The sequence below is a fragment of the Enterococcus sp. DIV2402 genome (genome assembly GCF_017426705.2).
In the GTDB taxonomy this organism is placed as follows: Bacteria; Bacillota; Bacilli; order Lactobacillales; family Enterococcaceae; genus Enterococcus_F; species Enterococcus_F lowellii.
The window spans coordinates 1-57,671 of sequence record NZ_CP147251.1 but is presented as its reverse complement, the minus strand read 5'-3'; the positions used below and the strand labels follow the sequence as shown (position 1 = coordinate 57,671).

Below are 57,671 nucleotides of genomic sequence, written 5' to 3'. Positions count from 1 at the left end.
TTAGGACCTTCCGGATGTGGAAAAACCACTCTTTTAAGGATGATTGCGGGTTTTAATTCAATTGAAGGAGGCGACTTTTATTTTGGTGACAAGAGAATTAATAACATGGAGCCCAGTCGTCGTAATATTGGAATGGTTTTCCAAAACTATGCAATTTTTCCACATTTATCAGTAAAAGATAATGTAGCTTTCGGTTTAAAACAGAAAAAAGCCGATACGAATACGTTAGAAAAAAACACAGAGAAGTATTTAAAACTGATGCAAATTGATCAATTTAAAGACCGAAAACCAGAACAACTAAGTGGCGGTCAACAACAGCGAGTGGCTTTAGCACGGGCGTTAGCAGTTAATCCAGATGTATTATTGATGGATGAACCATTGAGTAATCTGGATGCAAAACTGCGTGTCGATATGCGTCAAGCTATTCGTGAAATTCAACATGAAGTAGGAATTACAACTGTATATGTTACCCATGATCAAGAAGAAGCGATGGCGATTTCTGATCAGATTGCTGTAATGAATTCTGGAGAAATACAGCAGATTGGTAGACCCAAAGAGTTATACCATCGACCATACAATGAATTTGTAGCTACTTTCATTGGACGTACGAATATTATCCCAGCTGAATTGATTAATCAAGAAGGACAAGCATTCCTACAATTTAGTAATGGCTATCAATTAATGTTCCCTGCACTAAATGAAAAAGAAAATCAAAAAGTAAGAGTGAGCATCCGTCCAGAAGAGTTTGTTCGTACAGAAGATGGAGAAATTGAAGCGACCATCATTGACAGCATCTATCTAGGATTAAATACAGAATATTACATGGATATTCCTTTTGCTTCACGTATTCAAGTAAGTGAAGAATCAACGTTTACGGAAGATTTGGGAACAGGAGACAAAGTAAAATTGACTATCAATATCAAAAAAATCAATGTTTTCAATGAAGATGGCTCACGAAATCTGTTAGAGGAGGAGAGCTAAATGCATGAACGTAAAAAAATTAATATATGGACAGGTTCTTCCTTTATCATTTTTATTACTTATTTGATTTTTTTAGTGTATCCGATTGTTACTATTTTAGGACAAGCTTTATTTGTAGACAATTCTTTTTCTTTAGAACATTTTAGCGCATTTTTTTCTCGTAGCTATTTCTTAGATACACTTCTTAATAGTTTTAAAGTATCGATTACGGGAACGATTTTTTCAGTCATTTTAGGCACATCGTTGGCTTATTTTTTCTCGATGTATCAATTTAAAGGGAAGAAATTTTTGCAAATTTTGATTATTATTGCATCCATGTCAGCACCGTTTGTTGGCGCATATTCTTGGATTTTATTACTAGGACGTAACGGAGTCATCACAAAATTTTTAATGAATGTTTTAGGATTTCCTCAAATTGAAATTTATGGATTTACAGGTATTGTGCTAGTATTTACCTTACAGTTGTTTCCGTTAGTTTTCTTATATGTAGCGGGTGCATTCAAGAGTATTGATAATTCAGTATTAGAAGCTGCAGAGAGTATGGGTTCGCGAGGATTGAATCGGATTTTTAAAGTTATTTTGCCTTTGCTGACACCAACATTACTAGCAGCAGCGCTCCTAGTATTTATGCGAGCATTTTCTGATTTTGGAACACCAATGTTGATTGGAGAAGGCTATCGCACTTTCCCAGTATTAGTCTATACAGAGTTTATTAGCGAAGTTGGTGGGGATGCAGCATTTGCATCTGCTTTAGCAATTATTGCCATCATGATAGCCTTGACTATATTTTTAATCCAGCGTTATGTGGCAAATAAACACAGCTTCAGTATGAATTCTTTACATTCAATAGAGCCAAAGAAAGTGGGTACGATTCAACGTATATTTATTTATCTGTTTGTCTACGGGTCTATTTTTATCGCAGTGTTACCTCAAATGTATCTTGTATATACCTCTTTCTTGAAAACTTCAGGAATGGTCTTCGTACCTGGGTATTCACTGAATAGCTATCGTGAAGCATTCAATCGAATGGGGTCATCAATTTTAAATACCATTCGTATTCCTTTGCTTGCTTTAGTAGTTGTCGTATTGTTTGCTATCTTTATTTCTTATTTAGCAGTTCGTAAGCGAAATATTTTTACCACAGTAATTGATACATTGAGTATGATTCCATATATTGTTCCTGGAACCGTCATGGGTATCGCTTTTATTACAGCATTTAATACAGGTATTGGAGGCACAGGTTTCCTTTCTATTACAGGTACAGCTTTTATTATGATTGTATCATTAGCGATTCGCCGTTTGCCTTACACCATTCGTTCGTCAATTGCTTCTTTGAGTCAGGTTTCTCCAAGTATTGAAGAAGCAGCCGAAAGTTTAGGAAGCAGTCGTCTAAATACCTTTTTTAAGATTACTGTTCCAATGATGATGCCAGGAATTGTCTCAGGTGCGATTTTGTCTTGGGTTACAATGATTTCTGAATTATCGACTTCTATTTTATTGTATAACGTCCGAACAAAAACGATGACTGTCGCAATTTATACAGAAGTACTACGTGGTAACTATGGCATTGCAGCAGCATTATCTACTATTTTAATGATACTAACAGTTGCTTCCATACTTTTATTTATGAAAATATCTAAAAGCGATAGTATTACATTGTAAATTTGTATCAATAGTAGAGACTCTCTGGATTTCAGAGAGTTTTTTAATGTTTAAAAACTATCAATTATTTTTTGAAACGTTCACCGTATACCATGACAGCAATCGTATGCATATTTCTGTTAGGACAAGCGCTTTTACGTTGCTTTGTTGTGTTTTTAACGATAAACTATTTCGTTATTTGTCACAGGAGAAATTTGTAATTTATGGGATGAAATCTAGCAAACCGACTTTTTGTACCGTTTGAGTACTGTTAAACTATCTTTTGTGTATACTTGAAAGAGCGATGAAATAAATTAAAAATAAGAAAACCTTGGGAAGATGCTTTTATCCTCCCAAGGTTTTCTTATAAACAAGTGTAGCTGTTCTATGCAGATAGCCACAAATTTTTATGTGTTTGTGGTTTATTCAATCACTAAAATGCCTTCTTTTAAGGCGAATGGATTTTTAGCATTAATGTGGTCATAGAACATTACGCCATTTAGATGGTCGATTTCATGTTGAACAACGATGGCTGTATAATTTTTTAAACGAACTTTTTGTTGTTCACCATCTTCATTAAAATAAGTTAATGTTACTCGTGCGGGACGAGGAACATACCCAGGTACTTCACGATCCACAGACAAGCAACCTTCGCCATCTGCTAGACAAGCTTCTTGCACAGAATGACTCATAATTTTTGGGTTATATAATACCGCTTGAAAATCAGGTTCTTCACGTTCAGGGTCAGAACTAGGCACTAAAACGGCTGCCATTCTTTTAGAAACGTCGACTTGTGGCGCAGCTAATCCAACGCCTCCACGTAAATCTAGTTCTTCAGCTTTCACTGGGTCTTGGCTATTTTCTAAAAATTCCATCATATCTTTTCCTAATTGACGATCTTCTTCACTCAAAGGAAAAGAGACTTCTTCAGCAACTTTTCGTAAAGTAGGATGTCCTTCACGAATAATATCATCCATTGTAATCATTGATGATGTCTCCTCTCAAGTTATAAATTCATATGTAAGTTTTTTGGTCCGCCCTTTAGTTTAACATAAAATCAAGAAGGGCGTGTAGCAAATGTTTACAAATCACAAAATTGATTTTTAAGTAACGTTATTTGTAAAAAGAGAGATTTATGGTATTGTTGGGGCAAGAAATATCGAAAAAGGGGAGATGTAGTATGAAACATGTGGAGGATAAATTATTAGTCCAAATTGCCCAAATGTATTATCAAGAAGATAAAAATCAAAGTCAAATTTCAAAGGAATTAAATATTCATCGTAGTACGATTAGTCGTTTGCTTAAAAAGTCGCGAGAAGAAGGAATTGTGACGATTACTATTAATTATGATTTAGCAGGAACTTATTCGTTAGAAAAAGAATTGGAAGAGACGTTTGGTTTAAAAAAAGCAATTGTCGTACCTACGGCTATTGATGTTCAATCGGAGCAAAAATTACAGTTGTTAGGAGCAGCGGCAAATAAATATCTTCAAACAATTTTAGAAGAGGAGATGACAATTGGCTTTTCATGGGGACAAGCAATGTCGATGGTTGCTGCAGAACTGCAAGAAACTGAGAAAAACAATTTAATGTGTATTCCACTAATCGGTGGGCCTTCTGGACGCTTAATTGGAGAATACCATGTTAATACGATTACTTTTGAAGCTTCTAAAAAATTAAAAAGTAAGGCTGTATTAATTGATTCCCCAGCCTTTCCTGAAACAAAGGAATTAAAAGAAGCTTTAATGGCAAATCAATTTAATCAAGACTTAGTTCAATTATGGAAAAAGCTATCGATTGCTATTTTTGGAATTGGTAGTCCGCAAATGAAAGACAGCACACGTTGGAAACTGTTTTATGATGATAATATTTTAGAAGGATTGGAAGATCAAGTGGTGGGCGATGTGATATCACATTTTTACAATGCTCAGGGGCAACATATTTCTAGTAAATTAGATGAGCGCCTAATCGGTATTACTCTGGAAGAATTAAAAAAAGTTAATTATCGAATTGCTGTAGCAGAATCACTAGAGAAAGTTTCTGCCATTCGTGGTGCTTTACGTGGGAAATATATGAATGTACTGGTGACAACACAAGAGACAGCAGAAGCTATTTTAAAAGAAAAATGAAAAAAGAGGCAAAAGTCCTCTTTTTTTTTGAATCGTTTGACAAATGTGATTATTAAATCAATAATGTTAAAAAGTGTTGACAATTATTTTGGTAACGTTTACTATCTAGTTATAACAAATGTTAAAAATATTTCACAAATGTTAGGAGAGGTAGCATGAGTTGGTTAAATATTGAAGGGAAAACAGTAATTGTCACAGGAGGTTCATCAGGGATTGGTGATGCGATTGTTAAGGAACTTTGTCTATTACAAGTAAATGTGGTGAATGCAGATTTAAGCGAAGGGGCTTTTAAGCATGAAAATTTAGTATTTGTACAAACTGACGTCACTTCACGAGAATCTGTTGAAGCTGCGGTAGCAACAGCACTCAATCATTTCGGAAAAATTGACGGAGTGGTCAATAATGCAGGAATTAATATTCCAGCATTATTAGTTGATGAAAAACAAGTTGAAAATGGCAAATTTGAAATTAACGATAAGCTATTTGACAAAATTATTAATGTAAATCAAAAAGGACTGTACTTAATGAGCCAAGCTGTTGGACGCAAATTAGTCGCGCAAGGTCATGGTGTAATTATTAATATGTCTTCTGAAAGTGGGTTAGAGGGATCGGAAGGACAAAGCGCCTATGCTGCCACAAAAGCTGCGGTAAATAGTTATACTCGTTCATGGGCCAAAGAGTTAGGCAAAAAAGGAATTCGTGTTATTGGTATCGCACCAGGAATTATGGAAGAAACTGGTTTGCGAACGTTAGCTTATGAAGAAGCTCTTGCTTATACTCGTGGAAAAACTGTTGAAGAGTTACGTGCAGGCTATAGTCAAACAAGTACGATTCCTTTAGGACGTAGCGGTAAGTTAGCAGAAGTTGCTGATTTAGTTGCGTATTTCTTATCTGAACGTTCAAGTTATATTTCAGGAGTTACAGTGAATGTTGCAGGTGGTAAAACGAGAGGATAGGTGAAAAAAATGTCAAGTGTCGTTTTGGTTGCACATGGAAAATTAGCAAATGAAATGAAAAATTCAGCAGAAATGATTTTTGGAGAATTAGCTGATTTTCAAACAGTAGAATTTTTAAAAGAAGATGGGTTTGATTCATTAAAAGAAAAATTACAAACGGTTTTAAATCAAACGGACGAGTCCGTCATTATTTTAGCAGATTTATTTGGAGGAACACCATTTAACGCGAGCTGTGGACTAGCGATGGAATATCCCGAAAAACAAATTGAAGTTATCTCGGGCATGTCCTTGCCTTTGGTATTAGAAACAGCCACCGTTTACGCAGACCGAAATGCTCGGGCAGTAGCAGATTATTTACAAGAAATTGCGTGTGATACTGTACGGACATTTGTAATTGAAGAAGAGGACGAGGAGGAACTATAATGCATATTCGATTAGCAAGAATTGATGACCGTTTAATTCATGGTCAAGTAGCCACTGTTTGGGCAAAAGAAGCAGGTGCGCAACGAATTATTGTCGTAAGTAAAGAAGTTTCTGAGGATCAAATTCGTAAAACCTTAGTGAAGCAAGCAGCTCCTCCAGGAATTAAAGCAAATATTATTGATGTAGATAAAGCAGTTCGTGTGTACAACAATCCTAAATATGCGAATGAAACCGTCTTTTATTTATTTACGAATCCAACTGAAGTAGTTGAAATAATTCAAAAGGGTGTACCTATTCAATCAATCAATATCGGTGGCATGCAATACAAAACAGGGAAGAAACAAGTGACTAAAGCAGTATCTGTTGATGAAAAAGATGTTATAGCATTTAGAAAATTAGCCGAGTTGGGTGTGGAATTAGATTTGCGTGTTGTCGCAACGGATACTAAAGGCGACTTTGAAGCAAAACTAAAAGAAGCAAGCTTTTAAAAGGAGGAACACCAATGGAATTATCGATGATTCAGATCATTTTAATCTTTTTATTTTCAAGTATTGCTGGAATGGGTAGTGTATTAGATGAATTTCAAACCCATCGACCTATTATTGCATGTACAGTGATGGGCTTGATTTTAGGCGATTTGACAACGGGAGTTATTCTCGGGGGAACACTCGAATTAATTGCTTTAGGCTGGATGAATATTGGCGCTGCACAATCACCTGATTCGGCTTTGGCTAGCACGATTTCTACAATTTTGGTAATTGTTGGAAGCCAAAGTATTCAAAATGGGATTGCAGTAGCCTTACCAGTTGCAGCAGCTGGACAAGTATTAACCGTATTTGTTCGCACACTAACAGTTGCCTTTCAACATGCGGCAGATAAAGAAGCAGAGAAAGCTAACTTCAAACGTATTATTTTGCTTCACTTTAGCGCATTGTTAATGCAGGCAATGCGTGTGGCGATTCCGACGACGATTGTTGCAGCATTTGTAAGTGCGGAAATGGTTGAAAGCATGTTAGCAGCGATACCTGATGTGGTGACAGGTGGGTTAGCTGTCGCCGGTGGTTTCATTGTCGTTGTCGGTTATGCGATGGTCTTGAATATGATGAGTATCAAATATTTGATGCCCTTCTTCTTCCTAGGGTTTGTTTTAGGTGGTTACTTAGATTTTAGTTTATTATCATTCGGGATTATCGGTTTAATTATGGCGATGTTATATGTCCAATTAAATCCCAATTTCAATAAACAAGCAGCGGTTGTCAATCAACCAGCTATGAATGTCTACGATGATTTAGATGATGAACTAGAAGACTAAAGGAGAGAAAATCATGGAAAATACGAACCAAGTAACAATTCAGTCTAAAATTACAAAGCAAGACTTAATTCGTACGTTTGTTTATTCAAATTTTCAACAAGCATCGTTTAACTATGAACGAATTCATGCTTTAGCTTTTTGTGTGGATATGATTCCGACAATTCAGCGTGTGTATGAAACAAAAGAAGAACAGGCTGAAGCGTTAAAACGTCATTTGACTTTTTTTAATGTGACACCAGGTATGTGTGGTCCAGTTATTGGTGTGACCATGGCAATGGAAGAAGCGAGAGCAGGCGGAGCAGATATTGAAGAAGGAACGATTAATAGTCTGAAAGTTGGTTTAATGGGGCCGCTTGCAGGTGTAGGGGATCCTTTAATTTGGGGAACATTACGTCCAATTACTGCGGCTTTAGGAGCATCGATTGCATTAACCGGCAACGTTATGGGACCATTATTATTTTTTATTGCTTTTAATGCCGTTCGTTTAGCATTGAAATGGTTTGGATTAACTTATGGACTGAAAAAAGGATTGGATATCGTTTCTGATTTATCTGGAAATTTATTACAAAAATTAACAGAAGGTGCCACGATTTTAGGGCTATTTATCATGGGAGTTTTAGTAACTAAGTGGACCACTATTAACGTACCTTTAGTGGTCTCAAGAACAACGGGACCAGATGGGCAAGAAGTGGTAACTACTGTTCAAAATATTCTAGATGATTTAGTACCAGGCTTGCTAGCATTAGGTTTGACACTATTAATGATGCGCCTATTGAAGAAAAAAGTGAGTCCAATTGTTTTAATATTTGCTTTGTTTGCTGTCGGAATTGCTGGTTACGCATTTGGCATTTTAGGCTAAACAACGCAACATAAAGGAGATTTTAGAATGAAAACAAAAGCAGTTCGCTTATACGGTAAAAATGATTTACGATTAGAAGAATTTGAATTACCTCCTATTCAAGAAGATGAGATTTTAGCTTCGGTAGTGACCGATAGCATTTGTATGTCTACTTGGAAACTAGCCAATCAAGGAGCGGACCATAAAAAAGCGCCAGATGATGTTGCTACAAACCCAATTATTATTGGTCATGAATTCTGTGGGGAGATTATAGAGGTGGGGGCTAAATGGGCGGATCACTATCAAGTAGGTGAGCGCTATGTCGTTCAGGCAAATTTACAATTGCCTGATCGTCCAGATTGTCCGGGTTATTCCTATCCATATACAGGTGGAGATGCCACCTACATTGTTATTTCCAAGGATGTAATGGAGCAAGATTGCTTAATCCCTTATAAGGGTGTCACCTATTTTGAAGGATCACTCGTTGAACCATTATCCTGTGTGATTGGTGCGTTTGAAGCAAATTATCATTTAATAGAAGGCTCGTATGAACACAAAATGGGAATTAAACCTGAAGGCAATTTATTGATTATGGGTGGTACTGGTCCAATGGGGCTGTTGGCTATTGATTATGCGTTGCACGGACCTATTAAACCTAAGCACATTGTCATTACAGATCGTCATCAAGATAAATTAGATCGAGCTGCTAAACTATATCCTAGTCAAGACGGTATTACAGTGACCTATATCAACGTGCGAGAAATAGAGAATCAGGTAGCAATTCTAAAAGAAGCAATCAATAACCAAGGCTATGATGATGTATTTGTCATGGTACCTGCTGCAGATGCAATTACAGACGGTTCAAAACTAATGAATCCCGATGGTTGTCTAAATTTCTTTGCGGGACCTCAAAATAAAGATTTCTTTGCCGAAGTGAATTTTTATGATGTTCATTATTCTTTCATGCATTATGTTGGAACCTCTGGGGGAAATACAGAAGATATGCGAAAAGCAGTCCAATTGATTGAAGAACAGAAAATTCGTGCAGCTAATATTGTGACTCATGTGTTAGGTCTTGATTCAGTAGCAGAAACAACTTTGAATCAACCTACAATTGGCGGTGGGAAAAAATTAGTCTATACTCATAAGGCAATGGCACTTACGAACCTAAGTGAGTTGCCAGAAACACATGAACTAAAAAAGATTTTAGACAAAACAGAGGGAATTTGGAGTAAAGAAGCAGAAGAGTACATCTTAACGACCCAACCAGAAATTTAAGAAAAACAGTCATTACTCTGTGGTAATGGCTGTTTTTTCTACATATTCAAATTATTATTGTGCAAAAAAATTGAGAATACGCGTGGTGATAAATAAAAGAGTCTGTTCCCTAAATTGTTGGGGACAGTTTCTGTTTGTTTTTCTTATACAGTAAAAATATAGAAGCTTATATCCTGAACCTCCCACGACTAAAGTCACGGGTGTGCGCGCTCAGTTCAATCAATATCAAAGCTAAACACAAAAAAGAAAGCATTGATAATTCAATGTTTTCTTTTTTATCAATTAATACATTAAATTTTTTTAGATGTTAACAGCTATAATAAGTCTCATAATGGTTAAGTAAACGAATTGTGTCATTTATCGAAAAAAAACGTGTCATTTAAAAAGAAAAATGACAATTAAGTTACTCAAAGAGCTTTAAAAGAGGGTCAAAAACTTAAAAAAGTTTCTGACCCTCTTTTTTTAGAGATCCATTCCATATGATTGATATCTTTGTGTACATAATATTTTAGCAACGTCATTGTTGCTAATACATTGTTATAAGTCAATGTTGGATCATATTGATTTTGGATAGTTGACAAGGAAAGTAATTTCACAATCATAAAAAATTTTAGAAAACAGGCTATGAATTCATTGATTAATCCCATATCCTGTTTATAAAATTTAATCTTTTTGTATACTAATACCAATGTCTAAAATGTCACTTAATTCATTTAAACTTAAGACCCTTTGTGTAATAAAAATAGATCCATTTATTTTTACTATAGGTAAACATTTTAAATCTTCTCGTTGCAATGTATTAAGCACCTCAGAATCTTTTAGAAACGGTATAACACTTCTACTCCAATTATAAATTTTGGTTTCTAATGTTTCATGTTCTTTTTTTTTGTAAAATTCTTTGAGGTTATCATTATTATGAATAGCCTTAAAACCTTCAAGTTCATCAGAATTACAATCCACAGGTAAAAAATATTCTATTTTCATGAACCTAAAGTCAACCCTCCAGCCGTACAGCTAACTGTGCCATAACCAAAACCTTTTAACACCTGAGCAGTTAATTTTACTGTATGATACTTTCTTGGACCTGTATACGTATAATACATTCCACCACCATATATATGTACGTTAGATGCATTCACAGCACTATTGTATGTTTGAGCATTTCCCAAACGAAGTTGCATATTAAAACTTATTAACATAGAATTAGTACTTCCTAAAATGTATTCCGTTCTTCCCATAGTACTAGTTACGGTCTGGGTAGCTCCAGTTAAAGTCAATGCATTTACTCCATAAGGTTGTACTTCCCCTGTATTTGATGAATCAGGGGTTTGATATACTTTTTCCGAAAAGAATATATCATTTTCTGTAAATCCTTTAGATAAAAAATAATCTTGTTCATTTTTTGTAAGGCTATCAAAATCAACAATATTAGTGCTATCATTTGTGACTTCATCTGTTGAATCTGCTAAAACTTTATCCCCAAAAATCAGACTTATTCCTACCACCAAGAATACAGCACCCAAAAATTTTACCAATTTACTCATTTTTTCTTTCATATAGCTTCTCCTCGTAGCTTCTCCTCGTATAATATTTTTTTGATACAAAGCTAATATATCATAGAACTCTTTACTATAATCAAAAATGTCCTAACCGTAGCAAATTAATGCCTGAACGTTCAAAATATTAAGAATTTCCGGATATTTTACAAAAAAGTGAATTGATGAGCTTTTTTCTTGATCAATTATATTACAACGATTATCTAGTAGCAAACGTGCATGATTCCGTCAATGAAATAGAAAATGTGAGTCTTTTAAAATGAACTTGATGAAAATCAGAAATCATAAACACCAAGTCTAGCCGAGAACTATTTGAGTAAACACAGCCTCATCTGTCTTAACCTCATCAGCAAATAAACCAACAGAAACTACTCCAACAGTTGTCAACAAAATCCCCAAAAACACTTTTTTCATAAGATAACACTTCCTATCAAGTGTTTATAAAAATTTATGACCAATTTTTACAAAGTGAGTATTAGTTCTCTTTGTTTAAAATGTGGGTATTAATATATTCCTGTCTTTTAAGTTATTATACACGTGTAAACAAAAGTACTAAAGTGTATTTAAAAGATTAGGAGAGAAAAAATATGACAAAAAAAGAAACGGTTACTTTCAAAGGACGTCACTTTAATATTGTAGGAGATTTATTTTTCCCAGAAAACTTTGATTCTTCTAACAAATATCCAGCTATTGTAGTTACTCATCCAACTAGTAGTGTGGGCGAACAAACATCTGGTTTATATGCAGAAAAATTAGCAGAAAAAGGTTTTGTAACAATTACTTTTGATGCAAGTTATCAAGGACGTAATGAAGGTGAGCCTCGTAATACAGAGGATCCAGCAGTACGTACAGAAGATATTAGTCGCGCGATTGATTATTTAGTGACATTAGATTATGTAGATGAAAATCGTATTGGTGCGGCAGGTATCTGTGCAGGTGGTGGATACACGATTCATGCAGCGAAAACAGAACGTCGTATTAAAGCAGTTGCTGGGATTGCACCGGCAAATGTTGGAGCAACATTCCGTGGCGCATTTGGATCAGAAGCTAACTTACTTGGCATGTTAGAACAAATTGCTCAACAACGTACAGCTGAAGCTCGTGGCGTAGAAGTACAGGAAGTAAACTGGATTCCAAATTCACCAGAAGAATTAAAAGCAGCAGGTATGACAGATATTGATTTTGTAGAAGCGGTAGATTATTATCGTACAGATCGAGGGTACTGCCCATTCTCATCAAACCTAGTACCATTTACGAACTATGCAGCAATTTTAGGTTTTGATGCAAATATCTTGTTGGAGATAAAGTTGGTGGATTTGCTTCATATCGTAATGGATTTGAAGTTTATACACGTGCAGCATCAACAGAAAAAGATATTAGGGTATTGCCAGATATCAGTCATTACGATTTATATGATCAACCAAAAGCAGTAGAACCTGCTGTTGAAAAATTAGATGAGTTCTTTACAAAATATTTAGGTAAATAGTTTTCAATTTTTCACAAAGAATAGCGCGTTCATCCAACATTCGGATGAACGCGTTATTTTTTTATACGCTTTCTTTCTTTTGCAGAAAACGCTGCATCAAAAAGAATATACCAACAAGGATTCCTTCGCAGGCAAGCACCCACAAGAAAGTGGAATAATTAATACGAAGTGTTTCTAGATTACACCAACGTAAAAACCGGTCAATCGGTAAGACGATGACAAAATAAATGAGCAATGCTTGCCACAACTTAAATTTGTTTTCAAAAAATCTGTTGGTAGTGATGAGCAAACCAATGAATAGTGCCAGATTATAACTATCCATAGTTATTGCCGATTCTTGGAAGAAAAAATTAATAACTATCAATATAAGTGATATATATAAACAAATTTTGCAGATATGATAACCTAAATCAACCCATTGTTTTTTCATAATTTTCGTCACCTCGTCTTTTTTTATCAGAGTAGCACAAATTCCTATCTAACATAGATTTTTATCCTAAACGTCGCTATTTTGTGCGTGAACGTTGATTGTTCATACTTTTTTCAAAACTTTTTTCTTGCAAGTTTACAATTTGAGTGTATAATGACACAGTGTCATATGACATCGTGTCATAAATAATAATGAGGAGGGGAAGAAGATGCCAACTGAGACATTTTTTAATTTACCCAAAGAAAAGCAACGACGTATTTTAGATGCAGCGAAAAAAGAATTTTCCAGAACATCTTTGAAAGAAGCGTCTATTGCTAATGTTATCAAGGATGCTGAAATTCCTAGAGGCAGTTTTTATCAATATTTTAAAGATAAAGAAGATTTGTATTACTACTATTTTCAAACAGTTCAACAGGACAGCCATCGTTACTTAGTTTCATCAATTCAACAAGCGAACGGTGATTTATTTCAAGGTTTCGAAGAGTATTTTAAACGTATTGTGCCCGAAATTTTTATTGGCGACCATGCCTTGTTTTACAAAAATGTCTTTACGAATATGGATTATCATGGTTTCCGTCGCGTTGCTCCGCATCTAGAAAAGAATGCTGAATCCTGCCATGATAAAAAAATGGAACGCAAAAAGCATCAGAAAGTGTTGATAGATGCGATTGACTGCTCAAACTTAAAGGTGAGCGACAATCATGAATTACATTTACTATTACAATTATTAATGCATACCGTTTTTACAACAATTGCAGATGGCTATCGTCGCATATTAATCGACGGTTCCTATGACATTGAGCAAATCAATCAGAATTTTGAAAGCAAAATAAGCTGGTTGAAAAATGGCGCACGAAAGGAGAAGACTGAATGATTAAAATTTGGAAACGAATTTCTTGGATATCCGCATTAATGGCAGTCATTTTTATGGTTGTTCAAGTTATTGCTGATTTGTATTTACCAACCCTTACTTCGAATATTATTGATAAAGGTGTTGCAGTCGGTGATATTGATTATATCTGGCAAACGGGGATGTTCATGGTGGGCTTTTCATTAATTAGTATTATTGCAGCTGTAGGTAATACTTTTTTTGCTACCAGAGAATCACAAAAATTAGGGAAAGAATTGCGTACGGATATTTACAACAAAGTAGAAAATGCGTCTACACGTACCTTTGATAAATATGGAACAGCGTCATTAATTACACGTACAACCAATGACGTTAACCAAATTCAAATGGTTACGCAAATGTTCTTACGTATGATGATTAATGCACCTATTACTTTAATTGGGGCGAGTTTTTTAGCGTATTCTAAAGATCCACAATTAACAAAAATTTTCTTAGTGGTCATTCCAATTATTATCGTCGCAATTGGCGGAATTATGTATTTTGCGGTACCGTTATTTAAGAGTATGCAAAAGAAAACAGACCGTTTAAATTTGGTGTTTCGTGAAGGGTTGACAGGTGTTCGAGTCATCCGTGCTTTTAACAAAACTGCGTATGAAGAAAAACGATTTGATGATGCGAATAAAGATTACACACAAACAGCGATTAAAGTAAACACAATTGTGGCTTTAATGATGCCTTTGATGACGTTGATTATGAGTGGTACCAATGTTGCGATTACTTGGTTTGGTGGTCATTATATTGCAGATATGACTTTAGAAGTTGGAAATTTGATTGCCTTTATGACCTATGCAATGCAGATTTTAATTAGCTTTATGATGTTATCTATGATTTTTGTCATGGTTCCTCGTGCACAAGCTTCAGCAGAACGTATCAATGAAATTTTAGAAGAACCAGATGAAATTGTCGACATTCAAAATCCTGCGACAATTTCACGCCAAGGTAGTCAAGCAACCTTAGCTTTTGATCATGTAAGCTATCGTTTTCCGGGTGCTGAAAAATTAGCCTTAAAAGATGTCAATTTTTCAGTTGATTCAGGACAAACAGTTGCCATTATTGGTGGAACGGGTTCTGGGAAAACCACCTTAGTTAATTTATTACCACGTTTGTATGATGTCGAATCTGGTGTCATTCGCTTAAATAATCAAGATATTTCAAAAGTAACTCAACATGATTTACGTGAAGTAATTGGTTTTGTTCCTCAAAAGGCTGTGTTGTTTTCAGGAACCATTCGTGAAAATATGTGTTACGGACGACCAGAGGCTACCGATGAAGAAATTTGGCGTGCCTTAGAAATTGCACAAGCCAAAGATTTTGTTGAAGGTTTAGCAGATGGCTTAGAAAGTCGTGTGGAACAAGGTGGTGGCAATTTTTCTGGCGGTCAACGTCAACGCTTAGCGATTGCTCGTGCCTTGATTAAAGAATCAGATATCTATGTTTTTGATGATTCATTCTCTGCTCTAGACTTTAAAACTGACGCTAATTTACGCGGTGCTCTAAAAAAATCGATGACTGAAGGAATTATGGTTATCGTGGCACAACGTGTAAGTACCGTGATGGATGCAGATATTATTTTGGTTTTAGATGAAGGAAAAGTTGTTGGGCAAGGAACCCATGAGGAATTACTTGCTGATAATGCAACGTACCAAGAAATCGTACATTCACAACTAAGAGAGGAGGATTTAGCATGAGTAAAGAAAAAACACAATCAACACATGGTGGACCTGGAAGTGGTGGTCCAGGGCATGGCATGGGAATGAAACCGCAAAAAGCGAATAATTTTTGGGGCACAACGAAACGTCTTTTCCGATACATGTCAAAACGTTCTTATGCGATTATCCTTGTCTTTGTTTTAGCGATTGCTGCTGTTGTTTTCCAAATTCAAACACCGAAAGTTCTTGGTCAAGCAACTACGGAAATCTTTAACGGTGTGATGGCAGGTATGAAGCAAATCAAGCTGGGAGAACAAATTAGCAGTTTTCCAATTGATTTTGATAAAATTGGAGAAATCATTCTAATTGTTATCGGGATGTATATTATTTCCGCTATCTTCAATTTCTTCCAACAATTCATTATGACGCGTGTGTCACAACGCACGGTTTATGAAATGCGTCGTGATTTAGATGAGAAGATGAGTCGTTTACCTATTTCGTATTACGATACACATAGTAACGGGGACATTATGTCACGTGCGATTAATGATATGGATAATATTGCCGGAACTCTTCAACAAAACTTGACGCAATTTGTTACCAGCATTGTAACCTTTATTGGGGTTTTGTGGATGATGTTAACCATTAGCTGGCAATTGACGTTAGTTGCTTTAGCGACAGTCCCTTTAAGTTTAATTGTTGTGATGTTAGTGGCACCAAAATCACAAAAACATTTTGCTACGCAACAAAAGAGTTTAGGTCTTTTAAATGACCAAGTTGAAGAAACTTATGGTGGTCATACTGTAGTGAAAACGTTTAATCATGAAAAAGCCGATCAAGAAGTTTTTGAAGTTGAAAACGAAAAATTATACGAGGCTGGTTGGAAAGCACAATTTATTTCTGCCATGATTATGCCATTGATGAACTTTGTTAAAAATTTAGGTTACGTCTTTGTTGCTGTACTTGGTGGGATTAAAGTTGCGAATGGAAATATGAATTTAGGGGATGTGCAAGCTTTCTTGCAATATACCAATCAATTCTCACAACCAATCACTCAAATTGCCAGCTTGATTAATACCATCCAATCAACAGTTGCTTCAGCAGAACGTGTCTTTGAAATCTTAGACGAAGAAGAAATGATTAATGAACCATCGTTACTTCCTATTGAAGAGAATGATTACAAAGTTCGCTTTGAAAATGTTCAGTTTGGTTATAATGAAGACAAGTTATTGATGACCGATTTTAATTTAGACGTTAAAGCAGGTGAAATGGTTGCGATTGTTGGACCAACTGGCGCAGGAAAAACAACGTTAATTAATTTGTTGGAACGATTCTATGATGTGTCTGGCGGTAGTATCCGTTATGAAGGAAAAGATACACGCGATTACACTCGTGATGAATTACGAAATCACTTCTCAATGGTCTTGCAAGACACATGGTTATTTACAGGAACCATTTATGACAACATCCTTTATGGAAATGAACATGCGACGAAAGAACAAGTTATCGCAGCCGCTAAAGCCGCACATGTGGATGAATTTGTTCGGAAGTTACCAGATGGTTATGAGACGGTTTTAAATGAAGAAGCTAGTAATATTTCACAAGGGCAACGTCAATTAATTACGATTGCTCGTGCTTTCCTTGCCAATCCAGATGTGTTAATTTTAGATGAAGCAACATCTAGTGTTGACACTCGTACTGAAATTTTGATTCAACAAGCGATGAATCGTTTGTTAGAAAATCGGACAAGTTTCGTTGTTGCCCATCGTTTATCTACGATTCGTGATGCAGATAATATTATTGTTATGAATCAAGGTTCAATTATTGAAACCGGAAATCATGATAGCTTAATGGCGAAAAATGGTTTCTATGCTGATTTATATAACAGTCAATTTTCAGAAGAAGTTGCTTAATGAAAAACGATGCTTACGAGAAGAAGTAGGCATCGTTTTTTTATTTCTTGATAGACAAATAGTTTAACACCTGAATTTTTTTCTCTAGGCGCTTCGTGGTATAATGAACCTAGCAAATTTTGGAGGAAAACACATGACATTAACAATTAAAAATTTAACAGGGGGTTATAGTCAATTACCTGTTTTAAAAGATATTAATTTTAAAATCAATGATGGTGAACTTGTCGGATTGATTGGTTTAAATGGTGCGGGCAAAAGTACAACCATTAAAGAAATCATCGGCTTGTTACAACCACAAAAGGGCAGTATTGAAATTGATGGTTTAACACTAAAAGAAAACCCTGAAGAATATCGCAAAAAAATCGGGTATATTCCTGAAAGTCCAGCATTGTATGAAGAACTAACGCTACGTGAACATTTAGAAGTCACGGCAATGGCTTATGATATTCCTCAAGACATTGCTTTACAACGTGCGGAACAGCTATTAAAAACCTTTCGTTTAGAGAATCGTCTGGAGTGGTTTCCAGCTAATTTTTCTAAAGGAATGAAACAAAAAGTCATGATTTTATGCGCTTTTTTAATTGAACCGAGCTTATATATCATTGATGAACCTTTCTTAGGTTTGGATCCATTAGCGATTCATGCATTACTCGAATTAATGAAAGAGATGAAAGAATCAGGCGCTTCGATTTTGATGTCGACTCATGTATTAGCAACGGCTGAAAAATATTGTGATCGTTTTATTATGTTGCACAATGGGGAGATTCGTGCGCAAGGTTCGATGGCAGAATTACAACAACAATTCGGTTTAGCAAACGCATCTTTAGATGAAATCTATCTTGCGCTGACAGAGGAGGCGTAGGAAATGAAAGAATTTTTTCGACAACGACTAAATCTGCACCAGAAAAACATGCAGCGCTATTTGAAATATGTATTTAATGACCATTTTGCATTGACGATGACCTTTCTAGTAGGTGGGTTGGGATTGTATTATTCCAATATCTTAAAGACATTGCCAAAAGGGTTTATTTGGGGGACACCGATTGTTTTAGTCATTTGGTTAGTTGCACTTCAAATTGGGCAATTTGCTAGTTTAGCGAAACCAGCCGATGCTGTTTTTTTATTACCCAAGGAAAAACAAATGCGTGATTACTTAACCCAAGCATTTAAATATAGTTGCTATTTACCATTCGGAGTATTGCTTTTAATTGGCGGTGCGACAATGCCGTTAGTAGTTTTATCGACAGGGAAGAATTTTTCTTCGTTTGCTTTTTTTCTCGTCATCTTATGGTGTTTGAAATTTAGTCAATTACAAATCCAGCGAATGGCTTTATTTCAAGATATGGAGAAAGCTGTCAAAAATGCTTTTGTTTTATGGTGGATTATTAGTTTAGCAACACTAAGCGTGGGTTTGTTCATCTATCCTTTAATTGGGGTTTTGGTAGCTTTTTTACAAGCTTATTTATTCCACAATTTATGTTGGCAAAAAATGCAAGCACCTCTTGATTGGGATAAGATGATTACAACAGAACAGCATCGTTTGTACCGTTTATATCGTTTTATTAATTTATTTACAGATGTTCCTGAAATTACTGCTCAAATTAAACGCCGAAAATATTTGGATGGAATCTTATCAAAAATTACATTTAATCAAAAAAACACTTATCTGTATTTGTATGCACGTCGCTTTATTCGCGGTACAGAATTTAGTGGATTATATTTGCGTCTGCTAGGATTAGGCAGTATTTTATTAGTCTTTATTACCGAAAGATGGTTTGCTTTGGGAGTGGGTGTATTATTCATCTATTTGATTGGTTTTCAATTATTACCGCTATATCATCAATTTCAATATATGACGAGTGCCCAGCTCTATCCTGTAGCCGAACAACAAAAATTAAGTGCGCTTCAGACATTGTTACGAATGGCATTATTGGTTGTCGCGTTGATTTTTTCTGTGATTAGTAGTTTGGTTGTTGCAAGTTGGATGGACCGTGGAATCATTGTCCTTAGCTTTTTTGTAATCGCCGTGCTTTTTGTTGAACTTTACGTCCCGTATCGTTTAAAAAAGAACCAATAACTAAAAATACGCTAAAGATTATCTAAAAATCAGATGGGAAAGAAAAAAGCTAAATAGATGTGCTTGACGACCTGTAGTTAGGACGATAGAATAAGTATTACTGTGAAAAAAAGAAGGAGGCACGCAGGATGGCTATTCGTTTTGATAATGATTGGGATCTGCATCCAATTAAAGGCGATACTGGCAAAGCATATGTCGGTTTAAAAGCAGAAGACAAAGTATTCATCAAACGTAATACCACTCCGATGCTTGCTGCTTTGTCAAAAGAAGGCATTACACCCAAACTAGTTTGGACGAAACGAACAGGGAATGGCGATACGTTAACCGCACAAGAATGGTTAGAAGGACGCATTTTAGACCCTGAAGAAATTGGACAACGTAACGATGTGATAGACGTGTTATACCATTTGCATCATTCAGATTCTTTAAAAGAGATGCTTGAGAAAATGGGCGGCATTGTGAGGTCACCACAAAAGATGTTGCAAGACTATGAAACAGAATTAGCGACGGATTTGGTTGAGAACCAATTTTTGTCTTTAGTTCATAGTTATTTAGAAAAAAATATTCCACCATTTAAACCATCTGAAAAAGCTGTCGTGCATGGTGATGTCAATTATCGTAATTGGTTAGTTTGTAAAAATTACCTTTATTTAGTTGATTGGGATTCTGTGATGTTTGCTGATCCAGCAGTTGACATCGGAACAATTCTAGGACACTATCTACCAATTTCTAGTTGGAATCATTGGCTGATGAGCTATGGCATCCATGGAAATAGTGAAAATATGGAAAAAATTTACTGGTATGCGTTATTGAGTATGTTGCAAGAAGTAAAAAAATACCATAAACGAAATGCGCTCAAAGAAATGAATCAAGAAATTTTACAGCTAAAACGAATTTATACAGGATAAAGTCTGGTAGTGACAGAAAGGAACAACTATGAGAGTAAGAAAACGTACAGGAGCAGAGGATTTAATCGCTTCGCATCCGCAATTTGTTGTGGACCAACCACAAGAATGGAAAGGGCGCTGGGCAGAACGCTTTGGTAATGACCAACCGATTCATATTGAAATTGGAATGGGCAAAGGACAATTTATTGCAAATATGGCTAAGGCACATCCAGAAATTAATTATATTGGAATTGATATGCAAGTGAGTGTCGTCTCTTTTGCTTTAGATAAATTGATTGATGAAGCAATTCCGAACTTGCAATTATTACACGTTGATGGCTCAGCCTTGACGGAATATTTTGCCGATAGTGAAGTTGATCAAATCTATTTGAATTTTTCTGATCCGTGGCCAAAAAGTCGTCATGAAAAACGTCGCTTAACATATAAAACCTTTTTAGCCGTCGATGAACAAATCTTACGTCCAGAAGGAGAAATTCATTTTAAAACGGACAATCAAGGATTGTTTGAATATTCCTTAGCAAGCTTCTCACAATATGGCTTAATCATTCAAAAAGTATGGTTAGATTTACATACGAGCAATTTTGAAGGCAATATTATGACGGAATACGAGGAGAAATTTTCTTCGCGTGGTCAACGTATTTATCGCGTTGAGGCAAAATTCCCTGATAAAACAAAAAAATAATCACAAAAAGTTAGAAACGAACAACTCAGTTTCTAACTTTTTTTGTGCTACAATAAACGAGAAATGAATGGAGGGATGGCCATGTTTTTAGGTATTGATATTGGAACGACAGCGATTAAATTTGCAGTAATTGCAGATGGGAAAATTAAATTTCAACAAACTAGTCCGGTAACAACTTATCGAGAACAGCACATGAATTATCAACGAGCGACTGAATTATTAGCGGTCTTAAAAGTAGGGATTCAATCGATTCCCAAAGATATGCGCGAAGCATTAGAAACCATTAGTTTTAGCGTGGCGATGCATAGCGTTTTACCGTGGGGAGAAGGTTTGGATGATGCTATTTATATTTGGTCGGATACACAAGCAGAACAAACAATTGCAGCCTTTAAACAACAAGCAGTAGCATCGGCTTTTTATCAAAGAACGGGCACACCAATTCATCCGATGTCACCTTTTGCTAAATTGTTGTATTTCCAGCAACAAGCACGTTTCCCAGAACGAACTCATTATTATGGCATTAAAGAGCTCATTATGCATTATTTTACAGGCGAATTTGTCATCGATTATGCGACGGCTTCGGCAACGGGCTTATTTAATTTACTTGAGCGCACATGGGACGATGAAATTTTAGCTTTTATTGGTATTTCTAAACAACAACTTGCCCCATTGGTTGATACAACGGCGACTTTTTCTTTAGAACCGTCAGCTGCTACTGAATTGAAAATTCCAGCAACCGCCACAGTTGTGGTTGGTGCAAGCGATGGTTGTCTCGCAGCTTATGCTAGCTATATAGCCACAGATATTCCAAACAGTTTAACGATTGGGACGAGTGCATCTGTTCGCAAAGTAACCACACAACCAACGTTTGATAGTACCAACCAAAATTTTTGCTATTATTTGAATGAAAAATATTACGTGACGGGCGCCCCTTCAAATAATGGGGGCTGTGTCTTAGAATGGGCAAGTCAGCTATATGCAGACACGCCAACTGAGTTTTTCGAAAACTTGCCTAATGCCTTGAAACAGTCTCCAATTGGGGCTAATGGTTTACGTTTTGAACCATTTATTAATGGTGAACGGGCACCTTTATGGCAAGCAGATGTCACAGGAACATTAAAAAATATTCGTATTCAGCATACAAAAGAAGATATGATTCGCAGTGTCGTTGAAGGGATTTTATTTAATATTCGTACGTTGGCGGAAACTGTAAATGTCACAGACAACCTATCCTTAAGCGGTGGTTTCTTCAAATCAGAAATGTTGCGGGAAATGACTGCCGATATTTTGGGAGTAGATTGTTATTTGTCGGATTATAATGAACCAATTATGGGACTATATTATTTAATCTATGGACGTCAAATAACACCTGCACCCATTGAAACAATTGCTTTATCTCTAGAAAATCATGAACAATACACAGAAGTGTTTAAAAATTATTTTTCTAAATAATTAAAAAAGAACAGTTTGGCAAATAACAAGACAAACTGTTCTTTTTTTGCAAACAAACGTAGAAAAGTCGCTTATTATGGGGTATGATTAGGCTTAATAAATGGATGTAAAGGTTAAGGAGAAACGATGTATGGGAAGTATGATGGTGTTAACTATCTTTTTTCCAAGTATTATTGTCAGTTTATTAATTACTATTGATACAGTTTTTAGTAGTGTGAAAAAAGTTTTTTTAAATAAAATTCTGCAATTGATACTTATTATTTTGTTGTATTTTACGTATTTGTTTTGTTTGTTGTCGCTTTCCGTTCACTTACTTGGTGCAGTTTATTACGAGTATTCGTTAATATTATTTATTGCGTATTATTTTTTTCGAAGCTATGGCAAATATTTAATTTTGTTGACGCCTTTTCTGTTAGTTAGTTATTCAAAGTTGATCGATCTCAGAGTCGTTGTCTCATACGATCAATTATTTATGATTGCGTTGCTGATTTTTTCTTTATTTGTGGTGATTGATTGGCTGCCATTTGGCTGGCGTAATCTTAAATTTAGTGTTTTGTTCATTTTATCTATGCTTATTTCTGCCTATTTCCATTTGCAAGAAGTAGGTACATCCTTTTTTACCGAAAATAGTGGCACCATCGTGTTACTTATTACTGGTTCTTTAGTGATTTTAGTGTCTTTTTATCTTTATTTTTCGCTACAAGAAAAAGGGAATGCCCGGATTCGCGAAGAATTGATTGCTAGTAAAATTGATCGCTTGACAGGGGTTCATAATTACTCTGCTTTAAGTGACATGATTGAGTTTTTGAAAGAGCATAAACAAGTCATTACCGTGGCCATGCTTGATTTGGATCATTTTAAAAAAATTAATGACCAAAATGGACATTTAGTTGGAAATGAAGTGTTACGTGATTTTGTTCAGCTTTTAGAAGCACATTTGTCTTTATATTTGGATAAAAATAACGTTGAAATCTATCGCTTTGGTGGCGAAGAATTTTGTATCTTTTTTTATGATTCATCTAAAAATTCAGCCTACAAAATAATTGAAGAATTTCGTGCAAAAATTGAAACGTATCCTATGGGAGTAGGAATGACGGACGGTGTTTCGATTACTTTTTCAGCAGGAATTGAAAATACCATCAACCAAACAGATATTTTAGAAACATTAAAAAAAGCAGATGAAGCTTGTTATATAGCAAAGCAATCAGGAAGAAATAAAGTCGTAATATATCATAATAACTATCAGTAAAAAAAAGCCAAATCATGACGATTCGGCTTTTTTATTAGGTTACTTTTTCTGTGATGTTGGTCGCATTTTTTAATTGGAGTGGGTCGGTTGATTCTGGAAGTTGTTTAATTGTTTCTGATTTTGTATTGTTTTCAGCAAATGACGGAGGTAATAAACCCATTTTCAATAACAATTCTTCTGAAGAAGCACCCGTTTTTTCTTGATAGGTACGGACTAAGAAGAGTTGTTTATAAGAAATCAACTTGTGTTCATAACGTTCATAAGCAAAATCAATCAATGGGATAGAGCTGTCTAACATCGCTAAACCATCCAAAATAGTTTGTTGTAATGCATAAATAGTAGATACACTAATGTGATACGTCTCTTCTAACAGAGGGACTGCATCGCGTGGTGTGGCATCACAAATAGCAAAAACATAATGATTGTCTGTCTCTAAAATCGGTAAACAATACCATTCTTGTAGTTGCTTGCGATTAAATTTTTTAGCAAATTCTGGTTGAAGATAGGTGGATAAATTGGTTGCAGGTAGATATTGTAAATGTTGTACATTGGCAAGTGCTTCTAATAAGCGATCTTCTGAAATCAAATCATGCTCCAATAAGTAGGCTCCTAAGGCTTGTTTTTGTTCGTTAGCATTTTCCAAAGCTTCTTTTAAGACGGTTGGTTCAATGAACCCTTTTTCTAACAGCACATCGCCCAATTTCCGATGATAACGTTGTAAAACATCTTTTTCTAGAAAATGATGTTCAGTTTTATCCCAGACTAATTGTTTTTGTTCATTTTGTTTGTTCTTGCGTTTAGCTTTCTTTTCTTTTTTGACAGGTGTTTGATTGCCAAACATTCGTTGTTGGAAGGCTTTCATCGTTGCGACCATGTTAATAATATTTCCATAAACAAAACGTATGGGTAAAATTGGTGGTAATAAGCAGGCAAAGAAAACACTTCGCATCCCGTAGACATGTTTAATTGCTACTGCGCGGAATAATTGTCTTTCAAGCATCATAATCGTCACTAAGACACATAAATACCAAGATAAGGAATATTTTGGATAAATAGGTGTTAAGTCCCAAAACAAGGAAGCAAAGAAATAGATTAAAACTGGATAGCCTACTAGAACCAATAGATTACCAATTTTGGCTTTAAAATCGCGATAAAGTGAATAGCGTCCAGCAAAGGACATTTCTTTTGTTGCAAAAATTTCTCGGAATTTAAATGACTGCATAGTGATTCCTAAAATCCAGCGTGTTTTTTGTTTGACGGCTGTCTTAAACGTGTAAGGAAAACGACTACGTGTCGCAATAAATTCATAAACAAATTCATTTTTAAAGTTAATGCGAGGGACTTCAACTAAAGGATAATACATTTGAATGCCTTTTTGGTATAACGTTAAAGATAAGCGATAATCTTCCGTTAAGCTATCTTTTGGTAAAACATCTTCATCGCCAAAACTATCAATCACTTCCCGAGAAAGCGTAAAACCAGTTCCAGCCGAGGGGACAAAAGCGCCACTACTATAGCGACTGACCATCGTTGAAAAATGATTTTCTGCAAATTCATCAGCGTAAGTATTCGTCACCAAATTTTTGAAAAAATTGCTAAACTTAGGCATTTCCATCAATGGAAAAACTGGAAACTGAATAGCAGGATACGTTTCTAGTAAATAATTGGTTACTTTTAATTCATACGGATGAACAACGTCTTCTGAATCATGGACGTTTAAAGCTTCAAAATGCCATTGCTTTTCTTTTTCCATCGCTTTAATTTGTGTAATGATGTAGTTGATATTTTGCGCTTTGGAAGTTGGTCCAGGTAATTCATTAATAATCATATGGACATTTTCATATTTTTCTTCTAATTGTCGTGCAACGGTAATGGTGGCCGCATCATTTGGATATACACCTAAAAATACATGATACATAGAATTAGGGTAATGGACCGATTCGATCATGTTATCAATAACATCACCTAAGACACTTTCTTCATGCCAAGCAGCAATGGCCACCGCTATCAGTTTAGGGGGAATATCATCGGCTTTTTTGAGATCTAATAATTCTCTTTTGTAAGATTTGCGTCTAAATAAGGTAATAACATCCCAAATAAAATCATCAAATCCCGTTAAAATATACAACATGACTAACACTAAGCCAATGATATACAAAACATTCTCATCTATCATATAAAACCTTCCTTTTTTTAGATATACGTAAGGTAGTGTATCTTTTTTCACAACGAAGTGCAATGAAAGTACTCATTAAATAAAAAAAGGTAGCGTACAACTATTATGTACGCTACGTTTAAACTATTTTAAGCTAAGGCTGCGATTGTCTCATCAAATTCAGCTTTGACTGCAGCTAATGTTTCAGGATGTTCTAACAATTCTAAAATAGTTAGAGACAATCCTTGAGCTGCTTTGATTAAGCCGTTTTGTCCATCTGGAGAAATAGTGGCTGCGGCCATTTCTTTTGTGTGTCCACCTACTTCTGGTCCACAAATTTTGATATTCCCTTGGATAGTTGGACAACGATAACTGACAGCTCCGACGTCTGTTGAACCTGTGGCAATTTCGTCTACGGGTTTTACATCTTCCACTCCTAGTTCAGCATATTTTTCTGCTAAAATATCTGCTAATTTGTAGTTGATGACCGTATCTTCATAAGGACACTCATAAGTAGAGGTTTTAAAAGTGACGCCGTTAGCTTTACAAATCCCATCTACTGCTTGTACGGCTTTTTCTGTTAATTCTTTAGCATAACCAATCGTTGGTGCACGGAAGTAATATTCCATTGATGCATAACCTGGAATAACGTTCGCTGCTTCACCACCATCTTTAATCACTCCATGAATATATGTGTGAGGCGCAGCAAATTGACGAAGTAAATTAATTTGTAGGTAACTCATAACGGCTGCATCTAAAGCCGAAGCACCTGATGCGGGATCGCATGCATGTGCATTTTTACCAAAAAATTCAAATTTAATTGGATTAAGAGCGTTTGAACGTCCGCCAACACCATTTTGACTACCTGGATGAACCATTAAGGCAACATCAACAGTATCAAAAACGCCAGCTTCTGACATACTAACTTTACCACCGAAATTTTCTTCTGCAGGAGTTCCTACAACAAATAATTTACCGCCAAATTGATCGATAATGCCTTTCACTGCTTCACCTGTCGCAACGCCAATACCTGCAATTAAGTTGTGGCCACAACCATGACCAACTTCAGGTAAGGCATCATATTCACACATGACGGCAATGGTTGGTCCAGGTTTGCCTGTATCATATTCACCTAAAAAACCTGTAGGAACAACATAACCAGATGTTGTTTTAAAACCGACACTATCCAAATAATTAACTAGTAGTTTCATCGTTTCAAATTCTTCATTTCCGATTTCAGGATTTTCATACATTGTGTTTACTAATTCCATATACACATCAATATTATTTTCGATGGATGCTAATAATGTTTCTTTGACTGTCATAGTGCTATTCTCCTATTCCTTTAAGGCATTGACTGCTTGCTCTTCTGATTCTTCACGCCATTTTGCTAAATTGCCATTGTCATTGTTTTCTTTGATTACTTCATTGACGACCGTAATCAGCGATTCTGTGTCATCGCCTTTTGGAAAACCAATAACATTGGTGCCATATTTATTTTCAGGGTCTAAATTAAACGTTTCTTTTGGTAAAATTACTAAATCTGGGAAAGTTGTTAATAGAGGTTCCACAGAAGAAGTTGAAACAGTTACTGCTTGAATATCACCTGAGTTTAGCGCTAAAACTGCTGCGTCCATTGTGCCGAATTGTTTAATGTTTTTTGCATCAGTTAAGGTACTAGCAGTTTCAAATTGAATGGAGCCACCTTGAGCACCAATTGTTAAATTAGCAGCTTTTAAATCGTCCAAAGTTTGGTATTTTTCAGCGATTTCTTTAGGAACTAAAATTCCTTGAAAACCATTGTTGACTTCTTGTTGGTAACCTTCAGAGAAATCCATGATTCCTTCACGTTGTTCTGTTGCTACAAAGCCAGAAATACCCAAGTCGACACTATTGGTTTGAATATTGGCTAATACGCCATTAAAATCGGTTGCCTTAATTTCTAATTCAACACCAATTTCATCCGCAACTGCCTTGGCTAACGCAATGTCACTACCAACAATTTCCTTTTCGTTTTTATCATTTAAAATATAAAACTCATACGGAGGAAAGTCAGGGGAGGTACCGATTACTAATTTTCCTTTGTCTTTAATTTGTGCCAATTTATCATTTGTTCCAGAATCAGCTGATTTTTTTGAATCTCCTGAACCGCATGCAGCCAAGGTGACTATCGCCACACAACTTAATACCAATAATGTTAATTTTTTCATAATGAAAACTCCTTTGAATTAAAATGTAATTTGATCTAAAAATTCTTTTGTTCGCTGTTCTTTTGGAGAATCGAACAGTTCATTCGGTGTACCTTCTTCAACAATCACGCCTTTGTCGATAAAAAGAACACGCGAAGCAACTTGTTTCGCAAAATTCATTTCGTGAGTTACGATGACGGTCGTTAAATTACTTTTGGCTAAATCTTGAATAACTAATAACACTTCTTTTACCATTTCTGGATCAAGCGCAGAGGTAGGTTCATCAAACAACATGACTTCAGGTTCCATTGCCAAAGCACGCGCAATAGCTACCCGTTGTTTTTGTCCGCCAGATAATTTATTGGGATAAACATCTCTTTTATCTAACAATCCAACTTTTTTCAGTAAGGTTTCTGCTTTTTGTGAAGCTTGTTGTTTTGTTAGATTTTTTAACTTCATTGGCGCTAAAATGATATTTTCTAAAACTGTCATATTAGGAAATAGATTGAAATGTTGAAATACCATGCCAATATTTTCGCGAATTTGATTGATTTCGATTTCTTTTAATTGCGGGTTCGTTAATAAAATATCTTTGAAATAGACATCACCACTTGTCGGAATTTCCATCAAGTTTAGACAACGAAGAAAAGTCGATTTCCCAGAACCAGAAGGACCAATGACGGCAACTGTTTCACCTTTTTCAATATGCGTTGTGATGCCATTTAAAACGGCTAAATCACCAAATTTTTTCGTTAATTGATTGGTTTTAATCATAGACATTTAACCTCGTTTCTAATTTCTTGATTAATGCAGTTAATGTAAAGGTTAGGAAGAAATAAATCAGAGCAACGATAATTAATGGTTCAAAAATAGAATACGTAGCTGCTTTTACAATATTACTGGTATACATGACATCAAAGATTCCTACAACTGAGACGATAGAGGACTCTTTAATCATCATAATAAATTCATTACCTAGTCCTGGAAGTACCACACGAATTGCTTGGGGGATAATGACGGATTTCATGGTTTGCCCGCGACTCAATCCTAATGAGCGTCCGGCTTCCATTTGTCCTTTGTCAATCGAAGCTAACCCGCCACGTAACAATTCACAGATATACGCACCAGAGTTGATTGATAAAGCCACAACGGCGGTTAAAAATTCTCTGGAACCGTATGTGTTTCCTAAAAATGAAATAGCAGGTAATGAGATACCAATTAAAGGTAACCCGTATAACCAAATGTACAATTGGACTAATAATGGCGTCCCGCGAATTACTTGTGTATAAATTGCCGCAATAATATTTAAAATTTTTAATCGCGATTGTTTCATTAATGTTGCAAATAAACCGAGTAATGAACCCAACACAACTGTTATTAAAGACAAAACAATCGTCACAACCGTTCCGTCTATAAAAGTGGGAATCCACTTGACTGTTTTTCCAAAATCTATGACTATTCCTAACATTGCATCCATAGTAATTCCTCACTTTTAATAATATTTAATGAATAAAAATAATTCCATTAGGTATGAAATGTATAATAATACATAATCAAGATGTTTGCAACACTTTTTGGATTTTTATGCAAAAAAATATATGAAGTGTAATTTATATGTATATATTTTCAATATTCGTGTATATAATACAACTGTTTTTTTGATAGAAATCAATCAATTAACAAATCCTTCAAGAGAATGGTATGATACACATATAAAGGAGGGACTAACATTGAGTTTAAAAGACACATACACACTAGCAAATGGGATTGAAATTCCAGTTGTAGGCTTTGGAACATGGCAAACACCCGATGGCGATGTTGCTGAATCGTCGGTTTTAGCAGCTATCAAAGCAGGCTATCGCCATATTGATACGGCGGCGGTTTACAAAAATGAAGCATCTGTAGGACGTGGCATTGCCAAAAGTGGCATTCCTAGAGAAGAATTATTTATTACGACAAAATTATGGAATGATGCTCATTCGTATGATTTAGCAAAACAAGCAATTGATGAATCAATGAAAAAATTAGGGGTCGATTATTTAGATTTATATTTGATTCACTGGCCAAACCCAGTAGCCTTTCGTGATAATTGGCAAGAAGCGAATGCTCAAGCCTGGCGGGCGATGGAAGAAGCGGTAGAAGCTGGCAAGATTCGTGCGATTGGGGTATCTAATTTTATGCCGCACCATTTAGATGCGTTACTTGAAACAGCTAAGATTAAACCAGTCGTTAACCAAATTTATCTAAGTCCAAGCGATCGCCAAGAAGAAGTCGTTGCGTATAATCAAAAACATGGCATTTTGAGTGAAGCTTATAGTCCATTAGGTACAGGGAAAATTTTTAGTGTACCAGAATTAAAAACAATTGCTGAAACTTATGACAAAACGATTGCGCAAATCGTTTTACGTTGGAGTTTACAACATGGTTTCTTGCCATTGCCTAAGTCTGTTCATGAAGAGCGGATTATTGAAAATGGTCAGATTTTTGATTTTGAATTAAGCCAAGCAGACATGGAAGCAATTGACCAATTGCAAGGAGCTGCTGGAGAAGCACCTGTCCCAGACGAAAAAACATTTTAATCGTTCAATAGTCACCAATTTTTTGGTGACTATTTTTTTAACTAACAAAACTTATAGCTCGTCTAACAGTAATGAAAGTTCATTTTAGTATTTGGTGTGCTAGACTGGATTTACTGAGTAGATGGAGGTTAGTAATGACAAAACAAGTTAGTTTAACAGGATATCAATTAAAAATTTTAGGGATTATTTTAATGGTGGGGGATCATATCTATGAAATGTTTATTTATGCACAGCCACCAACCATTTTAAATATGTTTGGTCGAATTGTATTACCGATTTTTCTATTTTTAAGTGCGGAAGGGTTCTATTACACACGCAATCGTTTGAAGTATATGTCGCGTTTATTAATTGGCTTTTGGGGAATGAACTTAGGGAATCAACTCATTCCCAAATTATTTCCAATGGATGAAGTGATGCTATTCAATAATGTATTTGGGACACTTTTTTTAGCTACACTAGTGATGTATTGTATTGAAGAATACAAACAAAAGCATTGGCTAAAAGCAACGGGTTTGTTAACTTTACCCTTTGTAATCGCCTTGCCGTTTTTTATTTGGATGAGTACAGGAAATGGTAGTTCAATGTTCATTTATCTGTTACAAATTTTTCCTACGTATATTACGGTTGAAGGGGGCTATGCGGCGGTTTTATTAGGTGCGATGTTCTATCTCTTTAGAGAAAAACGGAGCTTGCAATTTTTGTCCTTAGCAGTCGTTTCATTAATTGCAACCGGATTTGACTTTAGTCAGTTACTTGTGAACTACCAATGGATGATGGTTTTTGCCATCATACCTTTAGCATTTTACAACGGACAAAAGGGTCGGGGGGATAAATATTTCTTCTATGCTTTTTATCCAGGACATATCTATTTGCTATACATCTTCTCATATGTTTATTTGAACTATTGGATGTAGCAGTAGCAAGCAAAACTATGTGGAGGAAAAATAAAACGAGGAGAATTTGGGATACCCAAAATTCTCCTCGTTTTTAGTTTACACAACGGTCCATTCATCAATGGTTTTGCCGTCTTTATCTTTTAAAACTAACCAGCTATTAGTACCGGCATAATATAAGAAGTGTCCGACTTCGTTAACGCTTTTTAAAACGACATCTTCTGTTGTCACAAAATCATTGATTTTATCGGCATGTTCTTCACGAAGCTGTTTCGTAAAACGTCCGGCTAAACCAATAGAACCATCTTTATTTAAAGGAATTTCTTGGCGTAAGTGAGCGCCTTTTTTAATGCGCATTTCATTTCGTTTTTGCCAGATGACAGTTGCTTGACTGTCGTATTCATCCACGAAAAATTCAATGGTACTCACTTCTTTACGCCAACGATGCTGAGCTTTGGCTGGTTTTGGTTTTTGCGGTTTTTCTTCTATTTTACGAAAAGCAAGTCCAAACTTTTCTAATAAAATTAACACAACTTCTTGATAAGCGGTAACAGTTGGATAGTGATTTGCTGGAATTTTTTTTGCTCCTTTACTCATCACTTTTAACTTGCTTTCTTCGGCAGTTTCCACTAGACGTTGAATGAGATACCCTTGCTCCATTTCCCAAGGAGGCGTAATTTGTACACAGGTATCATAAGCTGTTCGTGAGCTAAACGGACCTTCTGTTGTGCCGATTGCTCGCAATTTTTGTTCTTTAAACAATAGATAAACGCTGGCTTCTGGAGCAACCAATTTTTTATCGTTAGAATAGAAAATGGTGATTTGTCCTTGATTGTCTGCTAGTTGTAGCGTTAATTTTTCATTACTTAGTGAGAGTGCTGCTTGAATAGTCATAATCTTACTCCTCGCTAAAATTGTTTATTTTATATTATTATAACAGTAACAAGAATAAGAAGAAATTTATTTGTTAGGAAGAAGGGATTTCAATGTCAATCGAAGAATATGAACAAGCCTTACCTGAAAAGTGGCGAGAGAGTTATTTTCAACTAAAAGAAATTATTATTACGCATTTACCAACAGGATTTGAGCTGGTTATGCAATATGGGATGCCTACTTTTGTTGTTCCTCTAGCGGTGTTTCCAGAAGGATATTTACAACGAGAAGACGAGCCATTACCATTTGTTTCCTTAGGTGCACAAAAGAATCACTTGGCGATTTATCATATGGGTATTATGGGCAATCCGCCATTATTAACTTGGTTTCAAGAAGAATATGCGAAACAGGTACCTACTAAATTAAATATGGGAAAAAGCTGTATTCGTTTGACAAATCCTAAAAATATTCCTTATACTTTGGTTGGTGAACTGATGGAAAAAATAACGGTTGAAGAATGGATTGAACGTTACACACATTATCAAGAGAAAAGTGGCAATCGTAAATGATTGCCACTTTTTTATGGTGCAGGAGGAACTGTATTACGAATTTGTGCTGCCCATTCAAAACCAGCTTCAGTTAATGTGCCATCACGCAACGTATATTCACTTGTATGTGTCTCGCCACCATCATACGTAATCGTTAAATTAATTTGGTCATTCTCAAGATAGTCGACTTGGTAGGTACCTGTCATTGCTTCGCCTTTGCCATCTGAATAAACTTCAAAGGTTCCATCGGGATTGTAATTCCACACATTCTGAAAATCGTATTCTTTATTTTTCATCGTCCAAGTACCTATTAAATTTTGATTAAAATCAATTGTTTCTCGTTCCACCACATCCATATAAGCATTATCAGTTAAGACATGTTCTGCTTGTCCTTGACGAGTAAAGGTTCCTAAGTACCCAAAATTCATTTTACGGCTATCTTCGTTAACATTGGCGATAAAATAATTTCCAATGCTATCGATATTTACGTTAAAGCCGTATAATTTCACCATTTTGATTGCGCCATTATCCACAGCGACTTTCAATGTTCCTTGACTAGTAATGCCACCTGTTAATTGCCAATGTCCTTCTTCATCGATGGTTAGAGTTAGATTTTTTTGAACCCAAGTGCCGACAAGATTAGCTTGCGTTTCAACAGGGATGGGTTCTTGTGTTTCAGAAGTTGCATTGGTTTCACTGCTTGTTTGATCGGTTGAAGTTTCCATGGTGGTTTCATGAACCACGCTAGTTTGAGTCGTTTGACTCCTTTCTGAGGTGCTTTCTATAGGTGCTGTGGTTCGTCCACAAGCGGCTAATAATAAAACAAATAAAAGCAACAAAAGTCGTTTCATTTTAATCCCCTCCTTTGTCTTTAGTATAGGATAAAATAACGTTTTCATAAAGCGTGCAGACTTCTTTGGTAAAAGAAAAAACAATACGTTATACTAAAGAAAAACGAGGAGGAAGCTGTGTGATTAAAAAAATTCAAATGAACCGTGATAAACCTGTAATTAATTTAATTCCCAAAATTGTCTATGGGCATCGAATGGAAGGTAGTAATGCTGTTTATCGTCCATTAAGTTTGAGTTTGATGCGTCCACGAATGTCATTTCCTTATGACGAAAAGCATAGCAATTTACCCGTCATTATTTGGCTTTGTGGGGGAAGTTTTTCAGCGATGGATCGCAATGTATGGACGCCAGAATTAGCCTGGTTTGCGAAACGAGGCTATGCAGTTGCAAGTATCGATTACAGTGTGACAGCCAGAGCCAAATTTCCCGATCAAATTGAAGATGTCAAATTAGCGATTCGCTATTTAAAAGCACATGCTGAAGAGCTTGGGTTAGATTCGCAACGTTTTATTGCGATGGGAGAATCAGCAGGAGGATATTTAGCAGCTTTAGTTGGTGCGACTGCCAATACTCGTGAGTATGACAAAGGAGACTATTTGAAATATTCAAGTCGTGTCAAAGCGGTTGTTCCTTGGTATCCTTTAGTTTCTGTGCCAGATTTTTTGGCTGCGGTACCACGTAATTCACTGCGTCTGTTTCGCTTGCGAGAAGCTATTCATGAACTCACTCAAATTAATGTACCTTTGGATGCGTTGAACTACCCTGATGTGACAAAATTTATCAGTGGGCAAACGCCCCCATTTTTAATTTTACATGGAGATGCGGATACGATTGTTCCCGTCAGTCAAAGCCATTTATTATATGAAGCGTTAAAAGCTAAAGGTGTTCCTGCTGAATTGTATATTTTTGAAGGGGCAGAACATGCGGATGCTCCGTTTACCCAAGAGGAAACCAAACAACTTATTTTTGAATTTTTACAGCGAATGGTAGACTAATAAATAGATACTAAAGGAGGAATTGTGAATGGAGTTTGTAACATTAAATACTGGCATTCAATTACCAATTATTGGTAGTGGGACGAATACCTTTGGAAAAGTTGACCGTGCTTATATGGGTGCAATTAATGGAGATACAACCGAATTACAAGAGGCAATTGCTTTAGGTTATCGTCATTTTGATACGGCGATTGCTTACCGTAATGAAGCAGTCGTTGGTCAAGCAATCAAAGAAAGTGGCTTAGAGCGTAGCGAATTTTTCATCACATCTAAACTTCCGGGAACGAAAGAATATACAGCGGACAAAGCGGCTGTTCAAAAAGGCGTAGAAGCAAGCTTACAGGCGCTGGATACAACATACATTGATTTGTATTTGGTTCATCATCCATGGGAAAATTTAGAAGAAATCGTGTCAGTTTGGCAAGTATTGGAAGAATACGTGGAACAAGGTGTGTTAAAAGCAATCGGTGTTTCTAATTTTGAAGAAAAAGAATTAAGCTACTTACTCGAACATTCACGTATTAAGCCAGCCGTCAATCAAGTAGAATCACATCCAGGTAAGTGGAATGATGCGATTATTGCGTATTCTTTGGATAATGGTGTGATTCCAGAAGCTTGGGGTCCATTAACACGTGTTAGTCAAGAAGCCCAAGCAGCTTTAACTGAAATTGGTACACATTATGATAAAACATGGGCACAAATTATCTTACGTTACCAAATTGAGCGTGGCGTTATTGTGATTCCGAAATCACATAATAAAAAACGGCAAGCATTGAATTTAGAGTTATTTGATTTTTCTTTAACAGACTCAGAAAAAGCAACGATTCAAGCGTTATAATAAACATGCGACAGATTGATAAAATCTGTCGTGTTTTTATGAATAGAGAAAAGCAAATAAAAATTTAGGAATCTACGCATAAATTTGTTAGTATCTGGTAGGAATATTTTTTGTTTTATTAAGAAAAATTGTGATAAAAAATTATAATCGTTCTTTTTTTAGTGAGAGATTGCATTCCTGTGCGGGCTCGTTTAGTATGGAAAGAAAAGGAGGAGACAAATGGCGATTAAAGGTATTGTATTAGATATTGATGGAACATTGTTAACAAATAAAAAAGTTATTAGTGAAAAAACAAAAGAGGCGTTAATTAACGCACAAAAAAATGGGGTAAAAGTCATTTTAGCCTCAGGTCGTCCGACTACTGGAATGTATAGTTATGCTAAAGAATTAGCGATGGATGAATATGAAGGATTGCTGGTTTCGTTTAATGGTGCCAGCGTGGTTGATTGCAAAACAGATGAAGAATTATTTAACCAAGCCTTATCAATTGCCGATGCGCAAGAAGTTTTGGAGCATATGAAGCAATTCGAAGTTCGTCCAATGATTAATAAAGAAGATTATATGTATGTTAATAATGTATACGACAATTTATTAGAGTTACCAGAAGGACCTTTTAATATTATTGAGTATGAATCACGTGGTGGGAAGTTCAAATTATGTGAAATTGATGACTTAGCAGCCTTTGTTGATTTCCCTTTAAATAAAATTTTAATTGCTGCAGATGCGAACTATCTCCAAGAAAATCATCAAGCAATGGCAGCTCCTTTTGAAGATCGGTTGAGCTCAATGTTCACAGCGCCATTTTATTTTGAATTTACCGACAAAGGAATTGATAAAGCGAAAGCACTAGATACCGTCTTGCCACAATTTGGTTTACATGCAGAAGACTTGATAGCTTTTGGTGATGGACATAATGATGCGTCTATTATTGAATATGCGGGGATTGGTGTCGCAATGGCTAATGCTGTCGAAGCGTTAAAAGAAATTGCTGATGAGATTACCTTATCAAATGACGAAGACGGCATTGCAATCTTATTAGAAAAATATTTATAAAGGAGGACTGACTTTGGATAAAGAAACATTCATTCGTCAATATAGTGTGGAACGAAAACAGACGGACTCATTGAAATGGGATGCATTAGCAGAACGTTTTGGCGATAGTGAATTATTGCCAGCATGGGTTGCCGACATGGAATTTGCTGTACCAGAAACTGTCAAAAATGCCTTAGCACAACGAGCTGCACATGGTGTTTTTGGCTATTCAATTGTATCAAAGGATTATTTTAATGCGTATAAAGGATGGCAAGTTCGCCATGAACAAACTGAGTTTCGTGAAGAGTGGTTATCTTTTTCAACGGGAGTCGTCCAATCCTTGTATGATATTATTGATTGTTTTACTGAAGAAGGGGATGCGGTTATTATCCAGCCGCCTGTTTACTATCCTTTTTTCTATGCGATTCAAGATAAACATCGTCAATTAGTTACTTCGGATATTCAATGCGTTAATCAACGATATGTGATGGATTTAGAAGATTTTGAGCAAAAAATTATTGATCATCAACCAAAATTGTATATTTTGTGTTCACCACACAATCCATTAGGACGTGTGTGGCGTGAAGAAGAATTGGCAGCGGTATTGGCAATTTGTGAAAAACATCAGGTATTAGTTTTATCAGATGAAATTCATTCAGATATTGTGTTATCTGGACATCAGTTTTGTTCAAGTGTAACTGTGGAAAAAGGACGTTTTTTGGATAATTTAATCATCGTCAATTCACCTTCAAAGACATTTAATTTAGCAGGTTTGCTGAATTCACATGTGTGGATTCCAAATGAAAAATTGCGCACACAATACAACGATTGGGCCAAAGAATACAAGCAAACAGAATTCAGCTTATTCGGTCAACTAGCAGCCAAAGTTGCGTATGAAACGGGTGATGATTGGGCAGAGGGATTATTAGCGACGATTGAAGATAACTATCACTATGCTAAAGCACGATTAACAGCTGAATTACCAGATGTGGTGGTTGCAGATTTGGAAGGAACGTATCTTATGTGGGTGGACTTACGTGCGTATATTGCGCCAGACGATATTAAAGGTGTCGTGCAAGATAAAGCCAAATTAGCGATTGATTTTGGCGAATGGTTCTCACCTGAAGCAAAGGGCTTCATTCGAATTAACTTAGCAACACCACCAACCAACATTCAACAAGCGATTGACCAACTGGTAGTTGCAATTAAAGCATAAATAAAATGGTTCAAACGATAGAGAGAGTGCTGTGTGACAGCAAGAATGCGTCGTCCATTTACTAGAATGGGCGATGTCTCTTTGTATGGTTTGGCTATTTTTTTATTTTTGTTCATGAAGTCATTTTTCTAAGGTAACTATGAGAGGATTCTCTTTGTTTCTAACTAGCGACTGAAGACAAACTCATGTTATGATGAAAATCGATTTTTGAAATTATTTAAAGGTTGGAGGAAGAAGATGAAAAGAATGCTTACTCATCGACAAGTGCAAGATGCCTTATTTGTTATCACTGGTGCATTTGTTTTAGCTGTTTCCATTAATTGTATTTTGTTACCAAACCAAATTGTTGCTGGTGGAGCTAACGGAATTAGTGTGGTGTTAAATCACATGTTTGGTTGGAATGTTGCGATTGTATTATACGCGATTAATATTCCATTATTAATTTTATGTTTTTTATTATTAGGGAAAGAAGTTGGCTTGAAGACTATTTTTGGTAGCCTAATCTATCCATTTTTTGTAGGTGTGACGGCGAATTTTCCTGTTATTACACATGACTTATTTCTAGCTGCTTTATTTGGTGGAATTGTCACTGGTGTTGGGCTAGGATTGGTTTTTCGGGGGAATGCTTCAACCGGCGGAACGGCGATTATTTCTCAAATTGTGCATAAATATTTGCATGTATCGTTAGGAATTGCCATCTTGTTTGTGGATGGTTTGGTTATTTTATCGGCATTACTGACTTTTGATACAGACGTGGTATTATTTTCATTAATTAGTTTATTTATTATCGGACGTGTTGTAGATATGGTTCAAGTTGGTTTTGACCGCTCGAAAAATATTATGATTGTGTCGCAAAAATACACAGAAATTCAACAAGTATTAACTACAACCTTAGACAAAGGGGTCACGTTAATCCCGATTGAAGGCGGCTATAGCCAAACGCCAAGTAAATTATTGATGACCGTGATTAGTGAAAAAGACTTTCCAAAAGTAAAAGAAGCGATTTTAACAATCGACGAAACAGCTTTTTTTGTTACGCTGAATGCTAGTGAAGTCAACGGTCGTGGTTTTAGTCTAAAAAAGGTTGCCGATGATTACGGCGTTGAAGTGAACAATTTATAATCAATGAGATGGGGCATTCATGCGCCATCTTTTTTTATTAAAATAATTAACTACTATACAAGCGTGCAGTAACAGAACCATTGGAAAAGAGAACTGGCTAGAGCCTTTTCTATCTGAAGATTGGTCAGTAGTTCCCCTAAATAGATGGAACATTTTAGAACAATTTATTCATTATATCTGCTACTCAACGTTAGCTCTCCTTTGGCTTGACGTGTTAGCGAGCGCTTTTTTTGTTACAATAGTTACAAGGAGTGTGATGAAATGATTGAATTAAGAAATGTAAGTAAAGTCTACGGTACCAAAAAAGCATTGAATGAATTGAATTTAACGATTCGGCAAGGAGAAATCTTTGGTTTTTTAGGACATAACGGTGCAGGAAAATCAACAACCATTAAGAGTTTAGTCAGTATCATTCAACCAACAAATGGCACCATTACAGTTGATGGTTTGGACTTAGCGACCAATCGGATGGAAATTAAGAAAAAAATTGGCTATGTTCCAGACACGCCGGATCTTTTCTTGCAATTAACAGCAGGAGAATATTGGGATTTAATGGCAGCTGCGTATGATATTCCCCAAACGGAAAAAGAAGCGCGCTTAATTCCTTTAGCACAACTTTTTGATATGCTTAGTCATCAAGATGAAACAATTTCTAGTTTTTCTCATGGGATGCGTCAAAAAACGATTCTTATTGGTGCCTTGCTTTCTGATCCTGATATTTGGATTTTAGATGAGCCGTTGCAAGGGTTAGATCCACAAGCTGCGTTTGATTTAAAAGAAATGATGCGGGCACACGCAGACAAAGGAAAAACAGTTATCTTTTCAACGCATGTTCTTGATACTGCCCAACAACTGTGTGATCAATTAGCTATTTTGAGAAAAGGAGAACTGCTTTATAACGGATCAGTAGAAGAATTGCTAGCCACAGCACCCGCGGAATCATTGGAATCGATTTATTTAAAAATGGCGGGGCGTCACGCACAAGAAGCGGAGGGATTCCATGAATAAAACGCAACTAGCTGAATTGCTAAAAGTGAATTTGCGCTATGTTAACCCGCAAGCCACTAATAAAGCCCGCAAATCTGGCAAACATGGTGCTAAATTAACGCGTTCGATTGTTAATCAGTATATTTTATCAGGAGTCATCTTTTTAGCAATTTATGGTTTAACGATGTTTGCGATTGATTTCAGTCAGATGCCGGGATTTTTTACGTATTATGTGGCGTTATTTGGCATTATTGCTTTTTCGCAAGGGATTTCTGTTATTTACAATGTGTTTTTTGAAAGTCGTGACTTAGCAGGCTATTTGCCGTTACCTTTTCGACAAGTAGATATTTTTATAGCTAAAATTATCATTGTTGCGATTACAATTATTCCATTTACGTTACCAGTGTTAATTGTTTTTATTATGGCGGGCATGCGTTCAGGTGTTTTCGTGGTATTGGCTGTTTTATTAGCACTCGTGTTATTTATTTTGTATTTAAGTTTGGTATTTAGCTTTTGTAGCTTCATTGTTTTTGGATTAACGCGAACTAAATTCTTTAAGAAGCATAAACAATTAGTGACGACATTATTGTTAGTTGTATCTGTTGGTGTAGCCGTTGTGGGTATTTTGTTAATGAATAGTCAAACCGATTCAATGGGCATGGGCATGGTTGACCGTGGCACTATTTCGGCATTTCTACCATTTTTCTATGTGATGACTCAGCCGTTTTCTTTGGCAGCTACTCTAAGTTTAGGTGGGTTGCTTGGACTGAATTTGTTGAGTTTCTACTTAATTAAAGTAACCTTATTACCAAAAATGTATGAACAATTACTTGATGCCACACCTGGTGTAGGCGCAACGAAACGAACGCACAAACCAAATCAAAATTTGCGTCAATTATTATTTAGCTATAATTCGCAGTTGATTCGCGATCCTAATTTAATTATGCAAGTATTTTCGAATTCAATTTTAATGCCCATGATTTTTATCATTGCTTTTGCCGTAACAGGGCAAATTAATTTGAATTTTTTAGGGATGGAATATCTCGGTGTCTGTTTTACAGTAGGGATTGCATTAGCTACATTGTCGGTCAATCCGATGTCATTTGTGGCGAATATTATTTCATTAGACAAAGAGAACTTTTTATTTATTCGTTCGTTGCCTTTATCAATGACCAACTATTTAAAAGAAAAATTTCACTTTGCAGGTAGTCTACAATTGATTATTAATGCTGTCATCGTTGTAGCAATGGGAATATTTTTCCATTTGCCATTTATTTTGCTAGTAAGTGCACTCTTAGGAAATATTGTTGCAACTTATTTATTGTCGTTACGTTATTTTGTGCGTGATTATCGTCTGTTATTGTTGGATTGGACGAACATTAGTCAATTGTTTACAAGAGGCGCAGGGAATACAGGTTTAGTCTTTCTAATGATGGGTTCAATGCTTTTAAATGCTCTTTTAATTGCGTTGTATGTGGTTGGGGTGATGATGTACCCATTTTGGTGGATTAATGGTCCAGTATTTATCCTTCTGGTAATTGGCTGTGTAAGTTGGTATCTGTATTATCAACGGAATTTTTGGCAAAGGTTTGATTAAACAGCACGACTCCACTTTTTTCGGGAGTCGTGCTTTCTTTTATTTCGCCTTTACAGCAATCCAAATTTCACTATAGACATCAGTTGAATTGGTGGCATAGTTGGTAAATGAGATTTCCGGAGCATCGACTAATTCATAATTAGAAGAAGGCAGCCATTCGGAAAATATACGAGCCCATGTTTGTTGCAATGTTTCTGGAAAAGGTCCTTTGTTAGGGAAAATGGCCCAAGTATGTGCACTGATTTCCAGCGTCTCTAAATCTGAAGATGTCGGTTCTTTTGTCGTTAGGAAACCAAGTAACTGTTGTAACGTTCCTTGTTCTGCTAAGCGTTCTCCTTCAAAGTCATAGGACACATTGACCACTTGATTTGGATACAGATTGCCTAATTCGTGCATGTGTGCTCGTTGTTCTGGAGTAATTGTTTGAGCTAATTCGATAATTTGTTGATTCGTTCCTTCAAACTGAATGGGAACACGTTTAGATACTCCGACTACACGAAAAGCTTCTTTGCTTTCGATTTTAACTTCCATTGAAATTCCTCCTTTAATATCAATAAAAAATGAGAGTTTAGGAAAGGTTTTTTGAGTGTTACGTTTACTAATTTCTGAAGGCAAATAACCACTCCATTCACGAAACGCTCTTGAGAAACCTTCAACTGATTGGTAGCCATATTTGAAGGCAACTTCTGTAACTTTTTCGCCTTGTAATAAATCTTGATTGGCACACGCAAGCTTACGATTTCTGATGTATTCCAATAAAGTCATGCCAGAAAGAAATGAAAAAGTTCGTTTGAGGTGATAGGCGGATAGTCCGACTGTTCTAGCTAATTCTTCAATCGAAAACTCTTCCGTTAAGTGCGAATCGATTTCGTCCATTAGTTGGTTCAATTGTTGTAACATAGTTTCCCTCCTCATTTATCTATAGCTTAACAAGAGAATTCGTGGATGACTTGATATAGGTGAGACAAATTTTATCGATTTAACTTATTGAATTCATAAAAAATAGTTTAGAAAATATTCTGAAAATTTAGATAAAAGTATTTACATTCAATAAAAGTCATGGTTAAATAAAGAAACAGTGAGAGGTTTTTCACTGGTGGATAAGTGGTGCTAAAGGTGAGTATTCATCTTTCACAATAACCCCTGGGATAAAAACTCCCAAAAGAAAAGCGTGTTGCTTCAAGCAACACGCTTTTCTTATTCTTCTTCAGGAATGTGATTGTCTAAATCGGTACGTACAATTAAGACATCACATGGTGCATGACGGATAACATATTCTGAAACAGAACCGATGAATAATCGTTCGACAGCATTTAAACCTGTTGCACCTAACATAATTAAATCGACTTCTTTTTCAGCAGGTAGTTGTTTTGCGATGATTGCTTTTGGTGAGCCATATTCAATCGTTGTTTCGACTGCAGGAACACCATTACTTGTAGCAGTCTCCGCATATTCTGCTAAAGATTCTTTCGCCATATCTGTCGCTTGTTCCGCTAAGACTGTGTCAAAAGAAGTAACCGTTTGAAACGCACGAGTATCAATAACATGAATCAATAACAACTCTGCTTGGTTTCTTCGCGCTACGTTGACTGCTTTGCGAAACGCTAGTTCTGCTTCCTTTGAACCATCGACTGCGACCATAATTCGTTTGTATTGTTGTAACATAACCCCACGTCCTTTCTGTTCTTCTATTCCTATTGTAAGCTATTTCATAAGAAAAAGAAAAGAGAAACCTCAGAATTCAACGCATTTTTTTTGAAAATTGAATACTAAAGAGGGCAGAAACCAGCATCATCACTGCAATAAAAATCAATGTAAATAACAATTGATTGATGATAGCGAGTAGACCGCTAATAACTCCTAGGGCAATATAAAGCATGCCATACGTTTTTAAAAAATGGCTATTTTTTTCATTATTTTCGATGAGAGAGAAAAATACGGTTTGTTTCATTAAAGTGATACCGAGGAAAATTAATACAACGGCCATCAAGATTAACAAGAAAATTGTCATTGTTCCACTCCTTTCCCTTACTATAAAGTATAGGTGAGTTTTTAGATTCCTGCAATTTTTTTTGAAATGTAAGTAATCATTACAGATTTTTCTGTTATTATTTTATATAATACAATAAAATAGATAGAATAAAAGGTGGTCTTTGATGAAAGGTTTTAATCGTTTTGACAATATTGTTAGCTCTGTGGTAGATATTATGCTAGGTTTTCTAGTCCTAGTAGTACTAGTGGTGATGGGGGAATCCATCTATCATATGATTACGGCAGTTGTGCCATTGCATTCACTAAAAGATTTGTATCCATTAATTGAAGAAATTGCAACATTGTTTATCTTGTTAGAAATTATCTTAATGCTTTTACGCTATGTGAGAGAAGGGCATCACATTCCTGTACGCTACTTAATTTTAATCAGTATTACAGCAATTTGTCGTGAACTGTTACTTGCTCATGGTGGTGGAGTGGAGGCATTATTTCTTTCTCTAGCAATTTTAATTTTAGTGCTTGTTTTATTTATTTTAGAAAAAGTCAAAGCCTTTCACAATTCAGGACCAGACGAACCCGAAGAAATGTAAACGAAACAGAAATGTATCTGCGGATATATTTCTGTTTTTTTTATACAAAAAAACCACTCACCTAAAAGGGAAGTGGTCCAATTGAAAATTAATGGGTAAGATCCGTTGATGCCGTTTATTGTCCCGGAGTATTGATCCCGCAAAGTGTAGCAGGTGGGTTCTACGGTTATAGTTTTCGAACTACCAAATGACAAGGCTTGTTACCAACTATAACACCGGACAGATCCCAAGATATCAATAAAAATGTTCGGTCAACACTAAATAGGGATAACTCGTACATTACAGATTTCCCATTTCCATAGTAGCATATGGATGAAAAAGTAGCAATAGAGAAGTGTAATAAATGAAAGCGTTTTTTAAGAATGCTTTTTCCAATCTTGTAACTGCTGATAACGCATGCCTAGAGCTTGTTCATACTTACCCGTGCTTTTTGGTTGATAGTAATGTTTGTATTTTAATTTGTCTGGTAAATACTGTTGATTGACCCAAGCTTGTTCAAAATCATGCGGGTATTGATAACCAATGCCACGATTTAATTCAGCTGCACCTTTATAATGCGCATCACGTAAATGGTTGGGAACATCCCCGGCTTGCCCACTGCGAATATCTGCAATTGCTTCATCTAAAGCGACATATGCACTATTCGATTTTGGCGACAAGCATAGATCCACCACAGCTTGTGCTAGAGGAATCCGTGCTTCGGGAAGACCTAGCCTTTCAGCAGCTAATACAGCATTGACTGTGCGCGAGGCAGCGTTAGGATTAGCTAATCCTATATCTTCGTAGCCAATCACCATTAAACGGCGACAAATAATAGCTAAGTCACCAGCTTCTACTAGACGACCCAAATAATGTAAGGCAGCATCCACATCACTGCCGCGAATGGATTTTTGAAAGGCGGAAATCACATCGTAATGTGCGTCCCCATTTTTATCGTGAGTAAGTGCTTTTCGTTGCACACATTCTTCGATAATCGAGAGGGTTAAATGGATTGTCCCCTCTTTTGGTGGGGTGGATTTGACTGCTAATTCTAGACCATTTAAAGCACTGCGTAAATCCCCATTTGTTGCACGTGATAAATGGCGTCGCGCTTCTTCATCAATCCTCACAGGAAACTCCCCAAGACCACGTTCGTTATCATTTAAAGCTTGGTCGATAGCTTGTAAGATATCTTCTTCTTGTAAAGGAAAGACTTCAAAAATTTGTGTTCGACTGCGAATCGCTGGGTTAATGGTGATATAAGGATTTTCAGTAGTTGCACCAATCATAATAATTTTACCACTTTCAAGATGAGGCAATAAAAAATCTTGTTTGGTTTTATCTAAACGATGAACTTCATCTAATAGTAAAATGACAGTGCCGCTCATGCGTGCTTCTTCAGCGACAATTTGTAAATCTTTTTTTGTATCTGTCGCAGCGTTCAACATTCGAAACGCATAACGTGTTGAACCAGCAATTGCGCTGGCAATACTCGTTTTTCCAGTTCCTGGTGGTCCGTATAAAATCATGGAAGATAACATCTTTGCTTCAACCATGCGGCGAATAATTTTTCCTTCACCGACGAGATGTTGTTGACCAACAACTTCATCTAAATTTCGAGGACGCATACGATAAGCAAGTGGTTGTTGCATAATAAACACCCTTTCATTTCTTTCTTCTAGTATAGCATAGAGAAGACGACGACTTTTCGCCATGAAAAAGCATTAAGGATAGCATGGAAGCTCAGAATTGTGTATGATGACAATAGGTGATGAAATGGAAGACGTAAAACAAATTTTTAACACGCAATCGACCGTAGAGATTGCACATTATCTTGTCGGCATGTACTTGGAGCATGAGACATCTGAAGGAATTTTAGGAGGATATATTGTTGACTGTGAAGCCTATTTAGGGCCAGATGACCAAGCAGCACACAGTTATGGGATGCGCAATACGCCTCGTTTACAAGCGATGTATCAACAGCCTGGAACGATTTATCTATACACGATGCATACGCATTTGATTTTAAACATGGTGACACAGCCAGAAGGCATGCCTCAAGGTGTAATGATTCGAGGAATTGAACCTGCTACAGGCATTGAACAAATGGAAGAAAATCGTGGGCGTTCAGGCAAAGAATTATCAAATGGACCAGGAAAATTGGTAGCGGCATTAGGTATTACTAAAGAGCTTTATGGGCAATCTATTTTTGCAAGTCCGCTACATTTAGTACCTGAAAAGAAACGAACACCTAAAAAAATTGAAACGTTACCCAGAATTGGTATTCCCAATAAAGGCAAATGGACAGATATGCCGTTAAGATTTGTGGCAAGTGGAAATCCGTATATTACGAATATTCGAAAAAGAGATATTGATCCAGATTTTGGCTGGTTAGAAAAGAGGAAAAAATAAATGGCAAAAGAAACGCTTATTACTTATTTAGATAAACAACTAACAAAGAAAATTACCGAATACGATACAGCAATTGATTGGGATGCAAAAAATCATACTATTGAACTAGTGATTCGTTTGTTTGCTGAAAACGCAGCAGGTACCGTCATTGATGATGCAGAAGGTGTCGAATCAGAAGAGGAAATCATTGAATTTGAAGATGGTATTTTATTTTACAATCCGCAAAAATCACGTTTTGATGAAGAAGATTATCTAGCAATCATTCCATATGAAGGCAAAAAAGGTATCCAACAAGCAGTGATTGACGGTTTAGTTGATTATTTACAAGAAGTATTAGATCAAGGTCAAAGTGATTTATTAGATTTCTTATCGGAAGAAAACGAAGATGAATTTTTTGAATTACAATTTTCAGAAGAAGCATTGGATCAAGCAATCGAAAAATATGAGGAAAAAGGTTATTTACCTTACCCAAGTTATTAAGGAGTAAAAAGAATGAAGTGGAATGAAGTAAAAATCGAAACTGCAAGTGAAGCGGTAGAAGCGGTAGCTAATATTTTAATGGAAGCTGGCGCAAGTGGAGTAGCCATTGAAGACGCCCTAGATATAGAAAACTTTCAAGGTGATGCATATGGAGAACTTTTGGACAAAGAAACTATTACCTCGTTAAAAGAAGGGGCGTATGTAGCAGCGTATTTTCCTGAAATAATTTTCTTACCCGAAATTTTACCTTTTATTCGTGAAGAAGTGGCTAAATTACCTGAATACGGTTTAGCAATTGGCAAAAATGAAGTAACTGTCAGCGAAGTAGCAGAAGAAAACTGGGCAACTGCATGGAAAAAATATTACCACCCGGTACGCATTTCACGTTATTTGACTATTGTTCCAAGTTGGGAAGAATATACAGCTCAACATACCGACGAAAAAATTATTACTTTAGATCCTGGGATGGCTTTTGGTACAGGCACACATCCAACCACTCGTTTAACGCTTCAAGCATTAGAAGTAACCTTGCGTGGAGGAGAAACTGTATTAGATGTTGGGACGGGTTCAGGTGTGTTAAGTATTGCAAGTAAATATTTAGGAGCTAAGGACGTTCACGCCTTTGATTTAGATGAGGTTGCCGTGCAAGCTGCACAAGAAAATATGGACTTAAATCCAATTGCTAGTGATGTGTCCGTAAGTGCCAACGATTTATTGAAAGGTATTGAAACGCCAGCCGATGTCATTGTAGCCAATATTTTAGCGGATATTATTGTTTTGATGGTACCTGATGCATGGCGTTTGTTGAAATCAGATGGTACGTTAATTGTTTCCGGAATTATCCATGAGAAAAAACAAATGGTTATTGATACCCTTGAAGCGCAAGGTTTTGAAGTTGACCAAGTTTTCCAACAAAAAGATTGGTATGCCATCATTTTGAAGAAACCTGAGGAAGATTAAGATGCAACGATATTTTTTAGCTGAAAACTATACACCTAAAGAACAATATGAAGTAACGGGGGAACCTTACCATCATATGGTCCGTGTCATGCGCATGAATACTGGACAACAAGTGTATTTAGCCTTTCAAAATCAATTGTCGATTATTGCTGAAATTAGTGCGATTACCGATGCTAGTGTTATCTTAAAAGAAATTGAAAAAGAGCAACAAGAAAAAGAACTACCAATTTCGATTACAATTGCAAGTGGGTATCCAAAGGGTGATAAATTAGATTTAGTGGTTCAAAAGGGAACGGAACTAGGCGCAGCAGGGTTTATCGGTTTTCCAGCCAAAACCTCGGTAGTAAAATGGGATGCTAAAAAATTAGCAAAAAAACAACAACGCTTAGAAAAAATTGCTCAAGAAGCAGCGGAACAATCACACCGTCAAGTAACCCCGATTGTTGAGCTTTTGGCAACCGAAAAAGAATTTTTAGAAAAAGTAGCTACCTATGACGTCATTGTTGTTGCCTATGAGGAATCTGCGAAACAAGGAGAACATGCACAGCTTGCCCGTATTTTGCAAAAGGTGGAAAAAGGTACCCGTTTATTGGCTATATTCGGACCAGAAGGCGGACTTGCTCCTCAAGAAATTGAAACATTGGTTGCAATGAATGGACAACTTTGTGGCTTAGGTCCTCGTATTTTACGAGCAGAAACAGCGCCGTTTTATTTATTAAGTGCGGCGAGTTATCAATTAGAATTAATGTAAAAATTCCTTGATAACTTTGGTTTTACAGGTTTGAAAAAAACACGGAAAATTTGTATAATATAACTGGTACTTAGGGATAGAAATTCCCAATCGGTCTCTTGTATACAAGTATAACCAAGAAGAGTCTGGGCGTTCGTCCAGACCTTTTTTCTCAAAGGAGGTTCCTACAATGGCTAAAGAAACGATTATGTCAGGCCCAACAGTGGTAAAACTTGTCTCTTATTATATGAGTAAAGAGCATGTTGCGTTTGTCCAAAAAGCGTTGGATTATGCAACCAAGGCGCATGAAGGACAATTTCGTAAATCTGGCGAACCCTATATTATTCACCCCATTCAAGTTGCGGGGATTCTAGCAGAATTACATATGGATCCTCATACTGTGGCGACAGGATTTTTACATGATGTTGTCGAAGATACAGATGTGACCTTAGATGACTTAAAAGCAGAATTTGGACCTGATGTGGCGATGCTAGTGGATGGCGTTACTAAATTAGGAAAAATTATGTACAAATCGCATGAGGAGCAATTAGCAGAAAACCACCGCAAAATGTTGTTAGCAATGGCACAAGATTTACGCGTAATCATGGTGAAACTGGCCGACCGTTTGCACAATATGCGGACATTAAATCATTTGCGTGAAGATAAGCAACGACGGATTGCCCAAGAAACAATGGAAATTTATGCCCCTCTCGCACATCGTCTAGGGATTAGTCGAATTAAATGGGAGCTAGAAGACCGTTCGTTACGTTATTTAAACCCAAATCAATATTATCGCATTGTTCACTTGATGCAAACCAAACGTGAGGAACGTGAAGCGTATGTGGAAGGAACAGTTGAAGAAATTCGTCTAGCGACAGAAGAACTCGATATTTATGCGGAAATTTATGGTCGTCCCAAACATATTTATTCTATTTATCGCAAAATGGTGGATAAGAAAAAACAATTTGATGAGATTTATGATTTATTAGCTATTCGTGTAATTGTCGATTCTATCAAAGACTGTTATGCAGTTTTAGGTGCGATTCATACGAGATGGAAACCTATGCCGGGACGTTTCAAGGACTATATTGCTATGCCAAAAGCAAACATGTATCAATCCATCCATACGACAGTGATTGGTCCGAATGGCAATCCAATCGAAATTCAAATTCGGACCCATGAAATGCATGAAATTGCCGAATTTGGGGTTGCGGCTCACTGGGCATACAAAGAAGGACACACCGAAGAAATCAAACCAGATGCCATGACTCAACAGGTTGGTTGGTTTAAGGAAATTTTAGAGCTACAAGATGAAAGTTTTGATGCTTCTGAGTTTATGGAAGGGGTTAAAGGAGATATCTTTAGTGATAAGGTCTATGTCTTTACACCAAAAGGAGATGTCTCTGAATTACCAAAAGGGTCTGGTCCGCTTGATTTTGCCTATAATATTCATACCGATATTGGAAGTAAGACAGTTGGAGCCAAAGTGAATGGCAAAATGGTTCAATTGGACTATAAATTGAAAACAGGTGATATTGTAGAGATTATGACTTCGGCTAATTCATCTGGACCAAGTCGTGACTGGTTAAAATTAGTCGCAACAAGCAAAGCGAAAAATAAAATAAAACGTTTCTTTAAAACACAAGATCGTGAAGGAAACATCGAAAAAGGACACGAAGCAGTAGTCAAAGCGTTGCAAGATTTAGGCTTCGTTCCTAAAGAAATGCTCTCTAAAGCTAAAATGCAAGAAGCGTTGCAACGCTATAATTACCATACAGAAGATGATTTGTTTGCAGCAGTGGGTTACGGTGAAGTTAGCCCAACAACTTTAGCCAATCGTTTAACAGAAGAAGAGCGTCGAGAACAACAAATCGAAAAAGATAAACAACGCATGCAAGAAATTATGAATAAGCCGGCGAAAAAAGAACCGGAAAAAATGAAAATTCGTCATGAAGGCGGCGTCGTCATTCAAGGTGTAGAAAATTTATTAATTCGCATGAGTCGTTGTTGTAATCCAGTTCCTGGTGATGACATTGTGGGTTATATCACGAAAGGACGTGGGATTTCTATTCATCGTGCCGATTGTCCCAATGTGACGAATGCTCCTGAAAATGAGAACCGTTTGATTGAAGTAGAGTGGGAAGATACTTCTAGCAATCAAAAAGAATATGCAGCTGACTTAGAAATTCATGGTTATGATCGCTCCGGTTTATTAAATGATGTGCTACAAGTTATTAGTTCACAATCGAAAAAATTACTCGGTGTCACTGCACGTTCAGATAAAGACAAGCAAGCAACGATTCGTCTATCAGTTTCAATTCAAAACCTATCCCATTTACAAACAATTACCGATAAACTGAAACAAGTACCAGACGTGTACAGTGTTCATCGTGTGAAAGGATAAAAAAATGCGCGCAGTTGTTCAACGAGTAAGTGAAGCAAGTGTCAAAATTAAGGGTGAAATTACAGGGACTATCGAGCAAGGATACATGATTTTATTAGGCATTCATGCGGAAGATACCCAAGCAGATGTAGAATATTTAGTCGGAAAAATCGCTAAATTACGGGTTTTTGAAGATGACGAGGGGAAATTGAATCGCAGCATTGATGCTGTGGCAGGAAGTATTTTAAGTATCTCTCAATTTACTTTATACGCTGAAACCAAGAAGGGCAATCGACCAAGCTTTATCAAAGCGGCTCGCCCAGAAGTAGCAGTTCCTTTGTACGAGGCTTTTAATGAAGGTTTACGTCAGTTACAAATACCTGTTGTGACGGGTAAGTTTGGTGCAGATATGAAAGTCGCTCTAGTTAATGATGGTCCAGTAACAATTATTTTTGATACACGTGAATAAAAAACTGTGGTTCGTTCCATCTATTGGAAACGAACCACAGTTTTTTTCGTTAACAATCAAACAATAAAAAAACAGTGTATATTTTACGTTCAGGCAAGAATTAGCGACGTTCAGGGAGAAAATGGTTCTGCTACAGTGAAAAAAGGTATAATCAACTTAAATACCCAAATTTATTCATTCGTTCATGTCTTACAAAACTGTTAGTTCCTGTTAAAAGGGAATTTTTTAAGAAAAAAACTCTAATAAAACCGCAGAAACAGGGTTCTTTTGAGAAGATGTTTGATTTTTTTTGTTTAAAAAGACAACAAATGTATGTGAAAAGCTTATAAAAATGATTGTAAGCCTTTTGTATCTATGGAATAATGAATAAAAATGTGATGTGATAAGGAGGATCTGAAAGATGAAATTTTGGCAACGAGCACTGAAAAGTGTGACACGAAGAAAAGGGCGCTCTTTTATTTTATTTTTAGTTATTTTTATTTTAGGGAATGTTATTGCGGGGGCAGTGGCAATTCAACAATCCACAGAAAACGTTGAAAAAGAAACCAAGAAACAGATGGGATCGCAAGCAACTGTTGACATGGATTATGAAAAGCTGGAAAAAGAGCAACAAAAAAATCCAGAGAAATTTGAAGGCGATGAGTGGGCTAAACCACCATCAATGAAAGAATTAGAAGCAATTGGCAAATTATCTTATGTTAGATATTATGATATGTCCATTCCTGGATATATTGGAACCAATAAATTTAAAGCTTATTCGCCAGAGGAAGGTAGCGTTAGTTATGGCGGTGCCTATAAATACGGATTTAACATCAAAGGCGTAAACCGTAAAGAAGTTGTGGATCTTGAAGAAGGTATTATTAAGTTGGAGAGTGGCGAAACCTTTACTGATAAGGCGATTAAAGACGGAGAAAATACAGTGTTAATCAGTCGTGAAGTTGCTGAAGCAAATAATCTTTCTGTCGGGGATCAAGTAGCACTTGATGTATCTGAGCAAGCTTATTCTGAAGAGCCGATGGAAGAAGAGAGTGAGGAACCTGCGACGCCTGAAGTTCTCACGTTCGATTTCCCTGTTAAAGTTGGTGGAATCTTCTCGGTCGTTAAAAAAGAAAAAACAGAGAAAAGTAAAGACGAAGATAATGGCGAAGCTGAATGGCGTGCGATGGAACAAATTAACACCATTTATATGCCAAATGAATTAGTCAAAGCATTAAATAAAGAACAGTCTCAAAAATTTTGGAATATGAGTGAAGAAGACCTTGCCTTACAAGAATCGCAAGAATATTATCAAGTAACCTATGTCTTGAAATCAATTGATGATGTAGAAGCGTTTCGTGAAGAAGCGAATGCATTAATTAGCAATGAATATTACCAAGTCTTTGCCTCAACTGATCAATACGATCAAATCGCAGGTGGAATGAAAAAATTAGGTACCATTTCAAAATATGTTGTAATTATTGCAGCTTTAGCAACAATTTTAATTATTTCATTAGTAGTGTTGTTATTCTTGCGTGATCGTAAACATGAATTAGGCATTTATCTGTCCTTAGGTGAAAGTCGTACGGAAATCATTGGTCAAATTATTGTTGAGTTGTTACTAACAAGTATTATCGCTTTGGTACTTTCACTAATAACAGGAAATCTATTAGGTGGTGCAGTATCAAATTCATTGTTACAAACAGATTGGTTAAATAATTCTAGTGATATGATGGGTGGCTATATGGGTGGATACTCATTAAATACACCAAGTGTCTCTTATGAAGATATTCAATCAGCTTATAAAGTGACGTTCTCAGCTGGCTATATTATTAGTTATTTACTATTAGGCTTAGGAACAGTCTTGCTTTCAGCGATATTACCATTGCTTTATATTCTACGTTTGAATCCGAAGAAAATTATGATGTAAGGGGGATGAACTAATGACTTTATTGGAAACAAAAAATGTTGATTATTTTTATCAAGATGGCGATCAACGCCGTTATATTTTAAAAGAGACGTCTGTGTCTTTTGAAAAAGGAACGTTCTATGCTATTTTAGGACAATCTGGTTCAGGAAAAACAACCTTTTTATCATTAATTAGTGCATTAGATTCGCCAAAATCAGGTGAAATTTTACTTAATGGTAAAGACATTAAGGCGTTAGGTTATGATAAGTATCGTCGGGATGAAATTAGTATTATTTTCCAAAGTTATAACTTGATTCCTTATTTGACAGCAGTCGAAAACGTCTTAGTGCCAATGTCAATTACTGATAATAAATTGCCGGACAATCATCGTGAAGTTGCTTATAATTTGTTGGATTATATTGGTATTACTCGCGATAAAGCCGACCGGTTAGTCAATCAATTATCAGGTGGAGAACAACAACGTGTGGCGATTGCGCGAGCTTTGGCTACGAATGTGGATATTATTTTAGCCGATGAACCAACTGGAAATTTAGATGAGGAAATGGAACAAGAAATTGTTGATATTTTTAAAGAATTAGCTCACGCACATAACAAATGCGTGATTATGGTGACCCACTCCAATGAAATTGCCCAACAGGCAGATGAAATGTTGTATTTGAGAAAAGGTGTGTTGAAGCCATATGAGTGATTTTCTTTCTAACTTTACGAAAAATAATTATGATGGACAAAAAAAAGAGACGGCAAAAAAGACACCTGAACCTGAAGAAAATATAGAAGAAACGGTGTCTGCTGAACCTGTTGAAGAAAAGAAAGTCTCAGAACCCATCAAAGAAACACCGTCGCCTAAAGAAGCAACACGCAAAGCTAAACCTAAATCAGAAGAAAAAATGGTCAGTCGTTTTCAAACGGAAGAGACTGAATTTGATCCAACCTATCAAAAACGCCAACGAAAAAAATATCTTTTTATTGGTTTGGCGACAGTTTTGGCAGCAATCGCTTTGTTTTTCACCTATTATCAATTGACCCATGTGAAAGTTCCAGATTTTGTCAAAAAAGAAATTTCTGAAGTACGTACTTGGGGGACTGAAAATGGAGTAGTCATTAAAGTCGATCAAGAATACGATTTTGATACGGAAGTTAACAACGTAATTTCTCAAGCTGTTGCTCCAGATAAAAAAATCAAAAAAGGTAAAACCTTAACGATTAAAGGTAGTCTTGGAGCAGATCCAGAAGAAAAAATTGCCCTGCCAGATTTTAAATCGATGGATAACACCGCCGCTTCTGATTGGATTACAGAACATAAAGCCGAAAATATTACGTTGCTAGAGTCGTTCGATGACAAAGTGGCTAAAGGCGAATTTATCAAACAAGAAGCAGCAAATAAAGAATTAAAATTAGAAGAATATAAACGAAAAGATCGTTTAACCATCTACTATTCAAAAGGAAAAGAAGTATTTGAAAAAAATATTGAAGTTCCGGATTTTAAAGGTAAAGCTCTATCTGAAGTAACAGACTGGACGAAGAAAAATGAAGTGAAGCTAAAAACCATTAAAGATTTTTCTAATGATGTTGCGGTAGATACTGTTATTTCACAAGAAACCGGAAAAGGAACAAAAATCGCGAAACAAGAGGAAATTGTCGTACACATTTCAAAAGGCAAAGCGATTGTTGTTCCTGATTATGCAACCTATACATTGGAAGAGGCAAGTAGCATTGAATCTAAAGTACCAGTGATGATTAAAAATCTATTTTCATCGGATGTGCCATATGGTCAATTCATTAGCCAATCAGTGGAACCAGGAAAAGAATATACAGAAGGGGATACGATTCCGCCTGTAGAAGTGGTTTATTCGCAAGGTCGTCCCTATATGAAGGATTTACGTGGCAGCACGAATGAAGGAGATTTACCAAAACTCTTCTTTGATGAATATCAATCCAAAGGTGCATATATTTATTATACCGTTTATTATGTCGATTCTTCTGAACCGAAAGGAACAGTCGTCGAAATGAGCCAATATGGTCAATTTTTACCAATTGAAGCTACGATTACTATTGGAATTAGCTTAGGCAATTTGAAACCAAAAGTGGATGAAATTCCCGAAACCTCTGAAACAGCCACTTTAGAAACTGAAGAACCAGCAGAAGATAATCCAATAAATGAATAGAAATAAACCGAAGCATTTTTTGCTTCGGTTTATTTCTTTAGGAACATATGTTTGTTTTTTGCGAGAGGATATGCTATATTTTCGTTAGAATATAGCAAGCAGATAAGATAGAAAGCAGGAACGTTCAATGAAACGATTATATACGATGACCGCAATAATTGGTGACGAAGAGTATACTTTTGCCGCAACGGACTACGGTTTAGCTTATTTTGATTTAGTAACGAACGATGAAGATATCTCTAAATTTTTTAAAGGATACCAAGTGATTACAGATAACAAAAAAGTCGCTAGTTATGTTCAACCACTCAAAGATTATTTTGCACAGACGGGGACGTCATTTCCATTTGCGATTGATTTAATTGGCACTGATTTCCAAAAACAAGTTTGGGAAGAATTATTGAAGGTGCCTTATGGAACCACCACCACCTATAGTGCGTTGGCAGAAAACATTGGTCGCCCAACGGCTGTCCGTGCGGTTGCTAATGCAGTGGGAAGAAATCCGCTCTTAATTGTAGTTCCATGTCATCGAGTCTTAGGAAAAAATGGCGCATTGACAGGCTTTCGTGGCGGCTTACCATTGAAACGTCGCCTATTAACAATTGAAGGACATACCTATTCTTAACGAGCAAATGCTCGTTTTTTTGTGTACAATCCCAACTTCCGATATAATAGAATTATCAGAATTTTTTATTTATTTGTAGAGGAGTGAGGAAATGGGATCTATTCAACAATTCGAGAAAACAGACATTCGTCCGGAAAATCCGTTATTTTCGAGTACAAAAACATTAATTGAAACGATATTTTATGGAAACAATGTCGAACTTGTACCTGATTTAGAAAGCGCTTACTACAAAGCGAAAAAGGCACCAGGAACCATTGTGACAGATTTACCGGTTAAGCATGCAGATAAGTTGGCGTTACCTGCAGATGCAAAAATGCTTGTAGGTAACGATGGCAAGATTGTGGGACGGACATCAGCGGCACGGGTGATTATTGGGCAACCCGGTGTGAATCAAAAATATTATGATGCCTTATTACGTGAAGCGATGTATCAAGCAACCAAACAAAAATTTTATCAAGGCAATGTGATTGTTGGTTTACATGAAGAATTCATGATTCGTAGTCATGTGTTAGTACCAGAAGGCTTTGAATTAAATCTCTATTCATATTTATTAAATTTTCAAATTGAAACAGCTCACTGGCGTACGCGGTATCAACATTCCAAACCACTCAAAGAAAATGATATCTATTTATTTGCCAATCCGGAATGGACGCATCCTGATTTTCCTCACGGGTTAGCCTTGTTTGATCCTATTCATAATGTCGCCGCAATTTTGGGACTACGTTATTTTGGTGAATTAAAAAAGGAACATTAACCTTGGCATGGGCAACGGCTCATCGAAATAATTTCGTAGCATGTCACGGTGGGCTAAAACAATATCAATTAACCGATAGACAATTTACGATGGCAGCTTTTGGACTTTCAGGTTCGGGAAAGTCCACGATTACTTTAACCAAACATCGTGGCCGCTATCATGTGGATGTATTGCATGATGACGCTTTTGTTATCCATAAAGAGACGGAAACCACAATTGCTTTGGAGCCTGCTTATTTTGATAAAGTCCAAGATTATCCACTAACGGATAGTCGTGTAGAATATTTTTTAACGATGCAAAATGTGGGTGTCACATTAGATGAACAAGGCCGGAAAGTTCCAGTCTTAGAAGATATTCGTAATAGCAATGGGCGAACAGTTAAATCGCGATTTGTCACGAAAAATCGTGTAGATGTGATTACTGAAAAAATTGATGCTATTTTTTGGATTATGAAAGATGACAGTTTACCCCCGGTTGTTAAAATC

The 57,671-nt window shown here is 36.2% G+C and carries 55 protein-coding genes, 1 other RNA gene and 1 pseudogene (1 of these 57 running past the window's edge); 41 read left to right on the top strand and 16 right to left on the bottom strand.

From position 1 onward, the window contains the following. Both DOK78_RS00285 and DOK78_RS00280 read left to right on the top strand, forming a co-directional pair. Positions 1-981: the 3' portion of an ABC transporter ATP-binding protein gene (locus DOK78_RS00285; RefSeq protein ID WP_207871663.1), read on the top strand. 102 nt of this gene lie to the left of the window's left edge; the window shows 981 of its 1,083 coding nt (coding positions 103-1,083); its start codon lies beyond the left edge, outside the window; it ends in the stop codon at positions 979-981. Beyond that, the gene (locus DOK78_RS00280; protein WP_207871662.1) at positions 982-2,643 is read left to right on the top strand and encodes an ABC transporter permease; all 1,662 of its coding nucleotides are present in this window, start codon (positions 982-984) and stop codon (positions 2,641-2,643) included. A gap of 401 nt (positions 2,644-3,044) precedes the next feature. Here the strand turns inward: DOK78_RS00280 and def are convergent, their stop codons facing one another. Then, the gene (gene def / locus DOK78_RS00275; protein WP_207871661.1) at positions 3,045-3,608 is read right to left on the bottom strand and encodes a peptide deformylase; all 564 of its coding nucleotides are present in this window, start codon (positions 3,606-3,608) and stop codon (positions 3,045-3,047) included. Between the two features lie 194 nt (positions 3,609-3,802). Between def and DOK78_RS00270 the strand changes: the two genes are divergently transcribed. The 7 genes from DOK78_RS00270 (at position 3,803) to DOK78_RS00240 (ending at position 9,557) form a co-directional block, all read left to right on the top strand. Continuing rightward, positions 3,803-4,750, top strand: coding sequence for a sugar-binding transcriptional regulator (locus DOK78_RS00270; RefSeq protein WP_207871660.1), 948 nt, complete (start codon positions 3,803-3,805; stop codon positions 4,748-4,750). Between the two features lie 155 nt (positions 4,751-4,905). After that, positions 4,906-5,706 carry an SDR family oxidoreductase gene (locus DOK78_RS00265; RefSeq protein ID WP_207871659.1) on the top strand — a complete coding sequence of 267 codons (801 nt, stop codon included), beginning with the start codon at positions 4,906-4,908 and terminating at the stop codon, positions 5,704-5,706. Positions 5,707-5,715: 9 nt separating this feature from the next. Further along, on the top strand, positions 5,716-6,129 hold the full coding sequence (locus tag DOK78_RS00260) for a PTS sugar transporter subunit IIA (protein ID WP_207871658.1): 414 nt from the start codon (positions 5,716-5,718) through the stop codon (positions 6,127-6,129). Further along, positions 6,129-6,617 carry a mannose/fructose/sorbose PTS transporter subunit IIB gene (locus tag DOK78_RS00255; protein ID WP_207871657.1) on the top strand — a complete coding sequence of 163 codons (489 nt, stop codon included), beginning with the start codon at positions 6,129-6,131 and terminating at the stop codon, positions 6,615-6,617. The genes DOK78_RS00260 and DOK78_RS00255 overlap by 1 nt, the downstream gene beginning before the upstream one ends. Before the next feature lie 14 nt (positions 6,618-6,631). Continuing rightward, on the top strand, positions 6,632-7,441 hold the full coding sequence (locus DOK78_RS00250) for a PTS mannose/fructose/sorbose transporter subunit IIC (protein ID WP_207871656.1): 810 nt from the start codon (positions 6,632-6,634) through the stop codon (positions 7,439-7,441). 13 nt (positions 7,442-7,454) lie between these two features. Further along, positions 7,455-8,300, top strand: a complete 846-nt coding sequence (locus DOK78_RS00245; RefSeq protein ID WP_207871655.1) for a mannose/fructose/sorbose PTS transporter subunit IID — start codon at positions 7,455-7,457, stop codon at positions 8,298-8,300. A 27-nt stretch (positions 8,301-8,327) separates the two neighbouring features. Continuing rightward, positions 8,328-9,557: a zinc-binding dehydrogenase gene (locus DOK78_RS00240; protein ID WP_207871654.1), complete on the top strand. Its 1,230-nt coding sequence runs from the start codon at positions 8,328-8,330 to the stop codon at positions 9,555-9,557. A gap of 663 nt (positions 9,558-10,220) precedes the next feature. Here DOK78_RS00240 and DOK78_RS00235 read toward each other — a convergent pair. Beyond that, a complete protein-coding gene (locus DOK78_RS00235; protein WP_207871653.1) occupies positions 10,221-10,541 on the bottom strand; it encodes an arsenic metallochaperone ArsD family protein in 321 nt (106 codons plus the stop codon). Beyond that, on the bottom strand, positions 10,538-11,113 hold the full coding sequence (locus DOK78_RS00230) for a hypothetical protein (RefSeq protein ID WP_207871652.1): 576 nt from the start codon (positions 11,111-11,113) through the stop codon (positions 10,538-10,540). The genes DOK78_RS00235 and DOK78_RS00230 overlap by 4 nt, the downstream gene beginning before the upstream one ends. 587 nt (positions 11,114-11,700) lie before the next feature. On the opposite strand from DOK78_RS00230, the gene DOK78_RS00225 reads away from it, so the two are divergent. After that, positions 11,701-12,546, top strand: a complete 846-nt coding sequence (locus DOK78_RS00225) for an alpha/beta hydrolase (RefSeq protein ID WP_243430367.1) — start codon at positions 11,701-11,703, stop codon at positions 12,544-12,546. A 114-nt stretch (positions 12,547-12,660) separates the two neighbouring features. Here DOK78_RS00225 and DOK78_RS00220 read toward each other — a convergent pair whose 3' ends face one another. Then, complete coding sequence (locus DOK78_RS00220; protein WP_207871651.1) at positions 12,661-13,029, bottom strand: hypothetical protein; 369 nt, start codon at positions 13,027-13,029, stop codon at positions 12,661-12,663. Positions 13,030-13,237: 208 nt separating this feature from the next. On the opposite strand from DOK78_RS00220, the gene DOK78_RS00215 reads away from it, so the two are divergent. The 9 genes from DOK78_RS00215 to DOK78_RS00175 all read left to right on the top strand — a co-directional run bounded on the left by DOK78_RS00215 (position 13,238) and on the right by DOK78_RS00175 (position 23,869). Continuing rightward, entirely contained in the window at positions 13,238-13,903 is a 666-nt protein-coding gene (locus DOK78_RS00215; RefSeq protein ID WP_207871650.1) for a TetR/AcrR family transcriptional regulator, read from the top strand. Next, the gene (locus DOK78_RS00210; protein ID WP_207871649.1) at positions 13,900-15,627 is read left to right on the top strand and encodes an ABC transporter ATP-binding protein; all 1,728 of its coding nucleotides are present in this window, start codon (positions 13,900-13,902) and stop codon (positions 15,625-15,627) included. The genes DOK78_RS00215 and DOK78_RS00210 overlap by 4 nt, the downstream gene beginning before the upstream one ends. Then, a complete protein-coding gene (locus DOK78_RS00205; protein ID WP_207871648.1) occupies positions 15,624-17,501 on the top strand; it encodes an ABC transporter ATP-binding protein in 1,878 nt (625 codons plus the stop codon). The genes DOK78_RS00210 and DOK78_RS00205 overlap by 4 nt, the downstream gene beginning before the upstream one ends. 133 nt (positions 17,502-17,634) lie before the next feature. Next, positions 17,635-18,363 carry an ABC transporter ATP-binding protein gene (locus DOK78_RS00200; RefSeq protein ID WP_207871647.1) on the top strand — a complete coding sequence of 243 codons (729 nt, stop codon included), beginning with the start codon at positions 17,635-17,637 and terminating at the stop codon, positions 18,361-18,363. 3 nt (positions 18,364-18,366) lie between these two features. Then, positions 18,367-19,578 (top strand): ABC transporter permease, encoded by a 1,212-nt coding sequence (locus DOK78_RS00195; protein WP_207871646.1) that lies wholly within the window; start codon positions 18,367-18,369, stop codon positions 19,576-19,578. Positions 19,579-19,706: 128 nt separating this feature from the next. Next, positions 19,707-20,486: a phosphotransferase family protein gene (locus DOK78_RS00190; protein WP_207871645.1), complete on the top strand. Its 780-nt coding sequence runs from the start codon at positions 19,707-19,709 to the stop codon at positions 20,484-20,486. 28 nt (positions 20,487-20,514) lie between these two features. Beyond that, positions 20,515-21,168, top strand: coding sequence for a tRNA (guanosine(46)-N7)-methyltransferase TrmB (trmB, locus tag DOK78_RS00185; RefSeq protein WP_207871644.1), 654 nt, complete (start codon positions 20,515-20,517; stop codon positions 21,166-21,168). An 81-nt stretch (positions 21,169-21,249) separates the two neighbouring features. Then, on the top strand, positions 21,250-22,620 hold the full coding sequence (locus DOK78_RS00180; RefSeq protein WP_207871643.1) for a gluconokinase: 1,371 nt from the start codon (positions 21,250-21,252) through the stop codon (positions 22,618-22,620). 130 nt (positions 22,621-22,750) lie between these two features. Then, positions 22,751-23,869 (top strand): GGDEF domain-containing protein, encoded by a 1,119-nt coding sequence (locus DOK78_RS00175; protein ID WP_207871642.1) that lies wholly within the window; start codon positions 22,751-22,753, stop codon positions 23,867-23,869. A 34-nt stretch (positions 23,870-23,903) separates the two neighbouring features. On the opposite strand, the gene DOK78_RS00170 is transcribed toward DOK78_RS00175, so the two are convergent. The 5 genes from DOK78_RS00170 to DOK78_RS00150 form a co-directional block, all read right to left on the bottom strand. Further along, positions 23,904-26,045, bottom strand: coding sequence for a glycosyltransferase (locus DOK78_RS00170; RefSeq protein WP_207871641.1), 2,142 nt, complete (start codon positions 26,043-26,045; stop codon positions 23,904-23,906). A gap of 128 nt (positions 26,046-26,173) precedes the next feature. Further along, a complete protein-coding gene (locus tag DOK78_RS00165) occupies positions 26,174-27,349 on the bottom strand; it encodes a M20 family metallopeptidase (protein WP_207871640.1) in 1,176 nt (391 codons plus the stop codon). A gap of 12 nt (positions 27,350-27,361) precedes the next feature. Continuing rightward, a complete protein-coding gene (locus DOK78_RS00160) occupies positions 27,362-28,234 on the bottom strand; it encodes a transporter substrate-binding domain-containing protein (protein ID WP_207871639.1) in 873 nt (290 codons plus the stop codon). Positions 28,235-28,252: 18 nt separating this feature from the next. Then, the gene (locus tag DOK78_RS00155; protein WP_207871845.1) at positions 28,253-28,987 is read right to left on the bottom strand and encodes an amino acid ABC transporter ATP-binding protein; all 735 of its coding nucleotides are present in this window, start codon (positions 28,985-28,987) and stop codon (positions 28,253-28,255) included. Beyond that, positions 28,980-29,690 carry an amino acid ABC transporter permease gene (locus DOK78_RS00150; RefSeq protein WP_207871638.1) on the bottom strand — a complete coding sequence of 237 codons (711 nt, stop codon included), beginning with the start codon at positions 29,688-29,690 and terminating at the stop codon, positions 28,980-28,982. The genes DOK78_RS00155 and DOK78_RS00150 overlap by 8 nt, the downstream gene beginning before the upstream one ends. A 253-nt stretch (positions 29,691-29,943) precedes the next feature. Between DOK78_RS00150 and DOK78_RS00145 the strand changes: the two genes are divergently transcribed. Both DOK78_RS00145 and DOK78_RS00140 read left to right on the top strand, forming a co-directional pair. Continuing rightward, positions 29,944-30,792 carry an aldo/keto reductase gene (locus tag DOK78_RS00145; protein ID WP_207871637.1) on the top strand — a complete coding sequence of 283 codons (849 nt, stop codon included), beginning with the start codon at positions 29,944-29,946 and terminating at the stop codon, positions 30,790-30,792. A gap of 134 nt (positions 30,793-30,926) precedes the next feature. Continuing rightward, entirely contained in the window at positions 30,927-31,706 is a 780-nt protein-coding gene (locus DOK78_RS00140) for a TraX family protein (RefSeq protein ID WP_207871636.1), read from the top strand. A 78-nt stretch (positions 31,707-31,784) separates the two neighbouring features. On the opposite strand, the gene DOK78_RS00135 is transcribed toward DOK78_RS00140, so the two are convergent. After that, a complete protein-coding gene (locus DOK78_RS00135; protein ID WP_207871635.1) occupies positions 31,785-32,579 on the bottom strand; it encodes a hypothetical protein in 795 nt (264 codons plus the stop codon). Positions 32,580-32,665: 86 nt separating this feature from the next. On the opposite strand from DOK78_RS00135, the gene DOK78_RS00130 reads away from it, so the two are divergent. Beyond that, positions 32,666-33,127 (top strand): DUF1801 domain-containing protein, encoded by a 462-nt coding sequence (locus DOK78_RS00130; RefSeq protein ID WP_422389687.1) that lies wholly within the window; start codon positions 32,666-32,668, stop codon positions 33,125-33,127. Positions 33,128-33,138: 11 nt separating this feature from the next. Here the strand turns inward: DOK78_RS00130 and DOK78_RS00125 are convergent, their stop codons facing one another. Then, positions 33,139-33,957 carry a hypothetical protein gene (locus DOK78_RS00125; protein ID WP_207871633.1) on the bottom strand — a complete coding sequence of 273 codons (819 nt, stop codon included), beginning with the start codon at positions 33,955-33,957 and terminating at the stop codon, positions 33,139-33,141. Between the two features lie 119 nt (positions 33,958-34,076). Here DOK78_RS00125 and DOK78_RS00120 point away from each other — a divergent pair, with 119 nt between their 5' ends. The 7 genes from DOK78_RS00120 to DOK78_RS00090 all read left to right on the top strand — a co-directional run bounded on the left by DOK78_RS00120 (position 34,077) and on the right by DOK78_RS00090 (position 41,744). Continuing rightward, positions 34,077-34,952 (top strand): alpha/beta hydrolase, encoded by an 876-nt coding sequence (locus DOK78_RS00120; RefSeq protein WP_339076304.1) that lies wholly within the window; start codon positions 34,077-34,079, stop codon positions 34,950-34,952. Between the two features lie 28 nt (positions 34,953-34,980). Beyond that, positions 34,981-35,790 (top strand): aldo/keto reductase family protein, encoded by an 810-nt coding sequence (locus tag DOK78_RS00115; RefSeq protein WP_207871632.1) that lies wholly within the window; start codon positions 34,981-34,983, stop codon positions 35,788-35,790. Positions 35,791-36,009: 219 nt separating this feature from the next. Further along, positions 36,010-36,843 (top strand): Cof-type HAD-IIB family hydrolase, encoded by an 834-nt coding sequence (locus tag DOK78_RS00110; RefSeq protein ID WP_207871631.1) that lies wholly within the window; start codon positions 36,010-36,012, stop codon positions 36,841-36,843. 13 nt (positions 36,844-36,856) lie between these two features. Beyond that, positions 36,857-38,038: a MalY/PatB family protein gene (locus tag DOK78_RS00105; RefSeq protein ID WP_207871630.1), complete on the top strand. Its 1,182-nt coding sequence runs from the start codon at positions 36,857-36,859 to the stop codon at positions 38,036-38,038. A gap of 237 nt (positions 38,039-38,275) precedes the next feature. After that, positions 38,276-39,160 carry a YitT family protein gene (locus DOK78_RS00100; protein ID WP_207871629.1) on the top strand — a complete coding sequence of 295 codons (885 nt, stop codon included), beginning with the start codon at positions 38,276-38,278 and terminating at the stop codon, positions 39,158-39,160. A gap of 261 nt (positions 39,161-39,421) precedes the next feature. Beyond that, positions 39,422-40,168 (top strand): ABC transporter ATP-binding protein, encoded by a 747-nt coding sequence (locus tag DOK78_RS00095; RefSeq protein ID WP_207871628.1) that lies wholly within the window; start codon positions 39,422-39,424, stop codon positions 40,166-40,168. Next, the gene (locus tag DOK78_RS00090) at positions 40,161-41,744 is read left to right on the top strand and encodes an ABC transporter (RefSeq protein WP_207871627.1); all 1,584 of its coding nucleotides are present in this window, start codon (positions 40,161-40,163) and stop codon (positions 41,742-41,744) included. Before DOK78_RS00095 ends, DOK78_RS00090 begins: the two co-directional genes overlap by 8 nt. A gap of 39 nt (positions 41,745-41,783) precedes the next feature. Here the strand turns inward: DOK78_RS00090 and DOK78_RS00085 are convergent, their stop codons facing one another. The 3 genes from DOK78_RS00085 to DOK78_RS00075 all read right to left on the bottom strand — a co-directional run bounded on the left by DOK78_RS00085 (position 41,784) and on the right by DOK78_RS00075 (position 43,755). Then, on the bottom strand, positions 41,784-42,644 hold the full coding sequence (locus tag DOK78_RS00085; RefSeq protein WP_207871626.1) for an AraC family transcriptional regulator: 861 nt from the start codon (positions 42,642-42,644) through the stop codon (positions 41,784-41,786). A gap of 297 nt (positions 42,645-42,941) precedes the next feature. Beyond that, on the bottom strand, positions 42,942-43,409 hold the full coding sequence (locus tag DOK78_RS00080) for a universal stress protein (RefSeq protein ID WP_207871625.1): 468 nt from the start codon (positions 43,407-43,409) through the stop codon (positions 42,942-42,944). A gap of 76 nt (positions 43,410-43,485) precedes the next feature. After that, positions 43,486-43,755 carry a hypothetical protein gene (locus DOK78_RS00075; RefSeq protein ID WP_207871624.1) on the bottom strand — a complete coding sequence of 90 codons (270 nt, stop codon included), beginning with the start codon at positions 43,753-43,755 and terminating at the stop codon, positions 43,486-43,488. Between the two features lie 145 nt (positions 43,756-43,900). Here DOK78_RS00075 and DOK78_RS00070 point away from each other — a divergent pair, with 145 nt between their 5' ends. After that, a complete protein-coding gene (locus DOK78_RS00070) occupies positions 43,901-44,326 on the top strand; it encodes a phosphate-starvation-inducible PsiE family protein (protein WP_207871623.1) in 426 nt (141 codons plus the stop codon). A gap of 95 nt (positions 44,327-44,421) precedes the next feature. Here DOK78_RS00070 and ssrS read toward each other — a convergent pair. Together ssrS and DOK78_RS00060 are read right to left on the bottom strand one after the other, a co-directional pair. Beyond that, a non-coding RNA gene (gene ssrS, locus DOK78_RS00065) (6S RNA) lies at positions 44,422-44,617 on the bottom strand. Positions 44,618-44,682: 65 nt separating this feature from the next. Continuing rightward, on the bottom strand, positions 44,683-45,957 hold the full coding sequence (locus DOK78_RS00060; protein WP_207871622.1) for a replication-associated recombination protein A: 1,275 nt from the start codon (positions 45,955-45,957) through the stop codon (positions 44,683-44,685). Between the two features lie 124 nt (positions 45,958-46,081). Between DOK78_RS00060 and DOK78_RS00055 the strand changes: the two genes are divergently transcribed. The 11 genes and pseudogenes from DOK78_RS00055 to DOK78_RS00005 form a co-directional block, all read left to right on the top strand. Next, positions 46,082-46,717: a DNA-3-methyladenine glycosylase gene (locus tag DOK78_RS00055; RefSeq protein WP_207871621.1), complete on the top strand. Its 636-nt coding sequence runs from the start codon at positions 46,082-46,084 to the stop codon at positions 46,715-46,717. Next, positions 46,718-47,197, top strand: coding sequence for a DUF3013 family protein (locus DOK78_RS00050; protein ID WP_207871620.1), 480 nt, complete (start codon positions 46,718-46,720; stop codon positions 47,195-47,197). 12 nt (positions 47,198-47,209) lie between these two features. Further along, positions 47,210-48,157 (top strand): 50S ribosomal protein L11 methyltransferase, encoded by a 948-nt coding sequence (gene prmA / locus DOK78_RS00045; protein ID WP_207871619.1) that lies wholly within the window; start codon positions 47,210-47,212, stop codon positions 48,155-48,157. Between the two features lies 1 nt (position 48,158). Continuing rightward, complete coding sequence (locus tag DOK78_RS00040) at positions 48,159-48,908, top strand: 16S rRNA (uracil(1498)-N(3))-methyltransferase (RefSeq protein ID WP_016174136.1); 750 nt, start codon at positions 48,159-48,161, stop codon at positions 48,906-48,908. Positions 48,909-49,077: 169 nt separating this feature from the next. After that, positions 49,078-51,291, top strand: coding sequence for a RelA/SpoT family protein (locus DOK78_RS00035; RefSeq protein ID WP_207871618.1), 2,214 nt, complete (start codon positions 49,078-49,080; stop codon positions 51,289-51,291). Positions 51,292-51,295: 4 nt separating this feature from the next. Beyond that, positions 51,296-51,739, top strand: coding sequence for a D-aminoacyl-tRNA deacylase (gene dtd, locus DOK78_RS00030; protein ID WP_207871617.1), 444 nt, complete (start codon positions 51,296-51,298; stop codon positions 51,737-51,739). 400 nt (positions 51,740-52,139) lie between these two features. After that, positions 52,140-53,645: an ABC transporter permease gene (locus DOK78_RS00025; protein WP_207871616.1), complete on the top strand. Its 1,506-nt coding sequence runs from the start codon at positions 52,140-52,142 to the stop codon at positions 53,643-53,645. Positions 53,646-53,658: 13 nt separating this feature from the next. Further along, positions 53,659-54,333 (top strand): ABC transporter ATP-binding protein, encoded by a 675-nt coding sequence (locus DOK78_RS00020; protein WP_207871615.1) that lies wholly within the window; start codon positions 53,659-53,661, stop codon positions 54,331-54,333. Then, positions 54,326-55,810 (top strand): PASTA domain-containing protein, encoded by a 1,485-nt coding sequence (locus DOK78_RS00015; protein ID WP_207871614.1) that lies wholly within the window; start codon positions 54,326-54,328, stop codon positions 55,808-55,810. The genes DOK78_RS00020 and DOK78_RS00015 overlap by 8 nt, the downstream gene beginning before the upstream one ends. Positions 55,811-55,937: 127 nt before the next feature. Further along, positions 55,938-56,432, top strand: coding sequence for a methylated-DNA--[protein]-cysteine S-methyltransferase (locus DOK78_RS00010; protein ID WP_207871613.1), 495 nt, complete (start codon positions 55,938-55,940; stop codon positions 56,430-56,432). A gap of 91 nt (positions 56,433-56,523) precedes the next feature. Then, a pseudogene (locus tag DOK78_RS00005) lies at positions 56,524-57,671 on the top strand (phosphoenolpyruvate carboxykinase (ATP)); the annotation flags it as partial.

Coding starts and splice junctions, on each gene's coding strand:
- DOK78_RS00280 (WP_207871662.1), top strand. CDS start 982: ATGCATGAACGTAAAAAAATTAATATATGGACAGGTTCTTCCTTTATC.
- def (WP_207871661.1), bottom strand. CDS start 3,608: ATGATTACAATGGATGATATTATTCGTGAAGGACATCCTACTTTACGA.
- DOK78_RS00270 (WP_207871660.1), top strand. CDS start 3,803: ATGAAACATGTGGAGGATAAATTATTAGTCCAAATTGCCCAAATGTAT.
- DOK78_RS00265 (WP_207871659.1), top strand. CDS start 4,906: ATGAGTTGGTTAAATATTGAAGGGAAAACAGTAATTGTCACAGGAGGT.
- DOK78_RS00260 (WP_207871658.1), top strand. CDS start 5,716: ATGTCAAGTGTCGTTTTGGTTGCACATGGAAAATTAGCAAATGAAATG.
- DOK78_RS00255 (WP_207871657.1), top strand. CDS start 6,129: ATGCATATTCGATTAGCAAGAATTGATGACCGTTTAATTCATGGTCAA.
- DOK78_RS00250 (WP_207871656.1), top strand. CDS start 6,632: ATGGAATTATCGATGATTCAGATCATTTTAATCTTTTTATTTTCAAGT.
- DOK78_RS00245 (WP_207871655.1), top strand. CDS start 7,455: ATGGAAAATACGAACCAAGTAACAATTCAGTCTAAAATTACAAAGCAA.
- DOK78_RS00240 (WP_207871654.1), top strand. CDS start 8,328: ATGAAAACAAAAGCAGTTCGCTTATACGGTAAAAATGATTTACGATTA.
- DOK78_RS00235 (WP_207871653.1), bottom strand. CDS start 10,541: ATGAAAATAGAATATTTTTTACCTGTGGATTGTAATTCTGATGAACTT.
- DOK78_RS00230 (WP_207871652.1), bottom strand. CDS start 11,113: ATGAAAGAAAAAATGAGTAAATTGGTAAAATTTTTGGGTGCTGTATTC.
- DOK78_RS00225 (WP_243430367.1), top strand. CDS start 11,701: ATGACAAAAAAAGAAACGGTTACTTTCAAAGGACGTCACTTTAATATT.
- DOK78_RS00220 (WP_207871651.1), bottom strand. CDS start 13,029: ATGAAAAAACAATGGGTTGATTTAGGTTATCATATCTGCAAAATTTGT.
- DOK78_RS00215 (WP_207871650.1), top strand. CDS start 13,238: ATGCCAACTGAGACATTTTTTAATTTACCCAAAGAAAAGCAACGACGT.
- DOK78_RS00210 (WP_207871649.1), top strand. CDS start 13,900: ATGATTAAAATTTGGAAACGAATTTCTTGGATATCCGCATTAATGGCA.
- DOK78_RS00205 (WP_207871648.1), top strand. CDS start 15,624: ATGAGTAAAGAAAAAACACAATCAACACATGGTGGACCTGGAAGTGGT.
- DOK78_RS00200 (WP_207871647.1), top strand. CDS start 17,635: ATGACATTAACAATTAAAAATTTAACAGGGGGTTATAGTCAATTACCT.
- DOK78_RS00195 (WP_207871646.1), top strand. CDS start 18,367: ATGAAAGAATTTTTTCGACAACGACTAAATCTGCACCAGAAAAACATG.
- DOK78_RS00190 (WP_207871645.1), top strand. CDS start 19,707: ATGGCTATTCGTTTTGATAATGATTGGGATCTGCATCCAATTAAAGGC.
- trmB (WP_207871644.1), top strand. CDS start 20,515: ATGAGAGTAAGAAAACGTACAGGAGCAGAGGATTTAATCGCTTCGCAT.
- DOK78_RS00180 (WP_207871643.1), top strand. CDS start 21,250: ATGTTTTTAGGTATTGATATTGGAACGACAGCGATTAAATTTGCAGTA.
- DOK78_RS00175 (WP_207871642.1), top strand. CDS start 22,751: ATGGGAAGTATGATGGTGTTAACTATCTTTTTTCCAAGTATTATTGTC.
- DOK78_RS00170 (WP_207871641.1), bottom strand. CDS start 26,045: ATGATAGATGAGAATGTTTTGTATATCATTGGCTTAGTGTTAGTCATG.
- DOK78_RS00165 (WP_207871640.1), bottom strand. CDS start 27,349: ATGACAGTCAAAGAAACATTATTAGCATCCATCGAAAATAATATTGAT.
- DOK78_RS00160 (WP_207871639.1), bottom strand. CDS start 28,234: ATGAAAAAATTAACATTATTGGTATTAAGTTGTGTGGCGATAGTCACC.
- DOK78_RS00155 (WP_207871845.1), bottom strand. CDS start 28,987: ATGATTAAAACCAATCAATTAACGAAAAAATTTGGTGATTTAGCCGTT.
- DOK78_RS00150 (WP_207871638.1), bottom strand. CDS start 29,690: ATGGATGCAATGTTAGGAATAGTCATAGATTTTGGAAAAACAGTCAAG.
- DOK78_RS00140 (WP_207871636.1), top strand. CDS start 30,927: ATGACAAAACAAGTTAGTTTAACAGGATATCAATTAAAAATTTTAGGG.
- DOK78_RS00135 (WP_207871635.1), bottom strand. CDS start 32,579: ATGACTATTCAAGCAGCACTCTCACTAAGTAATGAAAAATTAACGCTA.
- DOK78_RS00125 (WP_207871633.1), bottom strand. CDS start 33,957: ATGAAACGACTTTTGTTGCTTTTATTTGTTTTATTATTAGCCGCTTGT.
- DOK78_RS00115 (WP_207871632.1), top strand. CDS start 34,981: ATGGAGTTTGTAACATTAAATACTGGCATTCAATTACCAATTATTGGT.
- DOK78_RS00110 (WP_207871631.1), top strand. CDS start 36,010: ATGGCGATTAAAGGTATTGTATTAGATATTGATGGAACATTGTTAACA.
- DOK78_RS00100 (WP_207871629.1), top strand. CDS start 38,276: ATGAAAAGAATGCTTACTCATCGACAAGTGCAAGATGCCTTATTTGTT.
- DOK78_RS00095 (WP_207871628.1), top strand. CDS start 39,422: ATGATTGAATTAAGAAATGTAAGTAAAGTCTACGGTACCAAAAAAGCA.
- DOK78_RS00090 (WP_207871627.1), top strand. CDS start 40,161: ATGAATAAAACGCAACTAGCTGAATTGCTAAAAGTGAATTTGCGCTAT.
- DOK78_RS00085 (WP_207871626.1), bottom strand. CDS start 42,644: ATGTTACAACAATTGAACCAACTAATGGACGAAATCGATTCGCACTTA.
- DOK78_RS00080 (WP_207871625.1), bottom strand. CDS start 43,409: ATGTTACAACAATACAAACGAATTATGGTCGCAGTCGATGGTTCAAAG.
- DOK78_RS00075 (WP_207871624.1), bottom strand. CDS start 43,755: ATGACAATTTTCTTGTTAATCTTGATGGCCGTTGTATTAATTTTCCTC.
- DOK78_RS00070 (WP_207871623.1), top strand. CDS start 43,901: ATGAAAGGTTTTAATCGTTTTGACAATATTGTTAGCTCTGTGGTAGAT.
- DOK78_RS00060 (WP_207871622.1), bottom strand. CDS start 45,957: ATGCAACAACCACTTGCTTATCGTATGCGTCCTCGAAATTTAGATGAA.
- DOK78_RS00055 (WP_207871621.1), top strand. CDS start 46,082: ATGGAAGACGTAAAACAAATTTTTAACACGCAATCGACCGTAGAGATT.
- DOK78_RS00050 (WP_207871620.1), top strand. CDS start 46,718: ATGGCAAAAGAAACGCTTATTACTTATTTAGATAAACAACTAACAAAG.
- prmA (WP_207871619.1), top strand. CDS start 47,210: ATGAAGTGGAATGAAGTAAAAATCGAAACTGCAAGTGAAGCGGTAGAA.
- DOK78_RS00040 (WP_016174136.1), top strand. CDS start 48,159: ATGCAACGATATTTTTTAGCTGAAAACTATACACCTAAAGAACAATAT.
- DOK78_RS00035 (WP_207871618.1), top strand. CDS start 49,078: ATGGCTAAAGAAACGATTATGTCAGGCCCAACAGTGGTAAAACTTGTC.
- dtd (WP_207871617.1), top strand. CDS start 51,296: ATGCGCGCAGTTGTTCAACGAGTAAGTGAAGCAAGTGTCAAAATTAAG.
- DOK78_RS00025 (WP_207871616.1), top strand. CDS start 52,140: ATGAAATTTTGGCAACGAGCACTGAAAAGTGTGACACGAAGAAAAGGG.
- DOK78_RS00020 (WP_207871615.1), top strand. CDS start 53,659: ATGACTTTATTGGAAACAAAAAATGTTGATTATTTTTATCAAGATGGC.
- DOK78_RS00015 (WP_207871614.1), top strand. CDS start 54,326: ATGAGTGATTTTCTTTCTAACTTTACGAAAAATAATTATGATGGACAA.
- DOK78_RS00010 (WP_207871613.1), top strand. CDS start 55,938: ATGAAACGATTATATACGATGACCGCAATAATTGGTGACGAAGAGTAT.